The sequence below is a fragment of the Paenibacillus faecis genome, from assembly GCF_008084145.1.
GTDB classification, from domain to species: domain Bacteria; phylum Bacillota; class Bacilli; order Paenibacillales; family Paenibacillaceae; genus Fontibacillus; species Fontibacillus faecis.
Window position 1 is genome coordinate 422,366 of the sequence record NZ_VSDO01000006.1, and the last position, 56,840, is coordinate 479,205.

Sequence of the window (56,840 nt, forward strand, 5' to 3'; positions counted from 1 at the left end):
ACCGGTCAGGGGGATGTCAAGACCTGGTAAGGTTCTTCGCGTTGCTTCGAATTAAACCACATACTCCACTGCTTGTGCGGGTCCCCGTCAATTCCTTTGAGTTTCAGTCTTGCGACCGTACTCCCCAGGCGGAATGCTTAATGTGTTAACTTCGGCACCAAGGGTATCGAAACCCCTAACACCTAGCATTCATCGTTTACGGCGTGGACTACCAGGGTATCTAATCCTGTTTGCTCCCCACGCTTTCGCGCCTCAGCGTCAGTTACAGCCCAGAGAGTCGCCTTCGCCACTGGTGTTCCTCCACATCTCTACGCATTTCACCGCTACACGTGGAATTCCACTCTCCTCTTCTGCACTCAAGCCACCCAGTTTCCAGTGCGACCCGGGGTTGAGCCCCAGGATTAAACACCAGACTTAAATAGCCGCCTGCGCGCGCTTTACGCCCAATAATTCCGGACAACGCTTGCCCCCTACGTATTACCGCGGCTGCTGGCACGTAGTTAGCCGGGGCTTTCTTCTCAGGTACCGTCACTCCGCTAGCAGTTACTCTAGCGGACGTTCTTCCCTGGCAACAGAGCTTTACGATCCGAAAACCTTCTTCACTCACGCGGCGTTGCTCCGTCAGACTTTCGTCCATTGCGGAAGATTCCCTACTGCTGCCTCCCGTAGGAGTCTGGGCCGTGTCTCAGTCCCAGTGTGGCCGTTCACCCTCTCAGGTCGGCTACGCATCGTCGCCTTGGTGAGCCGTTACCCCACCAACTAGCTAATGCGCCGCAGGCCCATCCGTAAGTGACAGATTGCTCCGCCTTTCCCAAGCCTCCCATGCGAGAAACTTGATTATCCGGTATTAGCTAACGTTTCCGCTAGTTATCCCGGTCTTACGGGCAGGTTGCCTACGTGTTACTCACCCGTCCGCCGCTAAGTTAATCAGGAGCAAGCTCCCGATTAACTCCGCTCGACTTGCATGTATTAGGCACGCCGCCAGCGTTCGTCCTGAGCCAGGATCAAACTCTCCAATAAAGGATCGGAAGGAGGCTCATACCCGAAGGTAATGAGGTGTTCCATCCGAGTGATGCTTTATTCGAAAGAGCCTTAGCTCAATCAGTTACTGACGAGAAAATTAATTCTCATAGGATGGATTTTCAACCGACACAGGGTCGATTTAAATTCCATCGTTTTAATACTCACTCGTTGTTCAGTTTTCAAAGATCAACTTCGTTTATTTTGTCATCGCTGTGTTTCAGCGGCGACTTTTATAATATATCATGTTCGCCTCATTTAAGTCAAGTACTTTTTTTCAAGTCATTTTTTTAAATCTATTTGACTTGCTTTTCAAGTCCTGTGTCTCTCAGGGGCGAGATCTAATTTAACACAGAATGAATAGAGCAGTCAACTATTTTTACAAAAGATTATTATTGGAAAAATCAGGTTGTTTATGCCCAATATCGTATTTCTCTGCCGCACACGGATGCGTCGCCGGAAATCACCGCTGATTGTTTAACGAGAGAGCGATATACAAGCTTTCGAATCATCATCGGCAGTTCTTCCCGGATATAGCCTAATTCCGGCAACTCCAGCAGTTCCTGAATACTCCACGCTTCCTTCCGGCTCCCCAGAATCCGCAAGAGCGGCGAACAACAGTCCTCCATCCTGGACATAACGGAAAATTCGCAAGCTAATAGCACCAGTTCAACGCGTTGTTCGAGGGTTTCCTTGCTGTCGGTAAGCTCGTCAAATAATTTGCGCACCACGGTATTTATGGATTGAGTTTGCTCCCAAACACGATCCCCCGGTACAATCCCCTCATCGATCAATTCGATGCGAGCATAATGTTTTAAGGATTGCAGGACGCAATAATAAGCATCCATGAAATCCTGTTCGTGGGCATAATGTTTGGCCTCCACATAAGTACGCAGAAATCCGGCAAATTCCTTTAGCTTCCGCCGTTCTCTCATCCCGCCGCCGAAACGGGTTAAATCTTTGCGCAACTCCGTCACTTTTCCTCCCACGTCCCAAATAACCTCCCCTTGCAGGAAACAATGCACGATATCGGGATGCTCACCGCTGACCACCCATTGCAGCAGCTCGTTTCGTCCGATGTACCTCATCTGATACTGCAGGGAGCCGCTTAAACAATGTTCAATCTGAATAAGGCTTGAATCCGTCTCTTCGCAGACCACCAATACGAGCAGCTCAAAATCATGCAGCAACGAGCCGCTAAACATACTGCCGGGGTGACGGAAGCCTACAGCTCCTAAAGCTTGATGACCGCTCTTCTCCTGGCTTTTAAAAGAAAAAAAGGTTGGCTCCACGTTACCCTCCTGGCTTGGCGTATTAATGCCGATTCGTTATAATATAGTTCTACGCTTCTTTAAAGTTTCCTTCTTCCATTTTGGAATGAGATTATTCAAAAGAATTGAGGTTTTATAAACATGTTCTTTAAATCCAGTAAGATTAATGAATTTCGTTTATGGGGCCTTCTGTTGACGATGTCCGGAATGGGACTGATGGTTCTGGGGACAGCAGGCATCGTTTTTTGGGGCCAATCCGGCAAGGTCATCGCCGGGATCGGCCTGGTGATCGGTTTGATTGCCATGATGGCCAGCATGGCCATCTATTTTTGGGCGGGGATGCTGTCGACTTCCGCCGTCCAGTTGGAGTGTCCGGAGTGCCACAAGCTGACGAAAATGTTGGGAAAGACGGACCGGTGCATGTTCTGCAAAACCATTTTGACCTTGGACCCGAGCCAGGCGACCATAACGGCGGAAGAAATAGAGCGCCAGCAAACACTCGGCCATTCCCCAGAGACTCACACGAACGTAAAAAAAGGTTGAACAAGGCTTCCCTTGTCCAACCTTTTTTTTATTTAGATATTTGCTGCAACACTTCCCATGCTTCATCGGCAGCAAAACTTCGGGTCCATGTTGCTACTCCCGCCAAACCCAGAGACTGCGCCAGTTCGACCCGCCGCTGCAGCGACGTCTTGTCCTCCAGCCAAATGCGGTTCAATGCGTTGTCTTCACGATACTCCACGTAGTTCTGTCCGGTTTCTTCCGACAAGGACGGTTTTAGCTTTTTCTCGCGGATCAAGCGCTGAGCTTTTTCCATGCCGATCGCTTTTGATTTCATTTTGACTTCCCCATCCTTGACCGTTTCCGTCCAAACCCGCGTATATAGCGGAATTCCGAGGATGAGCTGATCGGGGGATACGTCGTCCTCTTCCAAGATGCGGGTGACGGAAGAATGCACCCAAGGTAGCGAAGCCACCGAACCGGCTTCGGGACTGGAAGCCCAATGCTCGTCATAAGCCATCAGAATCAAATAATCGACGGCTTCGGCCAGCGCCCTTCGATCCAGAAAGGCGGACCACATCTCGCTGTTGGATTTCGGCGTTACATCGATGGAGACGACAAGCCCGTATTCCATGGCCAACGGCCGCAGCTCCCTCATAAATTGGGACAGATTAGGCCCGTCCTTCGTATGAACATTTTCATAATCAATATTAATGCCATCAAGATCATATAACTTGGCGTAATGCAGCATTTGAAGGATCGTGTTCATCCGGCTTTCAAAAGAAGACAGCGCCTCCGTCGTCAAGTCCGGATCAAAGCTATTGCTGAACAACCCCCAGACCTGCATCCCCTGATTATGGGCCCAGCGGACATAAGCCGGGTCCGCCTTGCTGCGGACGTTCCCGCTGCCGTCGACCAACGAAAACCAGGTCGGACTCACCACGTTCACCCCGGGCAATTTACCGATGGAGGAAGGCTTCGGAGCAACCTCGTAAACGGCCTCCCAGGTCATGTTGATCTTCTTGGCCTGCCATTTTTTCTTCGCCGGCGACAAGACCGGTTCAAGTTCGGGAACGGTACGATCCTCTCCGGCCACCGTGTCCTTTTGTTTTACATACCCCGTATATCCGTTATAAAGCTGGACATAATACCATTCATCCCGGGTATCCAGAAGCCTTAATTGGGTGCCTGGTTTCATATCGGCTAAAATAGGCGAGTGAATGCTCGGATCCGTCCGCAGCGGAACCGTAAAATCATCCTTTTTCGGATCTTCGCGAACAAGCCTGTGCTTGACCGTTTCACCCGGTTTCATGAGCAAAACCGCGCCGGAAGCGGCATCCTCATGCACTTCCATGCCGTACAGCTCCTTCAACAGATAGGCGGGGACATACAGAACGCCCTCCTTTTCCTCAGGAGCAAAGCGCAGGCTCATCGGCTTGTTATTGACTTTTCCCGTCTTCTCATTGGTTTTCAGCAAAACTAACTTTTTGGGCGTTGTCAAGATGACGGACTCGGATTCTTCCTCATATCGGATATGGGGATCAACTGCGGTTTGAATCATCGGAAGAGGCAGCTTAAGCCCGTCCCCCTCGCCTATAGCGCTCCCTTCCAGCAGTTCTCCTCCGACAAACATCGGTTTGGCAACCTTCCCTTTCCAATCCGGTTCCGTATGTTCCCGGTTCGGCAGGAATTCCGCTGAGTACCAGTACGCTCCAACCGCTAGGATCAACAAAGCCAGCAACCATTTCCCCCGGCCTCTCCGTCTGGATCTTCTGTGGAGCCTTTTTCTGCTGTTCAACGTTATATACCTCGCTTCTTAAAAAAATAAAACGTGAAGAAACTCCCGAAGGAATCCCTCACGTTTCTCAATACCCGCAGGTTGGCTGAATTATCGATTTCGGCAGGTTTCGCAAATTCCGTGCAGTTCCATCCGATGTCCATGGACGATGAAACCGGTCACCTCTTCGGCCTTCTGTTCGACTTCCATAAGGGATGGATAAGAGAAATCTTTGATTTTACCGCATTTTTCGCAAATGATATGATAGTGATCCGAAACATCCGCATCGAAACGGCTGGAATTGTCACCGTAGGTCAGTTCGCGAACCATTCCGGCTTCCATCAGCATCTTAAGATTGTTATATACGGTTGCCACGCTCATATTCGGAAAACGGGGCTCAAGCGCCCGGTAAATTTCATCCGCGGTCGGATGTCCCATGCTTTCCATAAGATAAGTTAAAATGGCATGACGTTGCGGCGTGATGCGTACACCGTTACTCTTCAACTGGTCTAGCGCATGCTGTACGCGTGTCGCCATAGTGCCCACCGCCTTTAAAATAATGCAAAAAAACACGCTTAAATAGATTTACAAATTTATTGTACGGTCATCACAAATCGTTTGTCAACGAACCTGCCGTTCCCACCGGGTCGGCACATCCCTTTTTAGATCAAGAGGTTCAGCGTTTGGTCACAATTAGGTCGCTGTTGCCATCCACCTTAATTTGATACTCCCCACTTCCGATGATTCCCTTCATCTCCTTGTTTTCGATGTAAAAAGGAAGATCGGTATCGATGTTGCCGTAACCGCTGGATCCCGCGAAGGTATAATTCCCGGTATCGGGAATCTCGATACGCATCTCGCCAACCGCACTATAAACGCTCCAATCTCCGCCGATCTCATCGGTGGAAACGTGAATTTTTCCATTAAGCGATTCCGCTTCAAGATTCAAAGGAACTCCATCGATCGTGATATTCCCGTTTTTGGTGCTGGTCTTGATCTCGGCTTCGGCATGAACCAGCGAAATATCGCCGACCATCGTGGAGAGCGAGGCATTGCCGTTAATGCCGTTCGCCTTCAAGCTGCCGCCTTGGGTGTCCACGCTCACATCACCGAATATCCGGTACAGCTCCGCGTTGCCGTTCAACGTCTTCGCCGAGACATTGCCGACCACATCCCAAAGCCGTAAATTTCCGTTCCCAGTCTGCAGTTTGATGGACTTCAAGGCTTGGACCCGGGTCAGCACCACATTCCCGCTGGAGGTATTGATGTCCAAATCCAAGAAGCGATTTTCCGGCAAAATGACGGTGAGATTTACCCGGGGATGACGCCTTCCGGATTCCCCATAGGTCAGATCCTTGACGGTAATCGCCAACGCTTTTCCGACGGAGGTATCGATCGTGGTCTTCTCTGCGATCTTTTCGGCTTCCTCGGTCTGGATTTGGTCTACCCAAACCGTGGAGCGGATCTGAATCCCTTCTATCTCGGCGCGCTTGATTTCAATATTGCCGTTGATGCCGTTAATATGAATCTGCTCGGTGTCCAAATCGATCGGAACCTCGATCACCGGCCGCTCCTCCCGAAACCCTTCCTCCATGCTAAACTCCGATCCGGCGGTAGCCAGGTCCAGGCTGACGCGATTCCATAGGTGAAGGTAATGGTCCTGCTGAGTAACCGCAAAAACCGAAAAACCGAGAAATACGGCGATGGCCATGCCCTTGATATCCGCGCGCATTCTTCGTTCCGGACGTTCCGTATGCCTTCTGTTTCGGATAAACACCACCGTGTATTCCACGCCGCTGGCGATCAGAACAACAGGCCACCAACGGGGCAGAAGCAGCAGCAAATCCCACCCGTTCATCCGGTCAATGAACAGCAGGACGCCTACCGCCATTAAAAGCGCCGAGGCGGTAAAGCGCCCCGTACGGATCAGGCGACGGCGGCACTCCCTCACGATCAGCCAACATCCGGCCAAGATAAGGGCAACCGAAACCGCATAACCCGCGGACCACTGGATGAAGCCTTCCAGCCAAGGCGGTTTTTGCCTGAACAGGAACAGGACCGCTCCCCCTGCCATCAGCAGGCCTCCCGCAACGATGCCGCGGCGAATCCCGCTATAGCCTTTTTCTGCTTTGCGCCCTTCCGGTAAGGCTTCCTCCGCTTCCGTTTGCGCGCGCTTTACCCTGGCGTTGACGACGTCCGTAGATTGCAGCACGTCATATATACTATAGAAATAAATGACCGGAATCATGAGGCCCAGCAAAATCAAAAACGGAACGTTAATCCCGGAGCGAACGGAAGAAAAATAAATCAGCGCCGAGGCGTCGAGCAGCACGCCATAGATCAAAAGGGCCCCTTTCGCGAACATCTTTAAATAGAGATGGCCCAAACCGGGAAATATCGCCCCGAGGAAACAGGCGATGAACTTGCGCTTTCGTCGTCTCGGCCGAAAACCGTAATTTCGAACCGTCTGTGCGCCGGGATGACGTCGTTGTTTTTTTACGGGTTTGTTATTCATCGCCATCTCCTTCCCCAGTAAATATATTTATATATTAGTATAATAATACCCTATTCTATTACTGCCTGTAATATGGAATAACTGGGCCCCGATAGACAAAAACACACCCTTCCGGCCGCATGGCCCAGAATAGGTGTGCTCGTGTTAAGTCCGATGAAAACGGAAAACCGTGAGTCCCGCGCCGGGTATGGATTTGACGCTCTCGCCCGGCATAAATCCGAACTTCCGGTACAATGAGACAGCAGGTTCATTATGGGTCCCCGCCGTAACGGCAAATGTTCGGATCTCCGGATGATGGTCGATCACATGTTTCAGCAAAGAAGCGCCGATCCCTTTGCGCAGATGATCCGGGTGGATCATCAACCGGGTAATTTCCAGGGTGTTTGCGGCGGTGTCCGCCGGAGCCGTCACAATCGCCCCGAGGAGTTCGCCATCCGCCGAAAGCACCCCGTAAAAATCCTCGTCACTGTTTCGAATGGACTCGAATGTTTCCGGCAGCGGCGGAACATCCCTTAATCCCATCGCCTCAGCCTCCAGACGGTAAGCCGCATGCTGGAGACTCCACAACTGCTCCACCGTGTCCGGATTCTGCAGCGATAGACGTACGATCATACGGATGCCCCCTTGACTGCTTCCGGCCGTTCCGGAATGCTAATCTTTCAGAACCTCGACCAATAGTTTGTTTACGAGTCCAGGGTTCGCTTTGCCCTTGCTTTGCTTCATGACTTGGCCTACGAGGAAGCCGATGGCTTTCTCCTTGCCCGCTTTATAGTCCTGTACGGAAGCCGGGTTGTTCGCCACCACTTCTTTGACGATTTCCAGAATGGCGCCTTCGTCGCTGATCTGCACCAGACCTTGCTCCTCGACGATCTGCTGCGGCAGCTTGCCGCTCTGCAGCATTTCCTTGAAGACCGTCTTCGCGATCTTCGAGCTGATGGTGCCTTTTTCGATCAGGTTGATCATTTCGCCGAGCCCTTGACCCGTCAGCTTCACTTGCGGAAGTTCCAATCCGTTGCTGTTCAGATAGCCGAGCAAATCGCCCATGATCCAATTGGATACGGCTTTGGCATCGGACGTATATTCGAGGCTGTTCTCGAACAAGTCAGCCAACGGCTTGGACGAGGTAATGACGCCGGCATCGTACTCCGGCAGTCCGTATTCCGCCGTATAACGGGCCTTGCGCGCGTCCGGAAGCTCGGGAATCGAAGCCCGGATCCGGTCTTTCCACGCCTGGTCGATATGGATTTTCACCAGATCGGGATCGGGGAAGTACCGGTAGTCGTGGGCTTCTTCTTTGCCGCGCATGGAGAAGGTTTTGCCTTGGGCTTCGTCCCAACGGCGCGTCTCCTGGACAACTTCGCCGCCTTCGTCCAAAATCTCGGCCTGACGGTACTGCTCATATTCCAGCCCGCGCACGACGCCGCGGAAGGAGTTCATGTTCTTAAGCTCGGCGCGAGTACCGAATTCCTTCTGTCCCCACGGACGAAGACTGATATTGGCGTCGCAGCGCATGGAGCCTTCCTCCATCTTCACGTCGGAAACCTCGCAATATTGCATGATCGCGCGCAGCTTCTCGAGATAAGCCCTCGCTTCTTCCGGCGAGGAGATGTCCGGTTCGGACACGATTTCCACCAGCGGAGTACCGACGCGGTTAAAATCGACCAAAGAAGCGTAGCCTCCGTCAACGTGCGTCAGTTTGCCGGCGTCCTCCTCGAGATGAAGGCGGGTAATGCCGATGCGCTTCGTACGCCCATCGACTTCGATATCGATATATCCGTTCTCCCCGATCGGTTGATCGTACTGGGAGATCTGATAAGCTTTGGGCGAGTCCGGATAAAAATAGTTTTTACGGTCGAATTTGCTGACATCGCCGATTTCACAGTTCAAGGCCATGGCCGCCTTCATGGCGTAATCCACCGCCTGGCGGTTCAAGACGGGCAGAACGCCCGGATGTCCCAAGCAGACCGGACAGGTGTGCGTGTTGGGCGGAGCGCCGAATTCCGTAGAACAGCCGCAGAAGATTTTGGTCTTCGTGTGCAATTCCACGTGCACCTCCAACCCGATTACCGTTTCATATTTGGATGTTGACATATTGACCCTCCTGTAAATCCCCCATTACAACGACGGGCGTTGTTTGTGGTGGTCCGTATGAGCTTCAAACGCATGGGCTACCCGAAGCACGCTGCTTTCGTCAAACGCTTTGCCGATGATTTGCAATCCGACCGGAAGGCCGTCCGCAAAGCCGCAAGGCACGCTGATCGCCGGAACGCCGGCCAGGCTGACCGGAATCGTCAGAATATCGTTAAGGTACATCGTCAACGGATCATCCACTTGCGATCCCAGCGGGAAGGCGGTGGTCGGTGCCGTAGGTCCGATAATAACGTCGTATTTCTCAAAAGTCTGGTCAAAATCGCGTTTGATCAAGGTGCGAACCTTTTGCGCCTTCAAATAGTAGGCATCATAATAACCCGAGCTGAGGGCATACGTCCCCAGCATAATGCGGCGCTTCACTTCCGGTCCGAAGCCTTGGCTGCGCGACTCCAGGTACAAATCCAGCAAGTTGCCCGCATGATCGGCGCGCACGCCGTAGCGAACGCCGTCAAAGCGCGACAGGTTGGAGGAGGCTTCCGAGGAAGCCAGCAGATAGTAGGCCGCGACCGCATATTCCGTATGCGGCAAGGACACTTCCTCCCAAACGGCGCCGAGCCCTTCGAGAACTTTCAGCGCAGCCATGACGGCATCCTTAACCTGAGGGTCCACGCCATCCAAATATTCCTTAGGCACCGCGATGCGCAGCCCCTTCACATCACCGGTCAACGCCTCCAGATAGTCCGGAATCTCGACATCGGCGGACGTGGAGTCTTTCGGATCATGCCCCGCAATGGCTTGCAGGACGTAAGCCGCGTCTTCGACGTTTTTCGTAATCGGACCGATTTGGTCCAGCGATGAAGCAAAGGCGACCAGCCCGTAGCGGGATACGAGACCGTAAGTCGGTTTCAAACCGACGACACCGCAATAGGAAGCCGGCTGGCGAATCGAGCCGCCGGTGTCCGAGCCGAGCGTAAAATAGGCTTCGCCCGCGGCTACCGCAGCGGCGGAGCCCCCGCTGGAGCCTCCCGGAACGCGGCTTAAATCCCAAGGGTTACGCACCGGGTGAAAGCTGGAATTCTCGTTGGACCCGCCCATGGCGAATTCATCCATGTTCAGCTTGCCGACCGTTACGGCTTCCGCCAACTTCAGCTTCGCAACTACCGTCGCGTCGTAAATCGGATCATAATTCGCCAAAAATTGACTGGCGCAAGTCGTGCGCAGACCTTCGGTCACCATATTGTCCTTGATTCCTACAGGCAGCCCAAAAAGAAGGCCTTTCTCTTCCCCGCCGGCCAATTTATTGTCGAGCCTTGCCGCTTCCGCGCGGGCCCCTTCTTCATTCAACGTTAAATAAGCGCCTACTTGTCCATCCCGCTCCGATATTTTGGCGAAAGCATCGCCCACCAAATCGGTCACGGACAGCTCCTTCTTGCTGAGCCGATTATGTACCTCCTGTAAACGCAAATCAAAAAGACTCACTGGCGCATCCTCCCTTCGTAATATCTATTCAAGTACCGCAGGCACTTTAAATTGCCCGTCTTCTTCGTCCGGCGCATTCCGGAATACCTTCTCCTGAGGCAGACTTTCGTGCACCTCGTCTTCGCGCATGACATTGCTGAGATGCAGGACATGGGTCGTCGGCTCCACGCCTTCCGTATCCAATTCATTCAGCTTGTCGGCATATTGTAAAATCGCGTTCAACTGTTCCGTGAACATTTCCCGCTCTTCGTCGCTCAAGTTCAACCGGGCCAGTTTGGCCACATGCTCCACGTCTTTTACCTGGATGCTCATTTGCTTTCCTCCTTAAACGTCCCTGCGGGGGCTGATTAGTTCATTCTACCATGACGATTCAGATGAATAAAATTATATTGTAGAAATTGGACGAGTTCAATCCGTTAACGCGAAACCTGGCGAAAGCCTGCGGAACAGCGGAACATACGAAAAAGAGCCGGCATCGCCGGCTCTTTATATCCATGCTCGCAAATTCACCTGTTTGATGAACTCGGCCTGAGACATAACTTCCTTTGTTGGTTCCTTCTGCCCATCCGCATCCTGATCGCCGCCATTCATTACATGCATAAACAGCTTCTCGTTATGCGTCGCCAGAGCGTAATCGATCAGCGCTTCCTTCGTAGTCCGCTCGGCTTCATACTCCAAAAGCAGTTCCTCGGACTCCACATCACTGGAGGGAACGTAGTAATTGCGTCCTGTCTTTGGAGCGCGGATCACGTAATCAAACGCATTATCCGGATTACGGTCGTAAGCAATAACGTAGCCATATTCCCCAACAGGAAGATTCTGCTCAAAAGCATCTCCGACGATTACGACTCTCTCTCCCAACTGCAGCATCGTCTACCTCCCTGATTTATTCATAAGTTATTTTTCTATCCTACTAAAAAAATCGGAGATGGGCAACATTTTGCAGGGAAGTCGAGCCGGGAGCCGCGAAAATTTTAGGATTTGTTCAATTTTCATAGAAGCGCATGTCGATACCAGGCCAAAAGGGCGTTTCATACAGCCCGCCTCCCAGTAAAGCCGAGTGCATAGGAGCGAGTGACAGCGGCTCGAAGAGGCGCTATAAAGCCGAGTGCGTCGAAGCAAATGATAACGCCAAAGAGGCGCTTTCAAGCCGAGTGCTTCGGAGCGAGTAATAGCGGCCCAAAGAGGCGCTATTTTGTCGAATTTGGCTCACCGGAGGGAAATAGCGGTCTAAAAAGGCCTTATTTTTGTGTAAATCGAGCCAAATCGTGATTTTCGGGCCCGAGCGATTACAATAAGGCCTCAAATGACCACTATTATCCTCGCGAAGCCAAATTGGGCCTGAATAGCGCCCCAAAAGGCCGCTAATGCGGTAGCAGCTGGCTCGAAGCTTGGGCGGGTGCAATAATGCGGCAGCTGAGGGTTAGGGAATGCGTGTTTACGGCTTGTCGCAGGAGATCGGCGGACTTAAGATGGGGACATTCACTTTAAGGGAAGGAGTATAGCCAGTGAAAATTCCGAATCGTCGCTATGGGGATGTCCCTATACTGCGATCCCCAAAAAACGCAAAAAAAGAACGCAAACCGGGACAATTCCTCAGCTTGCGTGCTTCGCAGGGTTAACAATATTTATAGACATGATTCTAACAAAGGACGGCAGGCTTGTCCAGTATTTTTGCACTTTTTGTGCAAAAATTTGTTGTAAAACCGCTTAAGAAGTCATTCGAATTGGCCATCGGCCAGCCCTCCCTTGGATCTCGGCAGATCGGCAAGGGCGTTTTGCGCTGTCATGGTGTCGAATTCGGCGGCTCCACATGGGCTAGCAGACTTACAGGCCGCATTCGACCGCAGTATAGGAAATTGCGGATGCGCCGAACGCCTTCGCCACAACGGTTTATGGGCGGCACCTGGCCAGGCTGGATGCCACGTCGGGGCGGGGCTCAAAAGATGCAAATATGCAGGAATTTCCGCCAAATTGTCGAGCCGTCCTACAAATTGATGTAAAACTGCAGGAATTTCCGGCCAAAGACTAGAGAGCGCTCTTTTCACGAGAAAAAGCCTGCAGATTTGCAGGAATTCTAAAAACTCAGCCCGATGCGAGCGAAAAAGATGCAGATTTGCAGGCATTTCCGACCATAGGCTCGATTAAACGCATCAACCCGAAACGTAAGGGTTGTTCGCCCGCTCGAATCCGATACTCGTTTTGGGACCATGGCCCGGATAGACCTTGGTTTCGTCGGCAAAACGGAACAAAGTGCCGCGAATCGAATTGTACAGGTCCGCCTCGCGCCCGCCGGGAAGATCCGTCCGCCCTACGCTCAATTTGAACAGGCAATCGCCCGAGAACAAATCGTCGCCGCAAAGAAAACTCACGCTGCCCGGGGAATGTCCGGGCGTATGGTATACCGTAAACTCGTGGCCGATCAGCTTAATCTTCTGTCCTTCGGCCAAATCAAACTCCGCCGGTTCGCACGCGATCGGCCCCGTCACCGTCGGCCACATCAAGGAACCGTTCAGTTTAGGGCTCGTCAGCCACTCGCTTTCCAAAGGGTGCAAGTAAACCGGGCAGCCCTTAAGCTTCCGAATCTCCTCCACGCCGCCGATATGATCGAAATGGGCATGCGTCAACAATATCGCTTCAATCTCCAATCCTTCAATTCTCCGCAGCAGAGGACCCGGATTCATGCCGGGGTCGATAATAACGGCCCGACCGTCGTCGTCCCCCCGAAGCAGATAAGCGTTCGTTTGCAAAGGTCCCAAAGAAAAGCTCTCTATTCGCAGCATATTATTCTACATTCCGGAGATCAGGGTGCGCAGCTCGCTGACGACCGAGGCGTTGACTCCGGCTCCTTCCTCATATTTCTCGGCCATCTTTTGGCGGACAGCTCCGATCTTCTCTTCATAATCTGGGGCCTCCCGGTCGGGATTCTCCTGTTTGAATTCCACCATCAACTCCTGGACATGGGCAGGCCGGGGTCCCCAGTGTCCAAGCACGTAACCGCCCGTATCGGCAAAAATAACAACCGGAACCGAACGCCCGCCCATGGTTAGAAAGTGATCCATCAGATCCTGATGTTCTTCCAAAATAAACACTTCCGTCTTCCATCCGGCCGTTTCGAGCACCCGGAACACCACCGGTACATTGCGGACGACGTCTCCGCACCAATCCGCCGCGAGAATCAGCACCCGCACGTCATCCCGGTAATTCAAACTCTCGAAAAATTCACGGTCCTCATCCCGGATCCAGGCAAAATTCGCATACCCCGCGGCAAAAGTCTCCTTGTTCCGTTCCATGCCCTCCATAAATTGCCGGGGCGTGATGCCCTTTCCGAATTTGTAAGCGACGTTGACACTCATTCCAATTCTCCTTTCTTTCGCGAGGTGCCGAACCATTTTACCAATAAATAAACGACAAGCAGCGCAAGGGCCACCAACAGAATCGGCATGATATACGCCCCGGCTTTCTCATCGATGTGTTTCCAATTTTCGCCCAGCAGCATACCCAGGTATACAAACAATACCGTCCATGGGATTACCGCCAGCGTGGTCAACAGCAGAAACTTGCCGACCGGCATTTTGGCCATCCCCGCCGGGATCGATATCGCATGTCTTGCAACCGGAATAAACCGGGCCGTAAAAATAACGCCGGGACCGTATTTGAGAAACCACGCTTCGGACACATCGATATGTTTCTTCTGAATCAAAATGTACTTGCCGAATTTCTCCAAAATCGGCCGTCCGCCGTAGCGTCCGATCCAGTAAATGAACAGTTGGGCGACCACCCCGCCGACCACGCCAAAAAAGACCGCACCTACAAAATTAATCGTTTTGAGATGTACCAGATAACCTCCATAGGCCAGTACGATTTCGCTGGGAATAACCTCAATCATCAGGCCGAGCATAATGCCGAAATACCCCAACTGCTGAATCCATTCAAAAAGAACGCCTATCACATTTGAAATCCATTCCACCTTGCCGTCCCTCTTCCCCTACATTTAAGCGCAAGGCTCAAATGTCTTTTTTCACCAGTCTATTCTATCATAGCGGGGGACATGCATCCACTCGCCCGTCCCGGCCAAAGTGTCTCCCGAGCCGACGGGCGCATATGCTGTTTCAAGAAGGAGGCGGGAACATGAACAACAAACCGGGGAAACACGCCGCGGCTTTGCCGACCCCCAGAAAAATCCGCCGAAGCTGCAGCAAAGAGCTCTACCGCACAATCAAACGGCTCGGCGTATATATTCCCGAAGAACGAATCAAGCAAGGTGAGGAACTCTATTATAAAAAAGTGATCGGAAACCTGCTGTGGATCGGCGAAAATATCAGCAACCGAAAGGTGCTCGCGGACTGGTGGGACGAAAGCGTCAGCGCCGAGCTCGCCGAATTGTGGCAAGTGGACCGGGACGCCCTCTCCAAAGCGTTTCGCCACGCGTTCGGCGGGTGAGGAGTCCCGGGAGGCGGCACGGCGGCTCAGCAGCACGGCGGCTCAGCGGCACGTCAGCGCGGGCGGGCGGAAGCCTCCCCGGGGCGGGGAGGCGGCAATCCGGCGGCCCCGGCCCGCAGCTTGCGGGCGAGAGCGACGGCTTCTGGAGTTAAACGGAAGCCCCTGTCATTGCGAAGCTGCCGGGTCTGCTCCGCCAGACGGTGGAAGCGCCGGAACGCTTCCATCCCCGCCGAAGCGGTGGAGGCCGCCTGCGGCAGCTTGCCCGCGCTTTTCAGCCTGTCCGCCAGCAGGCTGATGCCTTCCAGCGCCGCCGTCTGCACGGCACGGCTGTAGCGGTCGAGCTCCGCCGCGCGGCGGAGCGGACCGAGCGCGGCGGCATCCCCCTGCCGCGCAAGGGCAAAGCCCAGCGCGAGCGCTAGGCCGGGATGGCTCCGCTCGTAGGCCATCCCGCCGCGGAGCACCTCGGCCGCCGCTTCGGCTTCGAGCCGGCCGGCCAGCGCCAGGCGGAGCTCCGGCCGGGCCGGGGCCAGCGCGAGCGCCCGCTCCAGCAGCCGCGCGGACTCCGCCGCCGCCCGGACGCCAGGCGGGCCAACCTCCGCCAGCCGCTGCAGGCGAAGGCTTTCCGCCTGGCGGAAGGCGGACAACCCGCCCGTCAGCAGCACCGCCGCCAATCCCCCCGCCAGCAGCCGGTCAAGCTGAACGCGTCTTTTACCGTTCATGCGGTCGACCAACCTCCGCGTCTTCCCCGGCCTACGGCCGAATGAGCCGCCAGACGGCCCCAGCCCCCAGACCGCCAGCCATAGGACAAGCATCCAGTACAATCCGTAGCTCATGTCGAAGTCAACCGCGCTGTGCAGCAGCAAAACCAGGAAAGCCGGCAGCAGCCTGCCGGGCATACGGGAACGCCGCATCCGGACAACGGCGAAACCCAGCCAGACGAGTAACGCCAGCAGCCCGATTCCCCCGAGATCAAGCGCCAGATCGAGATATCCGCTGTGCACCTCGTTTCCCACGTAAGGGCGACTCTGGACGGTGCGATGCAGCCACCGCCAGGTATCGCCTCCCCGGCCGAGCCACGGCCATTCACGCAGCAACCGCAGTGCGTCCGCATACATCTCGCCCCGGGCGAGCCAGGTAGCGGCACTATAGAGCCGTTCGCGCAAGCCGGCGAAGGCCAGCGCTGCACCGAGCGCGGCGGCAAGCATAGCTGCAGGCACGGCCGCATGCAGCACGGCGCCTGCAGCTAAAGCGCCGCTCCCCCGGCGCCGGTCGCCGGGCGCCCCGAGCCGCTCGGCGCTGCGGGCCGCCAGCGCGGACAGCGCCGAAGCGGCCGCGAGCCCGGCGGCGAGCGCCAGCAGCCCGGGCAGCGCGGGCGGCGCCAGCTGCGCGGCGGCGAGCTGCCGGGCGAGCGGCGCGGCCACGGCCAAGGCGGCGGCGCTGTGCAGCGCGTAGCGCAGCCGTTCCCGGCCGCGCAGCAGCAGCCAGCCGGCGGCCCAGCCCGCGGCCGCGGCGGCGAACGCGCCGCGCGACTCCGTCAGCAGCAGCGCCAGGGCGAAGACCGGGGCCAGCGCGCCGGCCCCGCAGCCCCGCCAGCGCGCTGGCCGGGTGAAGGCGGCGCCCGGCATCCGGGCGAGGGCGGTCAGCCGCTCCAGCAGCGCGGCCGCCATCACGGCCCCGAAGGTGTTCGGGTACTGGAGCAGACCGCCCAGCCGGGCCCCCGCCGCGGCCACTTCGCGATCCGCCGTGCGCAGGATCGCCCCCGGGGCGGGCAGCAGCCCGTACACGGCCGCCAGCGCCGTGACCGCAAGCCCGCCGGTGACGAGCAGCCAGCCCCGCTCCAGATAGGCGGGGCCGCCCCGTCCCCTCCCCGCGGCCAGCAAACCCAAAGAAAAAGCCCCCAGAAACAGCCAGTGGATGGACGCCAGAACCGTCGATTGGTAAGATACCGGACTCATCAGCAGCTGAATTCCGTAGAAGGAGGCGATGATAAAGGGACCGGCGATGAGGGGCCAATCCCCGCCCGGAAGTGCGGCATCCCCTCCCCTACACCACGATTTCCTTAACAAGGCGACCATCGCTGCAGCCGCCGTCAGAAGCCATAGCGAAACCGGAACGAGCGTTAGAAGAGACGCCCGGTGAAACATGCCCCCGGTCAAGGCCAAAAAGGCGACCGTCCCCAAGACCGCTCCCCGAATCATCACGTCCGACCGTGACTTTATATTGAATCTTCCTGTTGCTCTCCGTTCCTGTCCGGCCATAGCCTCCCCTCCTCGATACAAAAAAACAAGCCAACACCTCAAGTGTTGACTTGTTTTTATCGCCTCAAACGCTTATCCCGCTTGATACGCCGGGACGAACTGCATGTCACCGGCTCTTTCGCTGCTTCATTTTCCTGCGGGGAGAAGGTCTCCGCAAGCTTTTTCGAGGTAAGGCACGGCGCTCAAAAAGTCCCGAAATGCGGCATATTCGTTCCATAAGCGCTCTCGTTCCGCGGCCGAAACCTCCCCCTTGACCGCCCGGATCAGTATGTTCTTCGGGGTGTGCTCCATGTCGATAAACTCAAGCAATTGGGTTTTGTAGCCGAGAATATCCAACAGCTTGGCCCGGATGGCGTCGGTCGCCAACGCGGAAAAGCGTTCCTTCAAGATGCCATGGGACAAAAGCGGCTCAAGCACCGGGCTTGCCACTTGCCCGAACAATTCGTGCTGGCAGCAAGGGACGGACAGGATCACCGACGCGTTCCAGCGAACGGCCTTCTCCAGCGCGGCGTCGGTCGCCGTATCGCAGGCGTGCAGGGTTACGACCATATCGACTTCGCTCAATTCGTCATAGTCCGCAATATCCCCGACAAGAAAGCGCAAATTGCGGTATTGCAAATCTTTCGCCAGCATTCCGCAATGTTCGATGACATCCGATTTCAGATCGAGTCCGACGACATTCAACTCTCTTTGCAATTCGATCGACAAATAGTGATATAACGCGAACGTCAAATACGATTTGCCGCAGCCGAAGTCCACGATCGTTACCGGCCGGTTTTCGGGGAGGTGGGGAAGCACATCCTGGACCATTTCGAGGAACCGGTTGATCTGCCGGAATTTATCGTACTTTTTGGCCAATACCTTGCCGTCCGCGTTCATAATTCCGAGCTCCACCAAGAACGGAACCGGCTTCCCTTCCTCAAGGATGTACTGTTTGGCCCGGTTATGGGCGAGCGTCCCCGGTTTTTTGGTAGGGGACTTGGTCAGAATCGATACTTTGTACTTTTTGCTGATCAGCACCTGATAATCGGCTTGCGCCGTGCACAGGAGCCCTTGGCGGAACGTCTCCGCGAACAGCTTCATAACGGCGGACTCGAGCTCCGCGGCCGGGATATTCTCATGAGTAACCTTTTTGCTGAAGTGATAAGTGAACTGGTAATGAAGCGTGCCTTTAAGCAGGACCGGTTTGATGACGGTCTTGTTGTAACTGTCTTCCCCTTCCCCCGCCTTTCGGCGCTGGCTCAATGTCGCGGAAATAAGCCCGCCCTGCTCCGAAATGTGACGTACCAGATTGCGTAATTCCTCCATTAAGACCGCTCTCTTTCCAAAATGAGTTGAATTGATTAAACCAATACGGGCTGTGCTTTACACGCCGTTTGGGCCGACTTCATTGTATGCTAAACCGGCGGTTCTGGCGAGCCAAGCTTCCAGTCCTTCCCGGACTTCAGTCTCGGGGAGGCCGCCTTCCTCCAGCTTCCCCGGGTCCAGCGCCAACAAGCGGGTATAAAAGGCGACTCCCTCTTCCCGCCGGGCCGACCCGCTTTCCAGCAGACGATACAGCGCATTTTCCGCAAGCGCAAAATTCCCCCTGCTTTCTTCATAGCCCATAAGCAGGCGTTCGGTATCCTCCGGAAGCCGGAAACCTTTCAGACTTTCCTGTAGCTCCGACACTTCGCCGTGCAGTTCCCATAATCCGGGGTCGGCTCCGTACGTATGGGCCGCCAAATATAGGTGCAGCGCCTTCCTCGCGCGGAGGACGCCTTCCTCCGGCTGTCCCGACGCCGTCAAGACATCGGCTTCTTCCTTCATCAGCCGCGCCAAACTTTGCAGTTTATCCGACTCCACCGTCCCGCCGGTCCGCATCATTTCCACGATGTCTTTGGCCGAAAGGGAGCCGAGCAGCCGGGAGTTCAGCCGGAACAGCTTTCTATAAAGCTCGTCGAGCTCCCATAAGGCTTCGGTCCATTTGCGCTGCTGCTTCAGACCGAACACTTTGCCGATCATCTCCGTCATTTCCTCAAGCATCCGAACCAGGTAATCTTTCCGCAGCATAGGCTCCGTCTCCTCTGCAAGGTTGGTTTATTTAAGAACAAATTGTAAGTCATTTTGACGTGAATATCCAGTTAACGCAAAACAGGAGGCCTCCCCGCATCGGACGAACGACGCGGGGATGACCTCCGGTGATGGCGCTTCAGTTGTCCGAACACGCGATTGCCTAAGCGGCCGTTACTTGCTCGCGGACGATACGCCGCGCAAATAGTCGCGGATGACGGCGGCGAGCTGTTCGGGCGCTTCGTACATGCTCATATGGCCGGCGCCCTTGATCACCGCCTTGGTGACCGACGGTCCTTCCGTCGTGAAGGTGCGTTCGATCGGGATGACGGCGTCGTTTTCTCCGGCTACCAGCAGCACCGGCAGAACGGTGGAAGACAATACGTCACGGCGGTCCGCCCGTTCCCGCATAGCCAGCGCGGCGCCTGAAGCTCCTTGCGGCGGCGTCTTGTACCCGATTTCTTTCGCGCGGTTCACTTCTTCGGTCAGCGTTTCGCGCAATTCCGGCGCGAACAATCCCGGCACAAGCCCGTCCACAAACGGGGTAATCCCTTTATTGCCGATCGTGGCCACGGCCTGAAGGCGCTTCTCTTTGGCCTCCTCGCCGTCCGGGTAAGCGGTCGAGTGAATGAGGCCGAAGCCTTTTAATCGTTCGGCATACCGTTGGGCCAGAGACAAGGTGACGTATCCGCCCATGGAGTGGCCGAGCAGCGTAAATTTCGAAACGCCCAGACGGTCCATCAACGCGACGACATCGTCCGCCATCCGTTCGATCGTATAAGCTCCCATCGGAGCGTCCGTCGAGCCGTGTCCCCGAAGATCCGGCATGATTACCCGGTAATCATCGGCCAACATCGGTCCGATTTTCTCCCAATAAGCCGAGCTTCCGCAGAAGCCGTGAAGCAGAACAACGGCCTCTCCCTGGCCCTGTTCCTCATAAGCCATCGTGAATCCCTCAACAGTTACTTTTTCCATCACGCTTCCCTCTCTTTCTATACCTCATACGGGTTTATATTCGTTTACTGTCGCTCTTAAGTTGTATGTAGTGATCGTCCCGATTCCTATATTTAATCCGATTCACGCGCCTCTGAAACCGCGCCCGATCGCTTCGGCCAATTCGTCGGCCATCCGCATCACCTTGTAAAGCGAAGTCATTTGCAGCGTCCAGTACGGCTTAGGCCCGTTGATGTTGACGACGGCCGCCACGCTGTAATGGCCAACGGCCGGCAGCGTTCGTCCCACCGATTGGGCGGGGAGCAGCGGCTGACCCGACGCGAGATAGCAGCCGACGGAGGCCGGCGTTCCGAGGCAGGCATCGATCGCCACGATGATATGCTCTTTGGGAACCAGGGAGGCCCGCATTTCCAGGTTGGAGGCATCGCAAGGAAAATCCAGCGTCCCGATCACATTCGCAAACCCCTGTTCCGTGAGGCGTGTTCCGACTAGCGGACCGAGCGCATCGCCTGTGGATCGGTCGGTGCCGATGCAGAGAAATGTAATCTCCCGCGCCGCGTGCCTCCTTCGTACTTCCAAAAAGAACTCGGGGAGATCGCCGCCGGTCAGCTTTTTTCGTGCAAAGCCCGTTTCGGGCAGTACCTGCCTTTCATCCATGAGCATTTCATCCCCTCTCTTTCAACCGAATTAACCTGATTGTACCGCAAATCCCCCGGATCTAGCAAAAAGGGTGTGCCCGCGGGCCAAGCGTGGTACAATAACCGGGATATGAAACGAGAAAGGATGTTGATGATCCATGGACTTAACTCAAAAAAGCCAGGAAAACGTGGAATATATGATCGAGGCGATCAAAACGAAGCTGAAAATGGCGACCGGAGCCGCCATGAACGCTTCCGCATTTAACACGGACCAATATGAAGACATTTTGGACATTTATGATTTAGTGATGAGCAAAGAACGGCTCAGCATTTCCGAGGTGGAGGCGGTCGCTCAGGAATTGGGCAATTTGCGCAAGAAGTAACCTGCCTCTGTTCCTCGTTCTTCTTCGCCCGCATTCGTTTAAGGCATGTCGACGATCAAAAGCTCCGCCATACCTTCCCCCGTCTTCCGGAGGACCAGATCGTCCGGGCAGCGAATTCTTGCCGCATCGCCGGGCCCCAGCGAAAACCGCTGGTTTTCGCACGACAGCTCGACATGCCCCTCGACGACAAACAGATGCTGTCTTCGATGGGATGTACGGATCAAGTGCTCCTCCTGATCCGTCAGCACGGGGGCAAACAGATTTACATCCTGATGAATGCGCAGGAAGTCCCCGTCTCTTTTCCCGCTGATGACCGGCATCCAATTCCCGATCCGCTTCTCCCTTGGAATTCGGCGGGAGCTCTCGGCGGGAGGAAGACCTTGGCCCTCCGGGAGAAACCACATTTGAAGGTAACGCGCCGGCTCGACCGGGGAAGGGTTGGCTTCCGCGTGGATGATCCCCGTACCCGAGCTGAGCACCTGGAACGAGCCTTCCTCTAAAGGCTCCAGCCCCGCGGACCCGGCGGAACTTTTCAAGGAACCGGATATTACATAGGTGACGATTTCCAGATCATGATGGGGATGGGCCTCCAGTTCTTTACCGGGAGCGAGCGTATGGTCGTTCAACACCAGAAGGCAGCCGAAATGGGCGTTCCCGGGGTCATTGTAATCTGCGAAGGAAAAGCTGAATTCGCTCTGGACAGGACCGGCATGGGCCGTATGCCTCTCTTCCGAAGTGACTATTTTAATCATCTTAATCCTCCTCGCCTATAACACCATACTGGATTTGCTACATTTTTACCCCTATGCCCCATCGGCTAATCAATAAGCGCGACCCTTCGGTCCGTCATACATCGCCAAGCCGGAAAACCGTTTGTGTCGTCCCTACCTTCATGCCTTCGTCATTGCGGATTTCCGTCGAAAACGCCGTTCTCAGTCGTTCCACGGTATCCTTGTTGTCGTAGCCTAACTGCTCCAGAATCGTCAGTGCGATCAAGCCCCACTCCTCTTCGGACCCATCCATGATTTTGAAGGCGACGCCCAGCCGCTCTTTTCGCAGACCAAAAGCGTAAACGCCCTTAAAGCCTCCTTTGGCGACCAGATTGGGATCTTGAAGCAGCAGCGTATCGATCCGTCCGGTACCGCTGACCATCTCCGGATGGCGGTTCATCGCCTTCCCGACCGTAGCCGCCGCCGCGGCTGTCGCGCGATCGTCAATGCGGTCGGGACAAGCGAGTTTCAAATAAGCGTTAGCGAGCGCGGACAGCGGAAGATGGAAGACGGGCAGACCGCATCCGTCGACGGCACGGCGTATGCTCGGCAACGGCAGGCCGGCGAGGGAGGCCAGCGTCTCCCAGATTTCCCGCTGCACGGGATGATCGGGATCGCTGTAGCTATCCAGCGGATACCCGCGCATTTTGCTGTAGGCCATGAGGCCCAGGTGCTTTCCCGAGCAATTGTGATACAGACGCCGGCGCTCCCCTCCGCTGCGCAGCAGCCGCTTCTTTGCGGCGGCATCCAGCGGAAGACTTGGCGCGCAAAACAGTGCGTTTTCATCGAGACCGGTTTTTCGGAGGAGGCTCTCCAATGTCTCGATGTGCATTTGCTCGCCGCGATGCGATGCCGTCATAATCGCAATTTCGTCGTAACTTAAACCGAATTCCTCCGCAATCCCTGCGCGAATTCCCGGAATCGCCTGGAACGGTTTGGCCGCCGACCGGGTAAATACGCCAAAATCGGGGTCCCCTACCGCTTTGATGACCCTGCCCTTCTCATCCACAATGCATATATGACCGCGGTGGGTGCATTCCAGCATCCCCCCGCGGGATTCTTCCACCAATATATTTTCCATGGCCATCTTCCTTTCGCACATCAAACTTCCATCCCTCCAGTATAGTACAGCAGGCCTCGGTTCGCCATTCATGAATACCGAAGAAAACGTGACCGCGGCAAAGCATCCGGTTGTTTCACCTCGTCCCGGATCGTTTATATACGAAGTAAGAAAAGCACCTGAAGTCACCATTTCAATCCGCTTTTTCATCCAATGACGAATATCCATATAAAGGAGCGATGCAAAATGAATAAAGCCGAGACGGAATACCCAGTACAAAGCGGTGGCACCTTTACGAAGGGGCTCGTGATCGGAGCGCTGCTCGGTGCGGCCGCAGCCCTGCTGTATGCGCCGAAGCCGGGACGCGAACTGCGCAGCGACTTGTCGGACAAGCTTTCCACCGCGACGGACAAGTCCAAGGAGATGGCGGCGGTTGCCTGCGAAAAAGGTTCCGAGCTCGCCAAAACCGTTGTCTCGAAAACAACCGATCTTGCCAAAACGGTCGGCACCAGCGCCAGCAACATCGTGTCCAGCGTAAAAGAAGCATCCGCGGATGTGTCGGAGGACATTAAGCAAGAAGTTCAAACCGTCGGCAAAGAGGCGGAAAAAAGCTCGGAGGACGTAAAACAGGAGGTTAACCAGGCTTCGAGTGAAGCGAAACGCGAGTTTGGTTCTTCCGTGAACTGATCTATGTAAACGGGGCTGTCCCCTGAACATCGCCAGCTCGGGCAGCTGGCGATTTCTGTTTGTGAGCCTAAATTCATCGTCGCAAGGAGGAAGGCCGATGGCACGCTTAAATCCGTACGGCACCAAAGACACCAAAGACCATCCCTTTGAACTCAGGCATGAAGTAAAACGGTTGAACGGCAAACTGGACAGCATTGCGGATATGCTGGAGAAAGCCGACTTTAAAGATATTTTGGAAAACTATACGAATCCGAAAAAACGGGTGCTAACCAACTTTGTGGCCGGCCTCTCCCGCGGGCTGGGACTCAGTGTGGGGACCTTCGTCATCCTCGGTCTGCTGGGCTGGCTTCTCAGTTTGTTCGTGGATTTGCCGATGGTTGGCGATTATATCAAAAGCCTGCAAGATTACATTCAATCCAAGCCGTAAGGATACAATAACTTTGCATTTTGATGACTATAGCATGGCAAAGGAGGGTTCCCCCATGGGATTCAAATCAGCGGAGGAAGAACAACAGGAGTACGTGGAGAAACAGATTCGGGAGGCTCGTGAAGGCGAATACTCCGGGCATAAGGATATCGTTTCGGCCGAGAACGGCTCGATGGTCAATGACATGGAGGACTTAAAACAGCTTGGCGAAGATATGGATGAGATGAAGACGAACAGCGAGGATCATGAAGAGGGATTAATGAACGATCCCGAGCAATAAACCTTCCGGCACGGACGTCGAATCGGAAGTGCGCACAAAGGTTGCCCTTATCCGCAGGGCAACCTTGTTTTTGATCGTGATGTTCACAGATTTGAATTTTCCTCTTCCACTTCCAGCAAATCCCCGGTCCACCCCTTTGCCCGAATCCAGATGTAGAATCCCGCTGTGGTAAGCAACGTGATTCCGCAGATCAGCGCAAAGCCGAACAGGCCCTGTTTGACCCAGGGAAGAAAATCGAAATTCATCCCCCAGATCGCCCCGATCACCGTGGCCGGGGTGAATACCGCGGTCATGATCGTCAAGGTTTTCATAATGTCATTGCCCCGAAATCCCGAAACCGCGTCATCAATGGAAATCAAGGTGTCGATTTCTTTCTCGTAGTGTTTGACGAGGCCGCTCATTCGCTCGGCGCGATATAAAAAACGCCGGAACGGGATGCTGTCCTCCATTTGCTCCAAATAAGCTTCGCGCGCAGCCGTCACCAGTTCCAAAAAAGGAATGAACAAATTGGACCAATGCAGAAGTTCGAAGCGGGCGCTCAAAATCCGGTCCATCAAATACTTCCGGTTGCGCTTCTTCATCAGCTCCTCAACCTTCCGCAAATTCCGTTCAAAGCGGTCCATCCCCACCCGAAAGTAATGAAGAATCACCCTGGTAAGGACGAATAACCCGTCGACCGGCCGCGGGCAATCAAGCAGCATGATCTCATTGTCTTTTTGATTCATCACCCGAGTGGTATTGGCATCAAAATTGATGGTGACAAGCACGTCGGCGCTCACAAAAAAATGAGCCAGCAGGCAATCGGCCTGCGTATCCTTGATCTCTTCCTGCACCGAATAAAACAGGGAGCCATATAGAATGGGCTCCCTGCCGTCCGGAAATCTTACGGATAGTTGGTTGGATTCCATCTTGGGAAGCGCATCCAGCCATTCCCGAGTCAAAGGGTAATTCTGCCGGAGACGCCTGACCTTCGGGCTATCCCATTCGTCCTCCTTCACTTCGAGGTCGATCCATGACCAGCCTTGTCCGCTCCGCTTCACCCTCAGTTGATTCTCCACTTCCATGGCTGTACTCCTTTACTCGATGCCGTCACAACGTGTTCGAGTTGGACATAATCTGCTTCAGCTTCTCCGTCGCCCGCTTTTGAATCCGGGATACGCTCATTTGGGATACGCCCAGCTTCTGGGCGATCGCGCGCTGGGATTGCCCCTCTTGAAAGGCCAATAACAGCACCTGCTGTTCCTGCTCCTTCAGCTGGCTGAGCGCTTGTTGCAAATCCATCCGCTTTTCGACGGTATCGTAATCGTCCGCATCCGAGCTGATCAGCTCGCCGAGCGTTGCCGCGCTTTCCTCCTGAGATAACGGCGAATCCAGCGACACATAGTGATAGCATTCCCGGCCGGCCAATACTTCCACCGTCTCCTCCACGGATAACTCCAGATAGTCGGCGATCTCTTTTACGTCAGGAGACCGCTCCAACTTCACGGTCAGTTCATCGATCGCCTGCTGGACGAGGGCTCCCTTCTCCTTGATTCTTCGCGGCACTTGAATATACCAGGACTTGTCCCGCAAAAAATTCTTCATGTGACCGATCATGCTCTTCATCGCGTAAGGCTCAAAAGGAATTCCCATTTCGATATCGTACTGCTGCAGCAGACGGATCAACGCCATTTGCCCCACTTGGTAAAGATCTTCATAGAGATCGGGACGGTTGCGCGCGATTTTTCCCGCCGCCATTTTAACCATCGGCTCATATTTCTGAATCAGGACGGTGGCGATGTCATTGTCCTTGGTTTGTTGATATTCCCAGATCATACTGGTGGATTCGTTTAAAGACTCGGGGGGAGTCAATTTATCCGTCATACCTTCTCCTCGCTCTTCATTAAGCGGCGAGTCATGACTACCTTTGTTCCCTTTCCGGCTTCATTCATTACGCTAACGTCATCCATTAACGCCTGCATGAGATAGAAGCCGAGACCGCCGATTTGGGCTTCATTCAAATTTTTATCGTGCAGCGTCGACCGTTCACCCCACGAATCAAAGCTCTCCCCTTCGTCTCTGACCGTAATGGACAATGCATCACCGATGATTTCGAAAGTAACCTCCATCATGCCGTTCGTATCCTTGTAAGCATACAAGACCGAATTGTTGCACGCTTCGGATACGGCCACCTTCATGTCTTCGATTTCTTCGTACGAGAAACCCATTTTTGAAGCTATTCCATACAGGTTTAACCTGACTATATCCACAAACTCCGCAGTCGCCGGCAAACTGATTACAACTTTTTGAACCTCGTCTATCATGATACTCTATCCTTTCCTATTGGGAGTTCTCCTGGGCGGCAAAAAACTTCGCGATTCCGGTCATATCGAACAGCTTTTGAATTTGGTCCGGCACTTCCTTCACCAAAAAGCCGGCTTCCATTCCATGCCTGGTCTTTAAGATCGACAGCAGAATTCCTATGCCGGTACTGTCGATATATTTGAGTTCTTTCAAGTTGATGACCAGGTCTTGTTTGTCGTTGAGAGCAAGGGGCTCCATCACCTGGCGAAAATCCGGAGCAACGGAAAGATCAAGCTCACCGCGCAGATAGACGGTGCATGTCCCGTTTTCCACTTGCGACGTAACGGTAAACTTCTCATTTTTATTTGTATTCATAGACACTCTCTCCTGAATTGTGGTTTCTTTATAAATAACCCGGACCAAGGCCGGATGAATCAGTGGACCGAAGTTTCAGTCATGTAATTCTTGCTGTATTTGGATAAAACCGTCTTTACTGAAGCCAGTTTGAGCGGCTTGCTGATGTAATCGTCCATTCCGGCCTGTTGGCATTTGGATCGGATGCCGTCCATCACGTTGGCCGTCATCGCGATGATTTTCGGTTCCTTGCCGGGGATCTGCTGCTCCCGAATTTTACGGGTAGCCTCCAGACCGTCCATCTGCGGCATCTGCAAATCCATGAATATAAAATCATAGTTTCGGTTAGCCGCCATTTTCACGGCTTGAAGACCGTCCTCAGCCACCTCCGGCTCATAACCGAGCTTCTGCAGCATATTGACCATCAACCGCTGGTTAATCGGATGGTCGTCCACAATCAGCATGCGCTCCTTGGACTCCGCTTCGCCCGGAAATACCGATTCTTGGGCGGCGCAAGCCAATTCCGCGCTTTCATCCACATATTCGCTCGCACGGACCGTAAAGACAAACGTAGCTCCTTTTTCCTCCAGGGTCTCCACCCGGATCGAGCCGCCCATCATCTGCACCAGCGTTTGGCAAATCGCCAGTCCCAAGCCGGTTCCTCCGTATTTGCGGGTCATGGAAGAATCCAGTTGGGAGAACGGCTTGAACAGGCGGTCCACTTTATCGGGAGCAATCCCGATCCCCGTGTCCTTCACGGTAAACTCCAGCAAATGCTTGTCCCTGTCTTTTTCTTTACAGTTGACCATCAGATAGATTCCGCCCTGTTCCGTAAACTTCATGGCATTGGCAACCAGGTTGATCAGCACTTGGCGGAGGCGGCCCATGTCGCCGTACAGAACCGGCGGAATCCGGTCGTCGACGAAGGAAACCAGCTCCAGCCCTTTCCGGGCGGCATCCACCGAAAAGAGGCCGATCACCTCCTGAATCGTCGATCTGAGCTCAAACGGGCTTTCCTCCAGCTCCATTTTGCCGGATTCCATTTTCGTAAAATCAAGAATATCATTGATAATCGTGACAAGCGTATCCGCGCTGCCCCGAATAATTTCGGCGTATTCCTTCTGGTCCTCCTTCAGTTCGGTTTCCAGCAGCAAATCGATCATGCCGATAACCCCGTTCATCGGAGTCCTGATTTCATGACTCATCATGGCCAGAAACTCCGTTTTGGCTTTCGCCGCAATTTCCGCAGCCTCTTTGGCCTTGACCAACTCCTCATTGGTCCGCTCCAATTCCAGCGTTTTTTGCTGCAAAAGCATACTTTGGGTTTTCAGCCGCTGATTCGTCAGGTACATGTCCACAAATCCCTCAATCTTCGATTTCAGAATTTGCGGGATAAAAGGTTTCACCATGTAGTCGATCGCTCCGGCGGAGTACCCCGCGAACAAGTGCTCCGCCTCCTTGCTGTTGGCAGAGATGAAAATGATCGGAATATCCTTCGTCTTATCCCGGGCCTTTATCAGCTTAGCGGTCTCGATCCCGTCCAGTCCGGGCATTTGCACATCGAGCACAATAACCGCGAAGTCCTCTTTCAATAAATACCTCAGGGCTTCTTCGCCGGAAGTCGCTTTGACCAAATTATATTGTTCACTTTCCAGGACCGCTTCCAAGGCCATCAGGTTCTCGGGGCGGTCATCTACCAGCAAGATATGAATCGGCTTTTCAACCCCCATGGAATCCTCCTGCATCCTTCATTTAATCTTCCGATACATTTTCTCCACCCGGTCCAGCGGTTCATAACAATCATCGTACTCCGTAAAATGAATCGATTCCTTCGCTCCCAGCACCAGGACGCCGAAGTGGCTCAAGCTTTGATGGAACAAGGAATGGACCCGGTTTCTCAGCGTTTCGTCAAAATAAATCATCACATTCCGGCAAAAGATAACATTGAACTCGTTAAAGGACTGATCCGTGGCCAAGTTGTGCTCGGCAAAAATCATGTTCTTGCGCAGAAAGGGCTGAAATATGACGGAATTGTATCTCGCCGTATAGTACTCGGAAAAAGAACGGGTGCCCCCCGCATCCTGATAATTTTTCGTATACAGCTTCATTTTCTCAATTCCGAACACGCCCTCTTTGGCTACCTGTAACGAGCGGCCGTTCATGTCGGTGGCGTAAATCCTCGCCTTATCGTATAGACCTTCCTCATGGAGAAGAATGGCCATCGAATAAACCTCTTCCCCCGTCGAACACCCCGCGTGCCATACCCGGATATACGGATAAGTTCTCAGCAGGGGAACGACCTTTTCGCGAAAAGCGCGAAACAGGGACGGGTCCCGAAACATCTCCGTGACGGGAATGGACAGGCTGTAGACCAGGCGTTCGAAACACTCCCGGTCATGCAGCACTTTTTCCTGCAAAGCGGAAATGGTCGTCACACGCTCCGCGTGGACTTGGTGCCATATCCTCCTTCTAAGCGAAGGAAGCGCGTAATTGCGGAAATCGTATCCGTACAGCCGATGGACCCCTTCCAGGAGCAGTTCGATTTCCAATTGCTCCCGCTCGTCCGGCGAGGTCCAGCCGCACGTATCGTTATCCGGATATTCCGAAAAATCACTGGGTGTCATAGGTTCAACTCCGATTACAAAAGAACTGGGCATCCCTCCCTGAACGGGAAAAGATCCGCTTACCGTATATTTAACCTTTCCTCAAGGTTACGAATACAACCATACCCGCATTAGCGAAAGCAATTGATCCGTCTGAATCGGTTTTTTCACATAATCCGAAGCGCCCGCCTCGATGCATTTCCCCCGATCGTCCTTCATCGCTTTGGCCGTAAGCGCGATGATCGGCAGTTTGGCGAACTGCGGCATCTTCCGAATTTCGCGCATCGCCTCATAACCGTCCATTTCCGGCATCATCATGTCCATCAATACCAGATCGAAATCCCTCTGCTCTTGAAGGGTCTCGATCGCTTCCCGGCCATTCTCGGCATAAACCACATTCATGCGGTAACCTTCGAGAACGCTGGACAGGGCGAACACGTTGCGCACATCATCGTCGACAAGCAGAATCTTTTTGCCTTCGAACAATTCTTCCTTGTTGTGAAGCTTCTGCAAAATCCGGCGCTTGTCCTCCGGCAGCTCCGCTTCGACGCGATGGAGAAACAGCGTGGTTTCATCCAACAGGCGTTCGGGCGATTTCACATCTTTGATGATGATCGACTCGGCATATTTGCGGAGCCGCAGTTCTTCCTGCTTGTTCAGGTCTTTGCCGGTGTAGATGATGATCGGCAAATCGTTCAATTCCTCATCGTCGCGAATTTGGTCCAGCAGATCGAAGCCCGTGATATCGCTCAGCATCAAATCCAGCACCATGCAGTCGTAATGCTGCTCGCGAAGCTCCCGCAAGGCCTCTCCACCGGTGGAAACCGCCGTGATCATGACATCGTCATGGCCGATGAGCTCGATGATCGAATGTCGCTGCACATCGTCGTCCTCGACGATCAGCAGATGTTTGAGACTCTTTTCGGTAAAAGATTCGATATGCGAGAAGGCCCGCTCCAGATGCTCGCGCGAGGACGGTTTGCGCAGGTAAGCGATCGCCCCCATCATAAGCCCCTGCTTCGCATCGTCAACGACCGAAATGACATGCACCGGAATATGCCGGGTTTCGGCGTGGCTCTTCAATTCGTTCAGGATGGACCAGCCGTCCATCACCGGCAGTTGGATATCGAGGATAATGGCATCCGGCAAATACTCCCTCGCCATTTGCAGTCCGACATCCCCTTGGACGGCAATCAGGGTTTTATAACCGTGGCTCCGGGACATATCGAGCAGAATCTTGGCGAATTGAATATCGTCCTCAATGATGAGCATGATTTTGTCGCCGCTGGCGAGCAATTCACGGTCGTCCTCGACCGGTTCCGCCGCGGCCGCCGTCTGCTCAACCGGACGGACGTAAGTGCTCTGGCTGTAGTAAGGGGCGACGACGGCATTCGAAACGGCCGCTTCCTGCTCGGCCACAAACAGCCGGTTCGGCGCCTCCTTCGGCAGATACAATGTAAAGGTGCTGCCTTCGCCCTCTGCGGACCGCACCGTGATCAGGCCGCCCAACAGCTTCGACAGCCCCTGGCTGATCGACAGGCCGAGGCCGGTACCGCCGTACTTTCGGCTGGTCGTACCGTCCACTTGCTGGAACGCTTCGAATATAATCTCCATCTTGTCTGCCGGAATACCGATCCCCGTATCCGTCACCGCCATTTCCAGATACTGACGGGAAGGATCCAGACCCTCCGGCAAGTTTTCCGGCTCCGCGGTACCGATACGGAGCGAAATTTCCCCTTGGCTCGTAAACTTGAAAGCGTTGGACATCAGATTCCGCAGGATCTGCTTGATCCGGTGCCCGTCCGTATGAATTTCGGCCGGAACGGAAGCATCCGCCTCGATGTTCAGCACGATTCCGCTCTTCTGCGCGACCGGACCAAAGTTTTGTTCCACGAAGCGCGTCAAGTCGTCGAGTCGGACCGATTCCCGGTTGATCTCCATCTTGCCGGCGTCCACTTTCGACAAATCGAGGATCTCATCGATCATTTTGAGCAGATCCGCGCCGGACATATGAATCGTATGCGCGTACTCGATCTGCTTCTCGGTCAGGTTGCGCTCCTTATTTTCATATAAGAGCTGGGACAGAATCAGCAGGCTGTTTAACGGGGTCCGCAGCTCGTGGGACATATTGGCCAGGAACTCCGACTTGTACTTGCTGGTTTGCGCCAGCTGAGCCGCATGACGCTCCAATTCCAGCTTCGTCTGTTCGATTTCGTCGTTCTTCTCCTTGACCTCCTGCACTTGTTCCTCCAAGGCCCGGGTCTTGGCTATCAACTCGGTGTTGAAGTGCTCCAGTTCTTCCTGCTGCCGCTGCAGCAGTTCTTCGGAACGCTTCAGCGCCTGCGTCTGCTTCTCCATACTTTCGTTGGATCTGCGCAGTTCCTCCTGCTGGGTCTGCAGCTCTTCCGATTGAACCTGAAGCTCCTCCGTCAAGGCTTGAGACTCCCGAAGCAGTTCTTCGACCCGCAGGCGGCGGTTGATATTGTTCAGAATGATCCCCAGGTTGGAGGCCAACCCGGACATCAACTGCTCCTGAACCGGGGAAAACGGCTCGAAGGAGGCGAACTCGACAACCCCCATCAATTCGTCTTCAAACATGACGGGATGGATATAAATGTGGTTCGGCTGCGACTCGCCCAACGCGGAACGGACGGAAACATAACCGTCCGGCGTCTCCTGCAGCGAAATCGGCTTCCTGTCGAGCGCCGCTTGTCCAATCAGCCCTTCTCCAACCCGGAAGGCCTCGGGAGTATTCAAGTCCCGACCGCCGGCATAGGTTCCGGCCAAGTAGAGCTGATCGGGGTTCTTATCCTCGTAACGGATATACATCGCTCCGTAACGGGCGCCGACCACCGGCGTAAACTCGCTGATGAACATTTGTGCGATCTGCTCCAATGAATTGATGCCATGCAGCAGATCCGTAATCCGGGCAAGGTTCGAATTGACCCAGGATTGGTCCTTCTGCAACTGAAGGAACTTTTCCTCCGCCTGCTGCTTCTCCTGCAAATCTTCCGACATCTCCTGAAAAATTCGGGCGACTTCCCCGATTTCGTCCTTAGTGGGAATAGCCACTTGTTGAATGGCGTCCAATTCTCCCTTGCCGAAATGGTACATCATTTGATTGACCGCATTTAAACCGCGGGCAATGCTCGGTAGAATCCATAGGACGATCCCGAGCCCTACCAGAAGCCCAACCGCCATCGTGGAAATGGTCAGCCGGATCGAACGTTCGTATTCCGCCTGCGTTTCCTTGATGGCCTCTTGAATTTGCGCGTTGTAGTAATCACGATACTCGTTCAAGGTGTTCAGCAAATGATCCTGAACCTCTTGGCCGGTGGACAACCGGTAATTATTCGCCGCCTCGTAATCTCCGCGATTCAGCAGGGCCAGCACATGGTTTTTATAGTCCTCGAAGGCGTCCAAGGCATTGTCGATCGTTCCAATGACCTGCTGCTCATCGGCGGATCGGGCTTTCAATTTGACCTGTTCATAGTAATCGGCCGCTTTTTGAGTCTTGGTTTCCAATTTTTTCTGCTCAACAGCCGTATAGTCCTTATCTTGCCTTTGCAGCATATTCGTTAAAATGCGCGCGATATCGTTGTATTCGCCCCGCATCCCCGATGTGTTCTGTATCACGAAATATTTGTCGCTATAAATGTTGTCCAATTCATCATTCATATACCTTAAACGGTCATAACCGGTGAACGTCAAAATCAGCATGATGATTAAGAGCGAACTGAAGCCGATGACCAGCTTGCTGCGGATTTTCATGCCTTGCCTTCTCCTCCTTTTAATGTGATCCACACCAGGCACTTGTCATCTTCCCGGTCCTGGGGGGGATCTTCATGAAACAGCAGTCTCTCCATCTCTTCCTTATTAAAGTCGTGCGAGACCCGCACTTGGCGCTCCAGCCAATCCAATTGCTCCTCCTGCGTACCGTCCACGCATTCGATCAACCCGTCGGTATAAAGCACCACATGGCCTTCACCCTCATAAAAAACCGTCTGCGGCGCCGCCTCGATTTTGTCGAACAGCCCTACCGGCGGACAAACCGCATTCAGCTTGGCGACTTCCTTGCCTTCTTGATAGAACAAGGCCGGAGGATGCCCCGCGTTCACATAATCGATCTTCTTATGCTTCGTATCGACCACGAGGTAGATCGCCGTGAAATAGTACTGTACAAGCTGGCTGTCTATATAGAGCATATTGAATCTGCGGTTCAGTTCCTGAATGACTTTTTCGGGTTCGACATAGGTGCTGACGGTGTCCTTTAGGACCGAGGCGATAAACATGCAGAACAGCGACGAGGATATACCGTGGCCCATCATATCCAGCAAAATGATCCCGTATCTCCCGTCTCCGAGCGGATACCAGGAATACAGATCACCTGCCAGTTCAAAGGAAGGTTTGTAGAGCGCGTCGATCTCAAAGTGAGGATCCCGGATAGGCGAGCTTAATACGGCATTTTGAATCAATGCCGCCAGCTTCAGTTCCTCCTGAATCCGCTGGTCCCGCTCCTTGTGCCAGTCCTTCTCGTGCTTCAATCGTAAAGCCAGACGGATTCGGGCCATCAATTCCACCTTGTTGATCGGTTTGGTAACGTAATCGACGGCTCCGGCATCAAGGGCTTCAGCGAGCTTCTTGGAATCACCGACCGCCGTGACCATAATGATCGGAATGTCCTTGAGGTTCTCGTACTGCTGCAGTAGCCGGCAGGCTTCGATGCCGTCCATCTCGGGCATCATCATATCCAGCAAAATCAGATCGATATCGGAATAGCCACTCCCCATCGGAGCGCCGGGTGTCTCAATCCCCAGCCTTTGAAACATTTCCAGGGCCGAAGAAACGGCCACCGTGTCTCTATAATCTTCTTTCTTCAAAATCTCTCTTATAATAATGATATTTGTCGGATTATCGTCCACGATTAAAATTCTCATAAATCTCTCCTTAGCCATCTGAAAAGATCTAAATCTGTTCTCAGAATATCATGTTTCCACGGGGAATTGTCATAATATGACAAAATTCTACCTACATAGACAAGATTTGCACAAAACTCCAAAAACATAGATAAGGAATGGGGACTACCCGCCCATTCCTTATCTATAAGTTTGGAAACCTGAAATATTTAACTCAGGCCGTTCTCTTCGCGATGACCAACACTCTGCCCAGATCCAGTTCCTTCTCGTAAAATCTCGCTTCCGATTCGGTAAATCCCAGAGAGATGATTTTGGCGCGGAGCTCGTCGCCGCGCGACCGGAACAGATTGGCGATCGCGGTAAACACGCCCTCTTCCTTCAGTCCGATGTGGCCGGCATCGGCCGCCTCGGCGATCCGATCGCTCCGATCCTGGTCATGGGCCAGCACATAAATATGTTCAGCTGCATATCCGGCGGAGTGAAGTTCTTGAACCGTCTCTACAGCCTGTACACCATTCTCTACGATTTTGGCATAAGCTTTGTTGTCGATCGTGCTCATGATACCCGCTCCCTTCCAAGCAGTCTATTCAATACATTCCAAAAATCTAGGTTTAATTACCCTGTTAGCTCTTAAATGAAACAGCTTGAAGCCAAGATTTTACGATACGGTATCGTCAAATAAATCCGCCCCGGTGATTTTGCCGGTGTCCGCATCCTTATAAAGTTTCAAAGCGGCGTGTCCCCGGATGTAGACGTCCCCGTCCTCGGCCACAAAGTCCGGCTTGCCGAGATAACGCTCCAACCAAGGCTTTTGCAAAGGTATGACCTTGCCGTTCAATGTGATGTTTTTTGGAGACGGCCCCGTGTGTACGTAGTAAACAAGATCTTCGTAGAGACCTATCGCCAAGTTGCCGTAATGAAGTTCCGTAAACCCCGTAAAATCATCTTCCTCGATTCGTTCCGGTTCCCCTTTTTTCGACAAAATCAGCTGAACATCATCGGATAAAGAGACACCGCCCATCGAATCGAAGTGTTCAAGCCGCTCCGCGGTCATCGTTCCCCGCGCAAGGGAAGAAAGCGGAGCTTGCAGCAGGGCCAATTCAGCGACAGGCTCCGCGGGGGGCGGCCCCATGGCAGACGACGCCGAAAAACCGGCAAAGGGAGAAAGTAGTCCGACCAGCAGCAACAGCGCGTTCAACATGTTCCTCACCCTTTCTGATTGTTTCCGTTGTCCGGCATAGGGCCCTATCCGCAAACCTGTTCAGCTATCCCTTAAAAGATAACCTATGTACCGCCCGGAATCAGGAACGGTATTTCTGCCACAACCCTGCGGCCACATCCACCCATTTCATCCAGCCCGGCGATTTGTGCGCGTCTTTCGGGTGCGGCGCCTGATACGCCGGATCATAGTTCTGCACTTCGGCCGGCGTCTGAGCTACCACCTTGTTTGAAGAAACATTGGCAGCCTTGGACCGTTTGGGCTGGCTTTTAATTCGATCGATAAACGCCGTGGAGACCTGCTTCGCGGCCAGGGTAACCTCGTTCAATACTTCACCCACGTTTTTCACCGATTCGAGCACCGGATCGATCTGCTCCATCTTATGCTGCAAATCCCCGGTCAAATCGTTGGCATGCCGCACCACATGCTTTACTTCATAACTAAGCTCGTCAATTGTCTTTTGAACTTCCTGCAAGGTTTGCGTCGTTTTGTCGAGCGATTTCTCCGCCGCTTTCAACGTTTTGATCAAAAAGATGACAAGTACCGTAAATGCTACGGCAATCAGCGCAACGCTCAGTTCCCAAATCATACCGTTCCCTCTCTTTCTGTAAGGATGCTTCGATACACCATAGTTACCCTAAGCCCTTAGTCCCGAAACAAAGCGTCAAACAGCCAAAAACTGCCTGTTTACGGGCTTGTTTCAGACCAAAATCCCCGGGTTAATGAAAGCTACAAGCAACCGGTTCTCCCGGATGACCCTCCTAGAGGGAAAGCCGACCGGTTGGCAAAAACTGCTTCCTAAGTACCACTATACAACAATTTATGATGAAAGGAAGATGATTCGCATGCTGAAATGGTCTATGATTTTTTTGGTCATTGCCTTGATTGCCGGAATATTCGGATTCTTTAATATCGTCGCGGCAGCGGCCTCCATCGCCAAAGTGCTATTCTTCATTTTTCTTGTCTTATTTGTGATTTCTCTGTTTGCAGGAAGAAGCCGTTCTTTGTAGAGAAAACGATTTAAGGCTCCTTCCCTGTCAAAATTAGAAAAAGCGCGAGATGCCAAGGTTGAGACCTTGCTCTCGCGCTTTTTCTAATTTTGTCTTACAGCCATGTTTCCAAATATCCGGCCAACTCGATCCAATCCAAAGCAAAGCGCATTTTTAGCGAATGCTCCTGAAAATCGACCGCCTTAATCTTTACTACGTCCGGAAGAGCGGCATCAAGCTGAACGGTGATCGGCTTCAAGCCAAAAGTTCCCGGGGAAAGTTCCAAACGACGTGCCCGCAGAAATTCGGGAGTCAGTGTCAACTGTCCGGCGGAATATTCCATCCGGTATCCGGCACGGAAGCCCGCCTCTAGGCCCCCCCAAGAAACATGGATACGGGCCTCCAGCCGGTCTCCATTCAACTGAAACTCCGCCCCGGTCACGGTTACCGGGAGGTCATTCTTCTCCAGATAATCCGTCAGCGCTTTTTTGGCCAGTTGGTTCAATTCCCGCTCGGATAGCGTCAATTCCGCCCGCCGGGTCTCCGCCATCGCAAAGAGCTTGTCCTTCCATGAAATCTCGGAATACCGCAGGTCCAGTTGATCCGTTGGACGGATATACAAAATCAGACCAATGACGATCGACACGACCGCCAAAAGGATAAACCCGATAAAAAGTCTCCTTTTCCTCATGCTGCCTCCTTTCATTTCCCAAAAATGCCCGGAAATAACTGTAAAAGAATTTAACAAAAAAATGATTCTTAGGTTGCTTGGCTGTTTATATGAACTATTAGAATATATATTTTATACTGTTTAAGGAGGAATAGATTCATGAAAAAAATAGCAGCACTATCCGCTTCCATGCTCCTCACCGCCGCTTTGGCGACGAGCGTGTCGGCAGACCCGGCCACGACGACTACAGAAACGAACGAGGTTCCAACCGTCGTGGGACAAACCGTCGAAGTAACCGGAACTTCTTCTTCGCAGGGGTCCAGCGTAACGGACATCACTTACTTGGATTTGGACGAGCCGATCGTCTCTCCGGATGAACTCATTCTTGCGCCAAAACCGGTTACGCTTACCAAGATTACGTATTTCTATGAAACTCCGGGCGGCAAGGCACTGAGCGCCCTGGCGCCCCAAAAAGTCAGTCCGACGGGCCAAATTGTCAACAACTGGGTTGAAATATATACCTGGCTCGGAAAAGCCTGGATTTATCTCCCGGGCTACACTCCTACCTATTAATTTATAAGAGGATGACGTGAAAGTCATCCTCCTAACGCGAAATCGCTCCGCAGACACGGGATCCCCTGTTCTTGCGGAGCGATTTTTTTCACTGCGATTATGATGACTTAAAGATTATTTCAACACACTCCCGCCATATAAGAAGCGGTGTTTCCAAGATCCATCAAACTTGTCCACACGCACGCCGCCCGATTTGGCCGAATAGGTATGAAGCAATTGACCGTCGCCCAGATAGATGGACACATGCGTAATCCGCTCATTGTTGACGTCCACCCCTTGATAGGCCGATGGGGAGGAGCCGCGATACTCCATAAAGAAGACCAGATCGCCTCGCTTCAGGCTTCCGATATCGTAAACCGCGGTGCCGTTGTCCCGGACCCATTGCCCCTGTTTGCGGGAATCCGCGGGAAGAACGATGTCGAGCGCTTCACGGTACGCTTGGCGCACAAAATCCGAGCAATCAAAGCTCGTTGTCGTGCTGCGGTCCGAACCGAACTCATACGGGGTCCCCAGATACTTTTGCCCCGTCCGGATGACCGATTCGATTCGCTCGCTGATGGATGGAGCCCCCGGAGCGGGAGCAGGGGACGGCGTAGGCACGCTAGGAACCGGCACGGTAGGCGTCGGCCCGGGAACCGTGCCTCCGATTTCCAAGTATTTGTCGGACGTACTCACATAGCCGATTTGCCCGCTTTCGGTAAGTACTTTATAGAAATAATTATTGCTGCGCTCCAGTACCGTAACCGCGCTCCCTTTCCGCAGCATACCGAGCACTCGTCCGGATGCGGACGGCTCGTCCCGGAAATTCACGCCGTATTTGACGACGGCGGAAGCCCCTTGCGGACTTGGCGTCGGCGTTGCAGCCGTTTCCCCAACGCTGATATATTTATCCGACGCACTCACATAGCCGATCGAGCCATCGCCGCTCTGCACCTTATAAAAATAGTCGTTGCTCCGTTCCAACACGGTAACATCCGAACCTTTTTTCAATAATCCGATCACCCGGCCCGAAAGCGAGGGTTTGTCGCGCAAATTCACTCCGTTCTCGATGTGGCCTCGAGTCACAACCGAAGAATTTGCCGCTGATACATCTTGCTGCATGGACGTAAAAGTAGTTAGCATTACAACGCTCATCGCGATTACCGCTATGCTTCGTTTCATAATTTATGCCTCCTGAGGATATTCTTGATGTCTATAGGCGGATTCTGTATCGTTCCTCCTTTCTTTGGACTTGTTCCCATTATAGACCATGTCGAACTTTGTCTGAATCCGTCGATTCACACACATTTCGATGGCGTTGTACTCCTATTAGACTAGCTGGGAGGCAAATAAAAAGGGCCCGATTTCCTATACAGGAAACCGGGCCCGGTCTTTCGCCTTACTGACTCTTCTCTTTTCGCGATTCCGCCGATTTCGGTTCAACGTGGACATGGACATGCATCACATTTTTGATTTTCCGCATCCGCTCCTCCACTAAATCACTGATATGATGCCCTTCAATGACCGACAATTGCGGATTGACTTCGATTACGACGTCAACGAGCACATGATTTCCGTGTACGCGGGCTTTTAAATCCTTAATGCCCTCCACTCCCGGAATCCGGGCGATGGTCCCCCTTAAATCGCTGAGTTCCCGCTCGTCGAACCCGTCCGTAAGACTGTGGGTCGATTCACGGAATATTTCCCATGCCGTTTTGCATATCAAAATCCCTACCGCTACCGCGGCAACGCCGTCCAGCCAGGGGATGCCGAACTGGGCTCCCACAATCCCGACCGCGGCCCCGATGCTCACCAGGGCGTCCGAAAGATTATCCTTGGCCGCCGCCATCAGAGCCTGGTTATTGATCTGCTTGGCCAATTTGCGGTTATACAAATACACGCCGCCCATCGCCACCGCACAGATCAAAGCTACTCCGGCGGACAAAATATCCGGCTCGGCATGCCTCCCCTCAATCAGGCCGCGCACCGCCGTGATAATGACCTGGATGCCCACCATAGCCATAATAAACGACGCAACCAGAGCGGCGATCGTTTCCGCGCGGAAATGGCCGTAAGCATGATCGGAATCCGGCGGCTTCTGCGAAATACGCAGTCCGATCAGCACCGCGACAGAGGCTACGATATCCGTCAAATTATTAAAGCCGTCCGCCAGCAGCGCGCTGGAGGCGAATATGTAACCGCTGATCAGCTTGAATGCCGACAGCAGCAAGTAAGCGGCGATACTGACCCAAGCTCCCCGTTCCCCTTTTCGTATATCTTCGTAAATATCCAAGTTCTCCGCACCTCCAGACCGGAACATCAAGACCTAAGTTATCAAAGTCGTTACATCATCGTAGCAAATGAAATCCGTGTAAGTCCAGAGAAACAGTGTTGCCCCCGGCAAAAGTGGTCAAGGCTCATTATTCCCGTTGTACGCTTATTTAAAAACGTTTAAAATAAGGGCAGCCCCCTTCTATTTTGAGGAGATGATTGTGATGACGGAAAACAAAGAGCCCCGGAAAATCGATCTGGCCGAAGCGATGCGCCAGAAGCTGCAGCAGAAGAAACAGCAGCAGCAAAACGCCAACAAACCGGGGATGATGGGAAATCAGCAGACCAAAACGTTGAAAAGCCAAAACAACAAAAAGCCGAATAATCAGCGCCGTCGGACCGGAGGCTCCTAGAGCCCTTGCCCGGCCGCAAAAACAAGCCGCAGCTGTCGTAAACAGCTGCGGCTTGTTTTGTTGCGTATCCTTCGGTACGGTATTCGGTATTAATTGTGAATTGCGGTCCGGTTGATGTTACGCCTCTTCCGGATACATCGTCTTGCGCAAGTTTTGAATTTCTTCGCTCTCCAGATATTCATCATAAGTCATAACACGGTCAATAATACCGTTAGGCGTGATTTCAATAATCCGGTTGGCGATCGTTTGAATGAACTGATGGTCATGGGAGGTAAACAGAATCGTCCCGTCGAAATCGATCAGCCCGTTGTTCAGTGCCGTAATGGACTCGAGATCCAAGTGGTTGGTCGGTTCGTCGAACAGCAGCACGTTGGCGCCGTTCAGCATCATTTTAGCCAGCATACAGCGAACCTTCTCGCCCCCGGACAACACGCTGGCCTTCTTCAGCGCCTCCTCGCCGGAGAACAGCATCCGGCCAAGGAAACCGCGCAGGAAGGTTTCGTCCTGGTCATTGGAGTACTGACGGAGCCAATCGACCAAATTGAGGTCCACCCCGTCGAAGTATTTCGAGTTGTCTTTCGGGAAATACGCTTGCGATGTCGTTACGCCCCAGCTGTATTCGCCGGCATCGGCTTCCAGCTCGCCCATCACGATTTGGAAGAAAGTCGTCTTGGGCAGCGAATTCGGACCGACGAAAGCGATCTTGTCGCCCTTGTTGACGACGAAGCTCACATTGTCGAGCACCTTCTCGCCTTCCAGGCTCTTGGTCAAACCGTCCACCGTCAGCAGCTGCTTCCCGGCTTCGCGTTCCGCTTTAAAGTGCAGGAACGGATATTTCCGGTTGGACGGACGGATATCGTCGAGCGTAATCTTGTCGAGCTGCTTCTTCCGGGAAGTCGCCTGTTTCGATTTGGAGGCATTGGCGGAAAAGCGTTGGATGAAGGCTTGGAGTTCCTTGATCTTCTCTTCCTTCTTCTTGTTCGCATCCCGCTGCATTTGCAGCGCCAATTGGCTGGACTCATACCAGAAATCATAGTTGCCGACGTACATCTGGATTTTGCCGAAGTCGATATCCGCGATATGCGTACATACCTTGTTCAGGAAGTGGCGGTCGTGGGACACGACGATGACGGTGCCTTCATAGTCCATAAGGAAGTTCTCGAGCCATTGGATCGATTCCAGGTCCAAGTGGTTCGTAGGTTCGTCCAGCAGCAGGTTGTTCGGACGACCGAACAGCGCTTGCGCCAGGAGGACGCGGACCTTCTCGTTGCCGCTGAGCTCCTTCATATTCTTGTCGTGCAGATCGCGCGGAATGCCGAGACCGATCAACAACGCGGCCGCGTCAGGCTCCGCATCCCAGCCGTTCAGCTCCGCGAATTCGCCTTCCAGCTCACCCGCGCGCATCCCGTCCTCTTCGGAGAAATCGGCCTTGGCATAGAGCGCGTCCTTCTCTTTCATAATCGAATAGAGGCGCGCGTGCCCCATAATTACCGTCTCCAGTACAGGGTACTCGTCATACTCGTAATGGTTCTGCTTCAGAACGGCCAGGCGTTCCCCCGGCGTCATGCTGACTTCGCCCTGGTTCGGCTCGATCTCCCCCGCCAAAATTTTCAGAAAGGTCGATTTCCCCGCTCCGTTGGCTCCGATCAACCCGTAACAGTTGCCCGGCGTAAACTTTATATTTACATCTTCGAAAAGTGCCCGTTTTCCATATCGGAGCGTTACACCATTAGTACTGATCATTTAAATAATCCCATCCTTTATCCATTGTCCACTACTGGGTCAATATTATAGCATAGATCCTCCCCGAAGCCCATTCATTGATCGTGAAGAAGCTGAAAAATGAAAAAGAAGCGAATCCCGGAAATCTTCGAATCCGGTGTCACCGGGTTATCCGGTTATCTGGACATCGGGTCACCCGGGACCCTTTAATTTAATCTTCGGACCTGGAAAAACTGGCAGATGAAGGGGTTGGTTTGTAGGAGCCGGTTGTTTTGCGGCGATCTAATGGATTCAAACGGCCGGAGAGGTGATTGTACGAAGGAGTAGAAGTAGAAGCGCGGGCGCACCTTCCATTAGTTTCGACAAAACGGTCGCGGGGCCTGCGATCCACTCTCCCTTGAAGTCGGCAGGTTAGTGGATAAAGGCTTTTTGGGGCGCTATTTTGTCGAATTTGGCAAAATGAGACGAAATAGCGGTGTTTTGGGCCCTTATTTTGAGAAAAAACGGGGCAAAACCTGATTTCGGGGCCTCCGCCAGGGCAATAGGGCCTTTTTTGACCGCTATTTTTCCTCTGGAGCCGAATTGGGCCGAAATAACGGCTTTTTCGGCCGCTATTTCGGCGGAAGCTCCCGCTAAACAGCACCGGCCGGCCACGCTGCACACAGCGGCCCCCCCTGCGGACGACGGCCTCGGCCTGGCCCTTGGCACGGGCCCATATCCGCCCTGCCTACTCTGCCCGGCCGGCGCTTCCGCCGAACTCCGCCACACGCCCGCTTGCTCTGCGCTGACTGGGCTTCCGCCGGGCACCGGCCCTCCCCCGCCTTGCGCTGACCTGCCTGCCCGGGCCTCCGCCGTCACACGCCTCGCCCCCGGCTGCCGAGCTCCGCCGTCGTTCCCGCTCCCCCGCCTGCTCCGCCTGGCCCGGCCTCAAGCCGGGCTCCGCCGTCACGCCTCCGGGAAGCGCAGCGTCTCGCCGTGCAGCAGCACGCGGATCGCCGACTCCGGAATGCCGCGCTTCCGCCGGTCGGCTTCGAGCCGGTCGAGCGCCTCGCGCGCCGTGTCGTCGGCCAGCCGGAACGTGCCGTAATGCATAGGCACCATCAATTTGGCTTTGACGTCCACGAAAGCCTGGAGCGCCTCTTCCGGCGTCGTGTGCTGGCTCGTCATGAACCATTCCGGTTCATACGCGCCGATCGGCAGCAGCGCCACGTCGATGTCGAAGCGCTCGCCGATTTCGGCGAAGCCGCGGAAATAACCGCTGTCTCCGGCAAAATACACCACCTGCCGCTTCACCTCTTCCCGGGGATTCGCCGGTTCCAGCACGAATCCGCCCCAATGGGAGGTGTTCGTATCGAACAAAGTGCGCCGGGTCCAATGCTGGGTCGGCACGAACGAGATTTTGGCGTCCCCGATCCGCAATTGCTCCCACCATTTTAATTCCCGGGTCCGCTGGAAGCCCTTGCGCATCATTTTACGCGCCAATCCGCTGGGCACGATGATCTGCGTCCCGCTTCCGTAAAGCCGGCGGATGGACGACACGTGCATATGGTCGTAATGGGAGTGCGAAATCAAAATCACGTCGATATCCGGAACGTCGTCGATGGGAATCCCCGGTGCCCCGAGCCTCCGCTGAAACCCCATCCGGGAAGCCCAGACCGGATCCGTTACGATATTTAAGCCTTCATATTGGATGAGAAAGGTCGAGTGACCGATCCAGGTGATCGACGTTTCCTCTTTATTGCCCAGCAGATAATCCAGTTGGGGTTCCGAATTCGGGATAATGTAGGAATAATCTTTTTTCTTTCTGCGGCGCTCCTCCCGCCATTGCTTAAATTGCTTTAACGTTTTGTCCGTACTGACATTGTCAAGGTTGTTGTAGCGCGTTCTCGGCATACCGAGACTTCCTCCTTCCATTCCTGTCCATCCGCCGGATGATGTTTTTATTCATTGTAAATCACCCAAGGAAGCAAATCCAAATTTGACGGCCGGTCCGATCGGTCATACCGATTAATCCGAAGGATCTTTATACCTCCAGGCGAATACAAACAAAAACACAAGCGCGAAAACAACGACAAGCCAAGGCGCCACCATGATCATAAAATGTTCCATCCGCAAACCCTCATCCTTTCTTCGGCGAATGGCCTCGCACATATTTAGCGTCGAACAGGAACAGCCGCATCAGCAAGATAAGCGAAGGGACCAAGACGAGCAGCCCGGCGACGAAAGCGGTAATCAGCGCTACCGCCATCGTTTCGTTCGTGATGGCTTCATAGATGCTGACCTGTTTATACAAAATGTACGGCAGATGAGACCGGCCATAGCCGTACCAGGCAAAGCCGAACTGGAAAATAACCAGCAAAAACGACCAGCCGAGGTGACGCCTTTTCCAAACAAAGTAAACCGCCAGCAGGAAACAAATCAGCGAGGCGATAAACATCCACGCCATCTTCAGCATATTCGCGAAATGCTCGGGATTTTGCAGGTTAATCTGAAAAAAGGCAAACACACAGGCCAGAATCGTCGGCCCGCTCCACATCAGCGCATAACCCCGCAGCACCTCAAAGGCGCCGGAGTCGCCGGCCCGGTCGGCGTAAAAGGCCAAAAACATGGCCGAAATATATAGCACCGATACCAGGGCCAGCAAGATGACCGACCAGGTATACGGATTACTGAGAAACCGGCCCCAATCCAACACGACGCGTCCCGCTCTTTCCTGGATAATCCCGCCTTCGGAAATCGCCAGTACGGTCGACAGAGCCGCCGGAATCAACAGGCCCGTCGCCCCGTAGATGGCCATGTAGAGCTTGTTGTTCTCTTTGCTGCTGCCATAGGTATTGTAGGCGTAATAAGCCCCCCGCAGCGCCAGGAGAACCGTGGCCAGACTGCCGGGAACCAGCAGCGCCGTCCCGTAGTAATAGGCGGAATCAGGAAAGAAACCGACCAGACCCACCACGAAGAAGATGAGAAACACATTCGTCACTTCCCAGACCGGGGAGAGATAGCGCTGGATGATGTTGTGCACTTTATTTTTATGACCGGTAATCACGCTGTAATAGCTGAAAAAGCCCGCTCCGAAATCCACCGAAGCCACGATCAGGTACCCGAACAAAAACGTCCAAAGCACCGTAATGCCGACCATCTCATAACTCACTTCCCATCCCCTCCCGCTATACCGAGCTCTTTCATCTCCTCAGCCACATCCTTGTTCCGGAACAGCTTGGCGAGCACATAAATGCAGGACACGCAGAGGATGATGTATAGAACGATGAACAGAATCAGCATGGAGCCCACATGCTCCGACGAAGTCGCCGCTTCCGACACCTTCATGTAGCCCCTTACGATCCAAGGCTGCCGGCCGAATTCGGCAAACATCCAGCCGAGTTCGATCGCGGTCATGGCCAGAGGTCCCAGCGCCACGATGCCGAGCAAAAGCCATTTCGGATACCCCTTTCCCCGCAGCTTGCCCGGAAGCCGCTTCCGCAGCAAAAACAGGAAAGGAATCAGCACAAGAAGCATGCCGATCGTAACTTTCAGATCGAACATATAGTGTATCAACAACGGCGGCCGCTCATCCTCCGGGAACTCCTCCAGGCCGATCACTTTCGTATCCGGCGAACTGCCCGCCAAAACGCTGAGCGCGTACGGAATCTCCAACGCGTACTTGACCTCGCCATGCTCGTCCAGTACGCCGCCGTAAATGAGCGGTGCCCGCTCCATCGTGCGGAAATGCCATTCGGCGGCCGCCAGCTTCTCCGGCTGGTATTGAGCGAGGAATTTTCCCGAGAAATCGCCGATGACCGCGGTGCTGAGCGCAAAGACGAAAGAGGCGGTGACCGTGAGCTTCAGCGCCTTTTTGAAATAAGCTTCCTTACGTCCGCGGAGCAGGCTGAACGCCGCGATTCCCGCCAGCAGCCCGGCGCTCAGCGTATAGGACGAGGCCAGCACGTGCGACACTTTCGTCGGCGTCGCCGGATTAAACATGGCCACCAACGGCTGGACATCGGCGAACACGCCGTTCTTTAACGTAAATCCCTGCGGCGTGTTCATAAACGCGTTCATAGTCGTTATAAAAAACGCGGAAGCCGAGGAGCCGATGGCTACGGGCACCAAGAGCAGCAGATGGTAGATCGGTTTTCTGAACCGGTCCCAGGTATACAGATAGATCCCGAGAAAAATCGCCTCGATGAAAAAGGCGAACGTCTCCATAAACAGCGGAAGCGCGATCGCCCGGCCGGCTACGCGCATAAAGGTCGGCCAGAGCAAGCTGAGCTGCAGACCGATGGAGGTTCCCGTCACCACGCCGATCGCCACCGAGATCACAAAGCCTCGGGCCCACCTGCGGGCCAACAGCGTATATTGGGGATCATTCGTGACGATCCCCCGCCATTCGGCCAAGGCGATCATCATCGGAATCCCGACGCCGACGGAAGCGAATATAATATGAACGAACAGCGTTACCCCGGTAAGAATTCGACTTAAAGTCACCGGATCCAGGGACATCATGCCGACACCAACTCCTTAGTAGTAGTTCATGAACCGAACGGCACTTTTGATAAACGCATATAACATAATGGCGGCGACAACCAGACAGACAATGGTCAATGTTTTTTCCTGCTTTTTGAACATGGTCTTGTCCCCCTTCTGGTAACCGTCCCTTGTTTTCCCATGGGTAGCATGTGCTAATCGGGTTTCACTTTATTCCTTACCCCGCCCTGCCGCGGTTGAAGACACCGTGTCGCAAATTGTTGGGATCTCAGCCGGCATCGGTTAAAATAGACTTTGGAAGGAGATGTGAACATCCTATGAAAATTGTATTTATCGAACCGACTCCGAGTCCCAACTCCATGAAACTGCATTTGGACGAGACTCTGGAACCGGGGATCCGCAAAACATACACGCTCGACAACGCCCGTTCCGCGCCGGCCTGGATCCGTCAGTTGCTCCAGATCCCGGGGGTCAAGAGCATTTTTCACACCGCCGACTTTATCGCGCTGGACCGGAAAGGCCATGCCGACTGGGCGGCGATCTTGGCTGAGGTCCAGGAGCAGTTCGGGCAGGAACGGGTGGACTCGGCCTGGGATCCGGAGGCGGCCGAAGCGGCGGGCTACGGCGAGGCCCAGGTGTTTGTCCAGTTTTTCCGCGGCATCCCGATGCAAATCCGCGTCAAATCCGGCGCCCGCGAGGAACGAATTTCCCTCGCGACGCGCTTCGTCTCCGCCGTCACCGAAGTGGCCAGCGCCACGCTGATCAAGGAGCGCAAGCTGACGGACTACGGCGTCCGCTACGGCGAGCTGGAGGAGATCGCGCGCGAGGTCGAGCAGGAGCTTGAGGCGGCCTATCCGCCGGAACGGCTGGAGGCGATCAAGGCCCAGGCGATCGCGCACGGACGCAGCGAGACGGAATTCGTCGAGCAGCGGCGCGAGCTGAGCCTGGACGAGGTCCGCGAACGGCTGCGGCACGAGGATTGGCACGTGCGTTACGCCGGGCTCGAGGCGCTGCAGCCGGGACCCGAAGCGCTGCCGCTGCTGGCGGAAGCGGTCCGTGATCCGCAGATGCAGGTCCGCCGGCTCGCGGTCGTGTATCTCGGCGACGTGCGCACGCCGGAAGCGCTGGAGCTGCTGTACGGGGCGCTGCGCGACAGCTCCGCCGCCGTCCGCCGCACCGCCGGCGATACGCTGTCCGATATCGGCGACCCCGCCGCAACCGGACCGATGATCGCCGCGCTGCAGGATCCGAGCAAGCTCGTCCGGTGGCGGGCCGCCCGCTTTCTTTACGAGGTCGGCACGGACGACGCTCTGGATGCGCTCAAGGCCGCCGTGGACGATCCCGAATTCGAGGTCGGTCTCCAGGCCCGAATGGCCGTGGAGCGGATCGAATCCGGCGAGCAGGCGGCCGGTACCGTTTGGCAGCAGATGGCCAAACGCGACCGCCCAGCCGACAAATCGTAAGACAATGTCATAATTTTGATATTGTCCGGCCGACCGGCTTGCTATATACTAATACATTGTTGCAAGACCGAGTTTATCAATTGAATAGGAACCTCATCATTTCAGGTGAGGTAGAGGTCGCGACTGTGAAGAGTACACTGGAGGAGGCGTTTGAAGCCGCCCGTGATTCCTGTGGAAAGGCGCCGTCGCCGAAGCATCGCCGCATGGCTTCTGTACCGCGGCGTGCTGGGGCTGTTACCGAAAGGGACAGAACTGTCACGGTTATTCTTCACCGGAAGAACCGTGTTGAGCTATCTTGCAGAATGGTGAGGGTGCATCGGTATATATGTCAGGCCGCGGATCCCTTTCCGCGGCCTTTTTCTATTTTCCCGGTCCCGCAGCTTGAATTTCCCGCTTCTGGAGGATACTAGATGCAGGAATGACGCAAATCTTATTTATCTTTTATAGAGTGGAGTGTTATGGATGAGCAAAAAAAATATCAGCACCGCGCAGTCGCTCAAGCCCGGCTTGAAAGCCCGGCATATGACGATGATCGCGCTCGGCGGCTCCATCGGTACGGGCCTGTTTCTCGCCAGCGGCGGCGCGATCGCATCCGCCGGTCCCGGCGGCGCCCTTCTGGCCTACGCGGCCGTCGGCATTATGGTGTATTTTCTGATGACCAGCCTGGGGGAACTCGCTACCTATATGCCGGATTCGGGTTCTTTCGAAACCTATGCTTCGCGGTTTGTCGACCCCTCCCTCGGCTTCGCGATGGGTTGGAATTTCTGGTACAACTGGGCGATTACGATCGCGGCCGAGCTGTCCGCGGCTACGCTGATTATCAAGTACTGGTTCCCGGAAAGCTCCTCCCTGCTGTGGAGCGTTCTGTTCCTCGCCCTGATCTTCGGACTGAATGTCCTGTCCGTCAAAGGCTACGGCGAATCGGAGTATTGGTTCGCCATGATCAAGATCGCCGTTGTCATTGTGTTCCTGATTGTCGGCGTTCTGATGATCTTCGGCATTATGGGCGGTGAAGCGATCGGCTTCAAGAACTTTACCGTGGGAGACGCTCCGTTCCATGGCGGATTCTTCACGTTCCTCGGCGTCTTCATGGCCGCGGGATTCTCCTTCCAGGGTACGGAAATGGTCGGCGTGGCGGCCGGGGAGAGCGACAATCCGCGCGAACATGTGCCGCGGGCCATCCGCCAAGTGTTCTGGCGTATTTTGCTGTTTTACATTTTGGCGATCCTGGTGATCGGCCTGATTATCCCGTACACCAACCCCAACCTGCTCAAAGACGGGCTGGAGAGCATCGGGGTCAGCCCGTTCACGCTCGTCTTTGAAAAAGCCGGCATGGCCTTCGCCGCTTCCGTCATGAACGCGGTCATTCTGTCCTCCGTGCTGTCGGCCGGCAACTCCGGGATGTACGCGTCTTCGCGCGTCCTGTACTCCCTGGCCAAACGCGGCAAAGCGCCGAAGTTTCTCGCCAAACTGAGCCGCCGCGGGCTGCCGGTCAACGCTCTGCTGCTGACGACGCTGATCGGCATGACCGCCTTTTTCGCCTCCCTGTTCGGGGACGGTGTCGTCTATAACTGGCTGCTGAACGCCTCCGGGATGTGCGGATTCATTACGTGGCTCGGCATCGCGATCAGCCATTACCGTTTCCGCCGGGCCTTTGTCGCCCAAGGACGGGATTTGAAGGATCTGCCTTACAAAGCAAGATGGTTTCCGTTCGGCCCGCTGTTCGCTTTTGTCCTCTGTATCATCGTCATTTTGGGACAAAATATGGCCGCCTTTACAGGCGGCCGGATCGATTGGTATGGCGTTGTCGTTTCTTATATCAGCATTCCGCTGTTCCTTGCCGTCTGGCTGGGGTATAAATGGATCAAGCGGTCGAAGCTTATCCCTCTGCAGGAGTGCGATCTCGATACGCCGGCCCGGCCGATGGAATAGGGGCGGCATAGAACGGCGAGCCATTAGTAGGGTCTGGGTTTAGTCTGTTTCCCAGTGGATCTCCACGCGAAGGTCCCCTGTCCCGTCCAGGGGCTCGGCAAAATACTGGATGTGATCGATGCTTCTTAAATCGTAGAGGGTCCCGAGGTTCTCGACCAGGAGGTCCTCAGCGCCGGCATAGCGAACCGTGACGGTAAGCCCGCCGGCCCGCAGCTCCTGGCGGACCTTCTCCTTCAGCTCCGCCGCCGTGCGGACGGCGCTGTCGGGGTCATACAGTTCGAAACCGAGCTGCCGCTCCAGGTTTCGGTACGCCTCCGCATCCGCTCCCCCCCGGTTCGCCAGCCCGCGCACAACTTCGCGGTAAAGCGTGGCAGCCGCCGGATAGCGCGAAGCGGTCCAATGATGATCCTTCCGCATCTGGGCGTCGGTTTGTAAATAATATTCATATCGGATCCCGTCCTTCGGCGCGGACAGCGGATCGTTCCAGGTGGTATCGAGATGATACCACCTGTTTTCTAATCTTACGAGGTTCCAGGCATGGAGCTGGCCGCCGGCCACACCCTCGACGATCCGGTTTTCGATCCCCGCTCCCTTAAGAAGCTTGTAAGTCAACAAGGTGTACCCCTGACAGACCGCTTGACCGGACTTTAAGGCTTCATAGGCCGTATACTTCTTCAGTTCCTTGTCATACTCCAAATTCTGCACCACGTAATCATGAATGGCCTTCACCCTCTGATGACTGTTCATATCGGGCGTGATAATCCGTTTTAATATTTCCGCGGCCTTCTGATCCACAAAGCGCGTATTCTCCGCGGTTTCTCGATAGTCGACGTTTAAATGGATCTTCGCCATACCGGCCGTTCCCCGCCAAGTATAGGCGTACCCTTCGACCACATATTTCGTGTACGGGTCGGATTCCAGCGCTCCCTCCATCGCCTGCTTCAGCAGCTTCTCCAGTTGTTTCGTCGGACCCTTGTATTTGATAGTCATAGAGGTTGCACGGGCCTTCAGTCCGGCGGCCATCTCCTGCTGTACAGCGTCAGCGGAGGTGACATAGGCTTTGCTTTCGGTGGAGGCAAATACCGAAATGGTGCTCCAATTGGCGGGAACGCTTCCTACCAGCACAGCTCCCAGCAGCCCTGCCGTCATCCAACGTCTAGTCGTACCTTGTCCCATATTCCCTCTAACCTCCTCTGTATGCCAACGGTCGGTTCCTGGAATGTGATGCGGGCGAATCCGGTGTCTTTAAGCCCATTGTAGCACAGGCTGTCCTGCAAAGGTCTTCTAGTTTTGTCGAGGCGGATGGGGGGGAAAACCGCGAAAAATGTTCCCCCGCCGATCCAATGAAATGACGTGAAATCGACTTATTTTATGACATCGTCTTGCCCAAATCGAATCAAGCTTTGGTATAATTAAACTAACTTGTACTGTGATATAAATCATTGCATATTCAAACTCAATAGAAACGGAGCGGTCAAAAGCTATGACCATTGTCAATCTTTCGGATATTTCCATCGAATTGTTCGTTACCGTCATGTTCTTTTTGCTGATTATCGCTCCCTTGGTCAGTCTAGGGGTGCTGCGTTTGTTTCAGGGCCGGAAAAAAGCGGGCTTCGGCTTGATCGGAAGCGGTGTCATCGGCTACTTCGTCTTTCAGCTTGTGGTAAGTCTGCTTAGCTAACCTCGTTTGTTTAGGCAATCCATAAACCGGCTCAGGCCGCGCAAAAATAAGGAGCTGTCCAGGTAGCGGTGCAATCGCTGCGGCGGAACAGCTCTTTTCTATCGACGATCAAACCGCAGCACAAAAAGGGGACCCCACGGTCCGATCTCCGATCGTAGGGTACCCCTTCGTTTTTTTCGGAAAGGCGCTTATTCCGCCTCAGCCAAAACTTTCTCAAACTTGGTTTTGTTCATCCCCAAAATGCGATGCTCCCCGATTACGGTCACCGGAACCGCCCGCATTCCCATATCCCAAACCTGTTGGGCGTACTCTTCGTTCTGCTCGATGTTACGCTCCTCGAAAGCGACGCCCTTCTCGCTCAGAAAGCTTTTGACTTGACGGCAGTGAGGGCAGTTGGTGCTTGTGTATACAATGACATTGTCCACGACGGGTCCCTCCCTTCCGACTAGGATTAGTTCGCGGCCACCGCGGCGGCTTGATGTTCCAGATTCTCGATGTATCTCTCGCAATCAAGCGCAGCCATACATCCGCTGCCCGCCGCGGTAATCGCCTGACGGTAGCGCGTATCCTGCACGTCTCCGCAAGCGAACACGCCAGGGACATTGGTTTCCGAAGTGCCCGGCTTCACGATAATATACCCGTTCTCATCCAAATCGATTTGTCCGCCGAGGAAGCCGGTGTTCGGATGATGTCCGATCGCCACGAACACGCCGGCCGCCGGAATGATCTCCTCTTCCCCAGTCGCGTTATTTCGCACTTTCAGCCCCGTTACGCCGACATCATTGGTTACCACTTCCAGCGGCGTGCGGTTGAGCGCCCATTCGACCTTCTCGTTGGAACGCACGCGGTCCTGCATGATCTTCGAGGCGCGGAGCTCGTCGCGGCGATGCACCAGAGTTACCTTGGAAGCGAAGCGTGTCAGGAAGCCCGCTTCCTCCAACGCGGAGTCTCCCCCGCCCACGACGATGATTTCTTTCCCCCGGAAAAAGAAGCCGTCGCATGTGGCGCATGTGCTGACCCCGCGGCCGACATTATCGGTTTCTCCCGGAATGCCGAGGTATTTGGCGGAAGCACCCGTCGACAGGACGATCGTTTCGGTCACCAGTTCCCCCAGACCTTCCACTTGAAGCTTGAACGGCCGGGAGCTCATATCCACGCTGTTCACCCAGCCGGTCCGGAATTCCGCTCCGAAGCGCTCGGCTTGTTTGCGCATATTATCCATCAATTCCGGCCCCTGGATCCCCTCGGGAAATCCGGGAAAGTTCTCGACTTCCGTGGTGGTGGTAAGCTGTCCGCCCGGCTGCGGTCCTTCGATGACGAGGGGGTTCAAATTGGCGCGGGCCAGATAAATCGCGGCGGTTAACCCCGCCGGTCCGGTTCCGATAATAATCGATTTATACATATAATAAATCCTCCTTCAAAGGCAGTCTGCGAATACTACAACTATGAAACTAATTATGTGGAATCCCCGCCGGAGTGTCAACAATCGTACCGGAGGGGTTCGGTGAAGTTTATATGAAGGTCTGATGAAGATGATCGCCGCATCTCCCGAACCATTTATCGAAGCAGACGCAGACCGTTCAATATGACGAGAATCGTGCTGCCCTCGTGCCCGATGACGCCGAGCGGAAGCGGAATCCCCTGCACAAAATTGCCGGCGATCAGCAGCAGGATCACGACTCCGGCGAAAATCAGGTTCTGCTTCACGATCCGCCGGGCCCGGACCGCCAGCGAGATCGTATCGGCGACGCGTTCCAGATGGCCGTTCATCAGCACGACGTCGGCCACTTCCAGTGCCGCGCCGCTGCCGCCGTCGCCCATCGCGATGCCGACGCTGGAGGCCGCCAGCGCCGGGGCGTCATTGACGCCGTCGCCGACCATCGCGGCCTGCCCGAACCGGGCGCGGAGCTCGCCGACATGGCGGACTTTGTCCTCCGGCAGCAGGCCGCCGTAGACCAGGTCGATGCCCGCCTCCGCGGCCACGGCCCGGGCCGTCTCGACGCGGTCGCCGGTCAGCATCGCGGACGTCACGCCAAGCTGCCGCAGCTGCGCCACGGCCCGCTTGGCCTCCGGGCGAATCTCGTCGCGAAGCGCGATCAGCCCCGCATAGCGGCCGTCACACTGGATGACGGAAACGGTGTGCCCCGCTTCCGCCAGCTCCAGCGTCTTGGCCCGGAGCGGATCCGGCAGCATCGCGTCCTGGAGATCCGCCTTGCCGATCCGCCACAGCCGGCCCTCGACGACCGCTTCGACGCCCCAGCCCGGCTGGGCCTTCATCTCTTCCGCCGCGGTAAGATCCAGCCCCTCTTCCTCCGCCCGGCTCACAATGGCGCGGGCCAGGGGATGGCCCGACAGCCGTTCCGCCGACGCGCAGGCGGAGAGGACTTCGCGGCGGTCCCAGCCGTCCGCGGCGATCAGGGCGGTGACGACCGGCGTCCCGGTCGTCAGCGTGCCGGTCTTGTCGAACGCGACGACTTTGACGCCCGCGAGAAGATCCATGTAGGCCGCGCCTTTGAACAGCACGCCCTTACGGGCGCTCCGCGACATCGCGGACAGCATGGCCGGCATGACGGAAGACACCAGGGCGCAGGGAGAAGCGACGACCAGAAACACCATCGCCTTATAAAACGTATGCGGCCAGGACCAGCCGAACGCAAACGGAGCCAGCAAAAGCAGCGCGGCGGTCACGAAAACAACGCCTTTCGCGTAACGCCCCTCCAGCTTTTTAATAAACCTCTGGGTTTGCGGAGTTTCCTGTTCCGCCTGCTCCACCATCGCGACAATTTTGGCGAACAGGGTGTTCTCGGCCGGCCGCGTCACCTCAACATAGAGCGCCCCCTCCCCGTTCAACGTCCCGGCATACACTTCATCCTCCGCGGTTTTGTCGACCGGAATGGATTCCCCGGTTATCGCCGACTGATTCACGGAGGACCCTCCGCTGCGTATGATTCCGTCCGCGGGAATGACCTCCCCCGGTTTTACCAGGACCAGGTCGCCCGCAGCCAAATCCGCCGCCGCAACCTGCTTGACTCCGCCCTCTTCCACTCTCAGCGCCGTTTCCGGTTTGAGCGCGATGAGCGCGGAGATATCCTTGCGGCTGCGTTCGCTCGCAAAACTCTCCAGCGCGCCGCTCAGCGCAAAAATAAAAATCAGCATCGCCCCTTCGTTCCAGTAGCCGATCGAGGCGGCTCCCACCGCCGCCGCGATCATCAGCAGATTGACGTCCAGGTCTTTGTCCCGGATTAGCGTGGCGATACCTTCGCGGGCTTTCATGAATCCTCCGAGGCCGTAAGCGGCAATATACAGCATCACGGAGAGCTCGCGGGACCATCCCGAAACTCCCCAGCCTGCCAGCATAAGCGCTCCGCTGCCCAGCGCCAGCAGCATCTCGCGATGGCGTAACAACCGCAGGAGCGACTCCCGGCGTCGTGGATTCGGTTCTTGGGTATTCTTCGTACTCGCTGATACGGACAATGATTTATGGATGGCTTTGGCTTGCATTTCGATTTCCTCCTTCGTAATGTGCTTCAGGTTAAAAAGGGCTAATTGAGAATGAATACTATTGTTAACCCCCTTAAAATGGCACATGCTGCTCCGGGATAGCCCCGAAGCAGCATGTTATTGAGAACGATAATCATTTTTGAACTAAGACAATAATTTTGTATTGGTGAAACTTTATTGCCATTTTAAACTAACCCTCTGCATTTGTAAAGGCAGGTCGCGGAAAATAGACGGTTACTTCTCGGAAAATACGATTTCTTTCGGCCCTACGATAACCTTCGTCTGCTCCGCGATCACTTGCGCCTCCGCCTTCTCCGTCCCATCGGCACTCCGCTTTTTCTTCTTCAGCACATCATAAGTAAAGAAAGCCGCACCCTTCTCATCGATTCCGTAGGTATCGTTACCGTCCGGCACGATCCTGTAGGATTTGACGTGCGCGGTGGATGCGTCAAGCCAGCTTACGATATCCAGCGCGCGGTCGTCTCCCGCTTCCGCCCGAAGCGATCCCAAAGCCTTTCCGTCTTTGTCATAGAAATCGATCCGCTGCGGTGCGATGCTCAGATAGTCGATATCGATGTCCTTGATCCGGCCTTGCCCCTCCGGCGATGACTCCATCCAGGCGATCGAACCGGCCGGATTCCATTTCAGCTTCTCGGACGGGACGTACTTGTCCGCAGGCAGCTTGATTTTCCCCAGCGGGGTGCCGTCCATCTTATAGAAAGTTACCTGCCCGCTCTCGTCGTCGTGAACGAACCGTTCCAGGTCGGGCGACGGGAACAGGGAGGGAGCCCCGGTCGTGGAGTGGGGAATCACCCGGAACAACCGCTCGGGAGCTTCATCTTTGCCGCCCCGCAAATCAAACACCCTGACCAAGCCGAGATAGCTCTGCAAAAACAGCTTTTTCCGCCCGCCATCCCACCGATACTGATAGATATAGTCATAGTCGCCTTTCTCGTTCAGCGGCCAAAAATCTTCTCTGATCCGCGTGATTTCTCCCGTTCGGGCGTTGAATTCGGAAAGGTGAAACTTGCCGCCGTTATTCGTCATTTCCGGTTCGAGGAACAGTACCCTCGTCTCATCCAGTTTGACCAGCAGCTGTCTAATAAACGCATTGTACCAGGGGTTATTTGTGTCCGTTATCGTCTCGCTCCACACGGTCTTTACCTCGGCTTCGCCGGGT

The 56,840-nt window shown here is 54.5% G+C and carries 57 protein-coding genes, 1 riboswitch and 1 other annotated feature (1 of these 59 cut by a window edge); of the genes, 13 read left to right on the top strand and 44 right to left on the bottom strand.

Annotation, left to right across the window (positions count from 1 at the left end):
* Positions 1–127: 127 nt before the first annotated feature.
* Positions 128–1,012, bottom strand: a sequence feature (16S ribosomal RNA rRNA prediction is too short).
* Between the two features lie 421 nt (positions 1,013–1,433).
* On the bottom strand, positions 1,434–2,312 hold the full coding sequence (locus FRY98_RS27105; RefSeq protein WP_148457818.1) for a nucleotidyltransferase-like protein: 879 nt from the start codon (positions 2,310–2,312) through the stop codon (positions 1,434–1,436).
* A 120-nt stretch (positions 2,313–2,432) separates the two neighbouring features.
* Between FRY98_RS27105 and FRY98_RS27110 the strand changes: the two genes are divergently transcribed.
* The gene (locus FRY98_RS27110; RefSeq protein WP_148457819.1) at positions 2,433–2,834 is read left to right on the top strand and encodes a YgzB family protein; all 402 of its coding nucleotides are present in this window, start codon (positions 2,433–2,435) and stop codon (positions 2,832–2,834) included.
* Between the two features lie 28 nt (positions 2,835–2,862).
* On the opposite strand, the gene FRY98_RS27115 is transcribed toward FRY98_RS27110, so the two are convergent.
* From FRY98_RS27115 to FRY98_RS27150, 8 genes are all read right to left on the bottom strand, one after another.
* Positions 2,863–4,530, bottom strand: a complete 1,668-nt coding sequence (locus FRY98_RS27115) for a glycosyl hydrolase family 18 protein (protein WP_148457986.1) — start codon at positions 4,528–4,530, stop codon at positions 2,863–2,865.
* Positions 4,531–4,680: 150 nt separating this feature from the next.
* On the bottom strand, positions 4,681–5,106 hold the full coding sequence (gene perR, locus FRY98_RS27120; RefSeq protein WP_148457820.1) for a peroxide-responsive transcriptional repressor PerR: 426 nt from the start codon (positions 5,104–5,106) through the stop codon (positions 4,681–4,683).
* 139 nt (positions 5,107–5,245) lie between these two features.
* Positions 5,246–7,084, bottom strand: coding sequence for a DUF4097 family beta strand repeat-containing protein (locus FRY98_RS27125; protein ID WP_148457821.1), 1,839 nt, complete (start codon positions 7,082–7,084; stop codon positions 5,246–5,248).
* A gap of 144 nt (positions 7,085–7,228) precedes the next feature.
* Entirely contained in the window at positions 7,229–7,696 is a 468-nt protein-coding gene (locus FRY98_RS27130) for a GNAT family N-acetyltransferase (protein WP_148457822.1), read from the bottom strand.
* A gap of 39 nt (positions 7,697–7,735) precedes the next feature.
* The gene (gene gatB, locus FRY98_RS27135) at positions 7,736–9,175 is read right to left on the bottom strand and encodes an Asp-tRNA(Asn)/Glu-tRNA(Gln) amidotransferase subunit GatB (protein WP_148457823.1); all 1,440 of its coding nucleotides are present in this window, start codon (positions 9,173–9,175) and stop codon (positions 7,736–7,738) included.
* Between the two features lie 24 nt (positions 9,176–9,199).
* Positions 9,200–10,654, bottom strand: a complete 1,455-nt coding sequence (gene gatA / locus FRY98_RS27140; protein ID WP_148457824.1) for an Asp-tRNA(Asn)/Glu-tRNA(Gln) amidotransferase subunit GatA — start codon at positions 10,652–10,654, stop codon at positions 9,200–9,202.
* 24 nt (positions 10,655–10,678) lie between these two features.
* Entirely contained in the window at positions 10,679–10,966 is a 288-nt protein-coding gene (gene gatC, locus FRY98_RS27145) for an Asp-tRNA(Asn)/Glu-tRNA(Gln) amidotransferase subunit GatC (protein ID WP_148457825.1), read from the bottom strand.
* Positions 10,967–11,140: 174 nt separating this feature from the next.
* A complete protein-coding gene (locus FRY98_RS27150; RefSeq protein WP_148457826.1) occupies positions 11,141–11,524 on the bottom strand; it encodes an ATPase in 384 nt (127 codons plus the stop codon).
* Positions 11,525–12,315: 791 nt separating this feature from the next.
* Between FRY98_RS27150 and FRY98_RS27155 the strand changes: the two genes are divergently transcribed.
* Positions 12,316–12,657, top strand: coding sequence for a hypothetical protein (locus FRY98_RS27155; RefSeq protein WP_148457827.1), 342 nt, complete (start codon positions 12,316–12,318; stop codon positions 12,655–12,657).
* Between the two features lie 150 nt (positions 12,658–12,807).
* Here FRY98_RS27155 and FRY98_RS27160 read toward each other — a convergent pair whose 3' ends face one another.
* The 3 genes from FRY98_RS27160 to uptA are packed head-to-tail and all read right to left on the bottom strand — an operon-like array spanning position 12,808 to position 14,624.
* Entirely contained in the window at positions 12,808–13,437 is a 630-nt protein-coding gene (locus tag FRY98_RS27160) for an MBL fold metallo-hydrolase (RefSeq protein WP_148457828.1), read from the bottom strand.
* 6 nt (positions 13,438–13,443) lie between these two features.
* Entirely contained in the window at positions 13,444–14,010 is a 567-nt protein-coding gene (locus tag FRY98_RS27165) for a thioredoxin family protein (RefSeq protein WP_148457829.1), read from the bottom strand.
* Positions 14,007–14,624: an undecaprenyl phosphate transporter UptA gene (uptA, locus tag FRY98_RS27170; protein ID WP_148457830.1), complete on the bottom strand. Its 618-nt coding sequence runs from the start codon at positions 14,622–14,624 to the stop codon at positions 14,007–14,009. The genes FRY98_RS27165 and uptA overlap by 4 nt, the downstream gene beginning before the upstream one ends.
* Before the next feature lie 161 nt (positions 14,625–14,785).
* Between uptA and FRY98_RS27175 the strand changes: the two genes are divergently transcribed.
* Positions 14,786–15,097, top strand: a complete 312-nt coding sequence (locus FRY98_RS27175; protein ID WP_148457831.1) for a dehydrogenase — start codon at positions 14,786–14,788, stop codon at positions 15,095–15,097.
* Positions 15,098–15,150: 53 nt separating this feature from the next.
* On the opposite strand, the gene FRY98_RS27180 is transcribed toward FRY98_RS27175, so the two are convergent.
* From FRY98_RS27180 to yyaC, 5 genes are all read right to left on the bottom strand, one after another.
* On the bottom strand, positions 15,151–17,355 hold the full coding sequence (locus FRY98_RS27180; protein WP_148457832.1) for an O-antigen ligase family protein: 2,205 nt from the start codon (positions 17,353–17,355) through the stop codon (positions 15,151–15,153).
* A 126-nt stretch (positions 17,356–17,481) separates the two neighbouring features.
* Positions 17,482–18,663 carry a class I SAM-dependent methyltransferase gene (locus tag FRY98_RS27185; protein WP_148457833.1) on the bottom strand — a complete coding sequence of 394 codons (1,182 nt, stop codon included), beginning with the start codon at positions 18,661–18,663 and terminating at the stop codon, positions 17,482–17,484.
* A 57-nt stretch (positions 18,664–18,720) separates the two neighbouring features.
* Positions 18,721–19,407 (bottom strand): DUF6483 family protein, encoded by a 687-nt coding sequence (locus FRY98_RS27190; RefSeq protein ID WP_148457834.1) that lies wholly within the window; start codon positions 19,405–19,407, stop codon positions 18,721–18,723.
* Between the two features lie 174 nt (positions 19,408–19,581).
* Positions 19,582–20,382, bottom strand: a complete 801-nt coding sequence (locus FRY98_RS27195) for an alpha/beta fold hydrolase (RefSeq protein ID WP_148457835.1) — start codon at positions 20,380–20,382, stop codon at positions 19,582–19,584.
* A 102-nt stretch (positions 20,383–20,484) separates the two neighbouring features.
* Positions 20,485–21,018, bottom strand: coding sequence for a spore protease YyaC (gene yyaC / locus FRY98_RS27200; protein ID WP_148457836.1), 534 nt, complete (start codon positions 21,016–21,018; stop codon positions 20,485–20,487).
* 139 nt (positions 21,019–21,157) lie between these two features.
* Between yyaC and FRY98_RS27205 the strand changes: the two genes are divergently transcribed.
* Positions 21,158–21,382 (top strand): DUF1128 domain-containing protein, encoded by a 225-nt coding sequence (locus FRY98_RS27205; protein WP_148457837.1) that lies wholly within the window; start codon positions 21,158–21,160, stop codon positions 21,380–21,382.
* Between the two features lie 38 nt (positions 21,383–21,420).
* On the opposite strand, the gene FRY98_RS27210 is transcribed toward FRY98_RS27205, so the two are convergent.
* Both FRY98_RS27210 and FRY98_RS27215 read right to left on the bottom strand, forming a co-directional pair.
* Positions 21,421–22,134, bottom strand: a complete 714-nt coding sequence (locus FRY98_RS27210) for a pirin family protein (protein ID WP_148457838.1) — start codon at positions 22,132–22,134, stop codon at positions 21,421–21,423.
* A 94-nt stretch (positions 22,135–22,228) separates the two neighbouring features.
* Positions 22,229–23,233: an asparaginase gene (locus tag FRY98_RS27215; protein ID WP_148457839.1), complete on the bottom strand. Its 1,005-nt coding sequence runs from the start codon at positions 23,231–23,233 to the stop codon at positions 22,229–22,231.
* A 225-nt stretch (positions 23,234–23,458) separates the two neighbouring features.
* Between FRY98_RS27215 and FRY98_RS27220 the strand changes: the two genes are divergently transcribed.
* The 3 genes from FRY98_RS27220 (at position 23,459) to FRY98_RS27230 (ending at position 24,606) form a co-directional block, all read left to right on the top strand.
* On the top strand, positions 23,459–23,899 hold the full coding sequence (locus FRY98_RS27220; RefSeq protein ID WP_148457840.1) for a YtxH domain-containing protein: 441 nt from the start codon (positions 23,459–23,461) through the stop codon (positions 23,897–23,899).
* A gap of 97 nt (positions 23,900–23,996) precedes the next feature.
* Positions 23,997–24,326 (top strand): DUF5665 domain-containing protein, encoded by a 330-nt coding sequence (locus FRY98_RS27225; RefSeq protein ID WP_148457841.1) that lies wholly within the window; start codon positions 23,997–23,999, stop codon positions 24,324–24,326.
* A gap of 55 nt (positions 24,327–24,381) precedes the next feature.
* A complete protein-coding gene (locus FRY98_RS27230; RefSeq protein WP_148457842.1) occupies positions 24,382–24,606 on the top strand; it encodes a hypothetical protein in 225 nt (74 codons plus the stop codon).
* 83 nt (positions 24,607–24,689) lie between these two features.
* Here FRY98_RS27230 and FRY98_RS27235 read toward each other — a convergent pair whose 3' ends face one another.
* From FRY98_RS27235 to FRY98_RS27285, 11 genes are all read right to left on the bottom strand, one after another.
* Positions 24,690–25,670 carry a magnesium transporter CorA family protein gene (locus FRY98_RS27235; protein ID WP_148457843.1) on the bottom strand — a complete coding sequence of 327 codons (981 nt, stop codon included), beginning with the start codon at positions 25,668–25,670 and terminating at the stop codon, positions 24,690–24,692.
* A 25-nt stretch (positions 25,671–25,695) separates the two neighbouring features.
* Positions 25,696–26,469 carry a sigma-70 family RNA polymerase sigma factor gene (locus FRY98_RS27240; protein ID WP_148457844.1) on the bottom strand — a complete coding sequence of 258 codons (774 nt, stop codon included), beginning with the start codon at positions 26,467–26,469 and terminating at the stop codon, positions 25,696–25,698.
* Entirely contained in the window at positions 26,466–26,909 is a 444-nt protein-coding gene (rsbW, locus tag FRY98_RS27245) for an anti-sigma B factor RsbW (protein ID WP_148457845.1), read from the bottom strand. Before rsbW ends, FRY98_RS27240 begins: the two co-directional genes overlap by 4 nt.
* 16 nt (positions 26,910–26,925) lie before the next feature.
* A complete protein-coding gene (locus tag FRY98_RS27250; RefSeq protein ID WP_148457846.1) occupies positions 26,926–27,264 on the bottom strand; it encodes an STAS domain-containing protein in 339 nt (112 codons plus the stop codon).
* A 59-nt stretch (positions 27,265–27,323) separates the two neighbouring features.
* Complete coding sequence (locus tag FRY98_RS27255; RefSeq protein ID WP_148457847.1) at positions 27,324–28,973, bottom strand: response regulator; 1,650 nt, start codon at positions 28,971–28,973, stop codon at positions 27,324–27,326.
* Between the two features lie 18 nt (positions 28,974–28,991).
* The gene (locus tag FRY98_RS27260; RefSeq protein WP_148457848.1) at positions 28,992–29,867 is read right to left on the bottom strand and encodes a CheR family methyltransferase; all 876 of its coding nucleotides are present in this window, start codon (positions 29,865–29,867) and stop codon (positions 28,992–28,994) included.
* 87 nt (positions 29,868–29,954) lie between these two features.
* Positions 29,955–33,617: a response regulator gene (locus tag FRY98_RS27265; protein WP_148457849.1), complete on the bottom strand. Its 3,663-nt coding sequence runs from the start codon at positions 33,615–33,617 to the stop codon at positions 29,955–29,957.
* Complete coding sequence (locus FRY98_RS27270; protein WP_148457850.1) at positions 33,614–34,783, bottom strand: PP2C family protein-serine/threonine phosphatase; 1,170 nt, start codon at positions 34,781–34,783, stop codon at positions 33,614–33,616. The genes FRY98_RS27265 and FRY98_RS27270 overlap by 4 nt, the downstream gene beginning before the upstream one ends.
* Before the next feature lie 193 nt (positions 34,784–34,976).
* Positions 34,977–35,321, bottom strand: coding sequence for a YflT domain-containing protein (locus FRY98_RS27275; RefSeq protein WP_148457851.1), 345 nt, complete (start codon positions 35,319–35,321; stop codon positions 34,977–34,979).
* Between the two features lie 99 nt (positions 35,322–35,420).
* Positions 35,421–35,963 carry a hypothetical protein gene (locus FRY98_RS27280; RefSeq protein ID WP_148457852.1) on the bottom strand — a complete coding sequence of 181 codons (543 nt, stop codon included), beginning with the start codon at positions 35,961–35,963 and terminating at the stop codon, positions 35,421–35,423.
* A gap of 100 nt (positions 35,964–36,063) precedes the next feature.
* A complete protein-coding gene (locus FRY98_RS27285) occupies positions 36,064–36,570 on the bottom strand; it encodes a DUF948 domain-containing protein (RefSeq protein ID WP_148457853.1) in 507 nt (168 codons plus the stop codon).
* A gap of 256 nt (positions 36,571–36,826) precedes the next feature.
* Between FRY98_RS27285 and FRY98_RS27290 the strand changes: the two genes are divergently transcribed.
* On the top strand, positions 36,827–36,991 hold the full coding sequence (locus tag FRY98_RS27290) for a DUF1328 domain-containing protein (protein ID WP_148457987.1): 165 nt from the start codon (positions 36,827–36,829) through the stop codon (positions 36,989–36,991).
* Positions 36,992–37,085: 94 nt separating this feature from the next.
* Here the strand turns inward: FRY98_RS27290 and FRY98_RS27295 are convergent, their stop codons facing one another.
* A complete protein-coding gene (locus FRY98_RS27295) occupies positions 37,086–37,661 on the bottom strand; it encodes a hypothetical protein (protein WP_148457854.1) in 576 nt (191 codons plus the stop codon).
* Between the two features lie 138 nt (positions 37,662–37,799).
* Between FRY98_RS27295 and FRY98_RS27300 the strand changes: the two genes are divergently transcribed.
* A complete protein-coding gene (locus FRY98_RS27300; protein WP_148457855.1) occupies positions 37,800–38,213 on the top strand; it encodes a hypothetical protein in 414 nt (137 codons plus the stop codon).
* A 114-nt stretch (positions 38,214–38,327) separates the two neighbouring features.
* On the opposite strand, the gene FRY98_RS27305 is transcribed toward FRY98_RS27300, so the two are convergent.
* Together FRY98_RS27305 and FRY98_RS27310 are read right to left on the bottom strand one after the other, a co-directional pair.
* The gene (locus FRY98_RS27305) at positions 38,328–39,374 is read right to left on the bottom strand and encodes a C40 family peptidase (RefSeq protein ID WP_148457856.1); all 1,047 of its coding nucleotides are present in this window, start codon (positions 39,372–39,374) and stop codon (positions 38,328–38,330) included.
* Positions 39,375–39,591: 217 nt separating this feature from the next.
* Positions 39,592–40,485: a cation diffusion facilitator family transporter gene (locus FRY98_RS27310; protein ID WP_211373376.1), complete on the bottom strand. Its 894-nt coding sequence runs from the start codon at positions 40,483–40,485 to the stop codon at positions 39,592–39,594.
* A gap of 202 nt (positions 40,486–40,687) precedes the next feature.
* Between FRY98_RS27310 and FRY98_RS27315 the strand changes: the two genes are divergently transcribed.
* The gene (locus tag FRY98_RS27315) at positions 40,688–40,876 is read left to right on the top strand and encodes a hypothetical protein (protein WP_148457857.1); all 189 of its coding nucleotides are present in this window, start codon (positions 40,688–40,690) and stop codon (positions 40,874–40,876) included.
* A 117-nt stretch (positions 40,877–40,993) separates the two neighbouring features.
* Here the strand turns inward: FRY98_RS27315 and FRY98_RS27320 are convergent, their stop codons facing one another.
* The 6 genes from FRY98_RS27320 to FRY98_RS27340 form a co-directional block, all read right to left on the bottom strand.
* Complete coding sequence (locus tag FRY98_RS27320) at positions 40,994–42,619, bottom strand: ABC-F family ATP-binding cassette domain-containing protein (RefSeq protein WP_148457858.1); 1,626 nt, start codon at positions 42,617–42,619, stop codon at positions 40,994–40,996.
* Positions 42,620–43,325: 706 nt separating this feature from the next.
* On the bottom strand, positions 43,326–43,547 hold the full coding sequence (locus FRY98_RS27325; protein ID WP_148457859.1) for a hypothetical protein: 222 nt from the start codon (positions 43,545–43,547) through the stop codon (positions 43,326–43,328).
* Positions 43,544–44,491: an MBL fold metallo-hydrolase gene (locus FRY98_RS27330; protein ID WP_148457860.1), complete on the bottom strand. Its 948-nt coding sequence runs from the start codon at positions 44,489–44,491 to the stop codon at positions 43,544–43,546. The genes FRY98_RS27325 and FRY98_RS27330 overlap by 4 nt, the downstream gene beginning before the upstream one ends.
* A 114-nt stretch (positions 44,492–44,605) precedes the next feature.
* Entirely contained in the window at positions 44,606–44,707 is a 102-nt protein-coding gene (gene cydS / locus FRY98_RS29580) for a cytochrome bd oxidase small subunit CydS family protein (RefSeq protein WP_373317761.1), read from the bottom strand.
* A 10-nt stretch (positions 44,708–44,717) separates the two neighbouring features.
* Entirely contained in the window at positions 44,718–45,749 is a 1,032-nt protein-coding gene (locus tag FRY98_RS27335) for a cytochrome d ubiquinol oxidase subunit II (protein ID WP_148457861.1), read from the bottom strand.
* A complete protein-coding gene (locus tag FRY98_RS27340; protein WP_148457862.1) occupies positions 45,746–47,101 on the bottom strand; it encodes a cytochrome ubiquinol oxidase subunit I in 1,356 nt (451 codons plus the stop codon). Before FRY98_RS27340 ends, FRY98_RS27335 begins: the two co-directional genes overlap by 4 nt.
* Before the next feature lie 299 nt (positions 47,102–47,400).
* Between FRY98_RS27340 and FRY98_RS27345 the strand changes: the two genes are divergently transcribed.
* Positions 47,401–48,546 (top strand): virulence factor, encoded by a 1,146-nt coding sequence (locus tag FRY98_RS27345; RefSeq protein WP_148457989.1) that lies wholly within the window; start codon positions 47,401–47,403, stop codon positions 48,544–48,546.
* 103 nt (positions 48,547–48,649) lie between these two features.
* A riboswitch (Lysine riboswitch) is annotated at positions 48,650–48,847 on the top strand.
* A gap of 161 nt (positions 48,848–49,008) precedes the next feature.
* Positions 49,009–50,478 (top strand): amino acid permease, encoded by a 1,470-nt coding sequence (locus FRY98_RS27350; RefSeq protein ID WP_148457863.1) that lies wholly within the window; start codon positions 49,009–49,011, stop codon positions 50,476–50,478.
* A gap of 39 nt (positions 50,479–50,517) precedes the next feature.
* Here the strand turns inward: FRY98_RS27350 and FRY98_RS27355 are convergent, their stop codons facing one another.
* Entirely contained in the window at positions 50,518–51,654 is a 1,137-nt protein-coding gene (locus FRY98_RS27355) for a transglutaminase domain-containing protein (RefSeq protein WP_148457864.1), read from the bottom strand.
* 307 nt (positions 51,655–51,961) lie between these two features.
* Between FRY98_RS27355 and FRY98_RS27360 the strand changes: the two genes are divergently transcribed.
* Positions 51,962–52,159, top strand: a complete 198-nt coding sequence (locus FRY98_RS27360; RefSeq protein WP_148457865.1) for a hypothetical protein — start codon at positions 51,962–51,964, stop codon at positions 52,157–52,159.
* A 188-nt stretch (positions 52,160–52,347) separates the two neighbouring features.
* On the opposite strand, the gene FRY98_RS27365 is transcribed toward FRY98_RS27360, so the two are convergent.
* From FRY98_RS27365 to FRY98_RS27380, 4 genes are all read right to left on the bottom strand, one after another.
* A complete protein-coding gene (locus tag FRY98_RS27365; protein ID WP_148457866.1) occupies positions 52,348–52,584 on the bottom strand; it encodes a glutaredoxin family protein in 237 nt (78 codons plus the stop codon).
* A 26-nt stretch (positions 52,585–52,610) separates the two neighbouring features.
* Positions 52,611–53,561, bottom strand: coding sequence for a thioredoxin-disulfide reductase (gene trxB / locus FRY98_RS27370; protein ID WP_148457867.1), 951 nt, complete (start codon positions 53,559–53,561; stop codon positions 52,611–52,613).
* Between the two features lie 155 nt (positions 53,562–53,716).
* Positions 53,717–55,660 (bottom strand): heavy metal translocating P-type ATPase, encoded by a 1,944-nt coding sequence (locus FRY98_RS27375; RefSeq protein WP_148457868.1) that lies wholly within the window; start codon positions 55,658–55,660, stop codon positions 53,717–53,719.
* Between the two features lie 234 nt (positions 55,661–55,894).
* A protein-coding gene (locus FRY98_RS27380; protein WP_148457869.1) for a hypothetical protein crosses the window boundary here: on the bottom strand, positions 55,895–56,840 show its 3' portion. 431 nt of this gene lie beyond the right edge of the window; 946 of the gene's 1,377 nt are visible here — the last part of the coding sequence; its start codon lies beyond the right edge, outside the window — the gene reads right to left on this strand; its stop codon occupies positions 55,895–55,897.

Coding starts and splice junctions, on each gene's coding strand:
- FRY98_RS27110 (WP_148457819.1), top strand. CDS start 2,433: ATGTTCTTTAAATCCAGTAAGATTAATGAATTTCGTTTATGGGGCCTT.
- perR (WP_148457820.1), bottom strand. CDS start 5,106: ATGGCGACACGCGTACAGCATGCGCTAGACCAGTTGAAGAGTAACGGT.
- FRY98_RS27125 (WP_148457821.1), bottom strand. CDS start 7,084: ATGAATAACAAACCCGTAAAAAAACAACGACGTCATCCCGGCGCACAG.
- FRY98_RS27130 (WP_148457822.1), bottom strand. CDS start 7,696: ATGATCGTACGTCTATCGCTGCAGAATCCGGACACGGTGGAGCAGTTG.
- gatB (WP_148457823.1), bottom strand. CDS start 9,175: ATGTCAACATCCAAATATGAAACGGTAATCGGGTTGGAGGTGCACGTG.
- gatC (WP_148457825.1), bottom strand. CDS start 10,966: ATGAGCATCCAGGTAAAAGACGTGGAGCATGTGGCCAAACTGGCCCGG.
- FRY98_RS27150 (WP_148457826.1), bottom strand. CDS start 11,524: ATGCTGCAGTTGGGAGAGAGAGTCGTAATCGTCGGAGATGCTTTTGAG.
- FRY98_RS27160 (WP_148457828.1), bottom strand. CDS start 13,437: ATGCTGCGAATAGAGAGCTTTTCTTTGGGACCTTTGCAAACGAACGCT.
- FRY98_RS27165 (WP_148457829.1), bottom strand. CDS start 14,010: ATGAGTGTCAACGTCGCTTACAAATTCGGAAAGGGCATCACGCCCCGG.
- FRY98_RS27175 (WP_148457831.1), top strand. CDS start 14,786: ATGAACAACAAACCGGGGAAACACGCCGCGGCTTTGCCGACCCCCAGA.
- FRY98_RS27180 (WP_148457832.1), bottom strand. CDS start 17,355: ATGGCCGGACAGGAACGGAGAGCAACAGGAAGATTCAATATAAAGTCA.
- FRY98_RS27185 (WP_148457833.1), bottom strand. CDS start 18,663: ATGGAGGAATTACGCAATCTGGTACGTCACATTTCGGAGCAGGGCGGG.
- FRY98_RS27190 (WP_148457834.1), bottom strand. CDS start 19,407: ATGCTGCGGAAAGATTACCTGGTTCGGATGCTTGAGGAAATGACGGAG.
- FRY98_RS27195 (WP_148457835.1), bottom strand. CDS start 20,382: ATGGAAAAAGTAACTGTTGAGGGATTCACGATGGCTTATGAGGAACAG.
- yyaC (WP_148457836.1), bottom strand. CDS start 21,018: ATGGATGAAAGGCAGGTACTGCCCGAAACGGGCTTTGCACGAAAAAAG.
- FRY98_RS27205 (WP_148457837.1), top strand. CDS start 21,158: ATGGACTTAACTCAAAAAAGCCAGGAAAACGTGGAATATATGATCGAG.
- FRY98_RS27210 (WP_148457838.1), bottom strand. CDS start 22,134: ATGATTAAAATAGTCACTTCGGAAGAGAGGCATACGGCCCATGCCGGT.
- FRY98_RS27215 (WP_148457839.1), bottom strand. CDS start 23,233: ATGGAAAATATATTGGTGGAAGAATCCCGCGGGGGGATGCTGGAATGC.
- FRY98_RS27220 (WP_148457840.1), top strand. CDS start 23,459: ATGAATAAAGCCGAGACGGAATACCCAGTACAAAGCGGTGGCACCTTT.
- FRY98_RS27225 (WP_148457841.1), top strand. CDS start 23,997: ATGGCACGCTTAAATCCGTACGGCACCAAAGACACCAAAGACCATCCC.
- FRY98_RS27230 (WP_148457842.1), top strand. CDS start 24,382: ATGGGATTCAAATCAGCGGAGGAAGAACAACAGGAGTACGTGGAGAAA.
- FRY98_RS27235 (WP_148457843.1), bottom strand. CDS start 25,670: ATGGAAGTGGAGAATCAACTGAGGGTGAAGCGGAGCGGACAAGGCTGG.
- FRY98_RS27240 (WP_148457844.1), bottom strand. CDS start 26,469: ATGACGGATAAATTGACTCCCCCCGAGTCTTTAAACGAATCCACCAGT.
- rsbW (WP_148457845.1), bottom strand. CDS start 26,909: ATGATAGACGAGGTTCAAAAAGTTGTAATCAGTTTGCCGGCGACTGCG.
- FRY98_RS27250 (WP_148457846.1), bottom strand. CDS start 27,264: ATGAATACAAATAAAAATGAGAAGTTTACCGTTACGTCGCAAGTGGAA.
- FRY98_RS27255 (WP_148457847.1), bottom strand. CDS start 28,973: ATGGGGGTTGAAAAGCCGATTCATATCTTGCTGGTAGATGACCGCCCC.
- FRY98_RS27260 (WP_148457848.1), bottom strand. CDS start 29,867: ATGACACCCAGTGATTTTTCGGAATATCCGGATAACGATACGTGCGGC.
- FRY98_RS27265 (WP_148457849.1), bottom strand. CDS start 33,617: ATGAAAATCCGCAGCAAGCTGGTCATCGGCTTCAGTTCGCTCTTAATC.
- FRY98_RS27270 (WP_148457850.1), bottom strand. CDS start 34,783: ATGAGAATTTTAATCGTGGACGATAATCCGACAAATATCATTATTATA.
- FRY98_RS27275 (WP_148457851.1), bottom strand. CDS start 35,321: ATGAGCACGATCGACAACAAAGCTTATGCCAAAATCGTAGAGAATGGT.
- FRY98_RS27280 (WP_148457852.1), bottom strand. CDS start 35,963: ATGTTGAACGCGCTGTTGCTGCTGGTCGGACTACTTTCTCCCTTTGCC.
- FRY98_RS27285 (WP_148457853.1), bottom strand. CDS start 36,570: ATGATTTGGGAACTGAGCGTTGCGCTGATTGCCGTAGCATTTACGGTA.
- FRY98_RS27290 (WP_148457987.1), top strand. CDS start 36,827: ATGCTGAAATGGTCTATGATTTTTTTGGTCATTGCCTTGATTGCCGGA.
- FRY98_RS27295 (WP_148457854.1), bottom strand. CDS start 37,661: ATGAGGAAAAGGAGACTTTTTATCGGGTTTATCCTTTTGGCGGTCGTG.
- FRY98_RS27300 (WP_148457855.1), top strand. CDS start 37,800: ATGAAAAAAATAGCAGCACTATCCGCTTCCATGCTCCTCACCGCCGCT.
- FRY98_RS27305 (WP_148457856.1), bottom strand. CDS start 39,374: ATGAAACGAAGCATAGCGGTAATCGCGATGAGCGTTGTAATGCTAACT.
- FRY98_RS27315 (WP_148457857.1), top strand. CDS start 40,688: ATGACGGAAAACAAAGAGCCCCGGAAAATCGATCTGGCCGAAGCGATG.
- FRY98_RS27320 (WP_148457858.1), bottom strand. CDS start 42,619: ATGATCAGTACTAATGGTGTAACGCTCCGATATGGAAAACGGGCACTT.
- FRY98_RS27330 (WP_148457860.1), bottom strand. CDS start 44,491: ATGCCGAGAACGCGCTACAACAACCTTGACAATGTCAGTACGGACAAA.
- cydS (WP_373317761.1), bottom strand. CDS start 44,707: ATGGAACATTTTATGATCATGGTGGCGCCTTGGCTTGTCGTTGTTTTC.
- FRY98_RS27340 (WP_148457862.1), bottom strand. CDS start 47,101: ATGATGTCCCTGGATCCGGTGACTTTAAGTCGAATTCTTACCGGGGTA.
- FRY98_RS27345 (WP_148457989.1), top strand. CDS start 47,401: ATGAAAATTGTATTTATCGAACCGACTCCGAGTCCCAACTCCATGAAA.
- FRY98_RS27350 (WP_148457863.1), top strand. CDS start 49,009: ATGAGCAAAAAAAATATCAGCACCGCGCAGTCGCTCAAGCCCGGCTTG.
- FRY98_RS27355 (WP_148457864.1), bottom strand. CDS start 51,654: ATGGGACAAGGTACGACTAGACGTTGGATGACGGCAGGGCTGCTGGGA.
- FRY98_RS27360 (WP_148457865.1), top strand. CDS start 51,962: ATGACCATTGTCAATCTTTCGGATATTTCCATCGAATTGTTCGTTACC.
- trxB (WP_148457867.1), bottom strand. CDS start 53,561: ATGTATAAATCGATTATTATCGGAACCGGACCGGCGGGGTTAACCGCC.
- FRY98_RS27375 (WP_148457868.1), bottom strand. CDS start 55,660: ATGCAAGCCAAAGCCATCCATAAATCATTGTCCGTATCAGCGAGTACG.